54 protein-coding genes and 1 pseudogene (2 of these 55 cut by a window edge) are annotated in these 55,931 nt (G+C 72.8%); 37 read left to right on the top strand and 18 right to left on the bottom strand.

Annotation, left to right across the window (positions count from 1 at the left end; all coding sequences use genetic code 11):
• From AC0B9F_RS27245 to AC0B9F_RS27225, 5 genes are all read left to right on the top strand, one after another.
• A protein-coding gene (locus AC0B9F_RS27245; RefSeq protein ID WP_472007014.1) for a sensor histidine kinase crosses the window boundary here: on the top strand, positions 1-1,631 show its 3' portion. The gene continues 16 nt to the left of window position 1, outside the view; only the last 1,631 of its 1,647 coding nucleotides appear in the window; the start codon falls outside the window, past its left edge; its stop codon occupies positions 1,629-1,631.
• On the top strand, positions 1,628-2,035 hold the full coding sequence (locus AC0B9F_RS27240; RefSeq protein WP_472007012.1) for a roadblock/LC7 domain-containing protein: 408 nt from the start codon (positions 1,628-1,630) through the stop codon (positions 2,033-2,035). The genes AC0B9F_RS27245 and AC0B9F_RS27240 overlap by 4 nt, the downstream gene beginning before the upstream one ends.
• Complete coding sequence (locus tag AC0B9F_RS27235) at positions 2,032-2,442, top strand: DUF742 domain-containing protein (RefSeq protein ID WP_472007010.1); 411 nt, start codon at positions 2,032-2,034, stop codon at positions 2,440-2,442. Before AC0B9F_RS27240 ends, AC0B9F_RS27235 begins: the two co-directional genes overlap by 4 nt.
• On the top strand, positions 2,423-3,043 hold the full coding sequence (locus AC0B9F_RS27230; protein WP_472007009.1) for a GTP-binding protein: 621 nt from the start codon (positions 2,423-2,425) through the stop codon (positions 3,041-3,043). Before AC0B9F_RS27235 ends, AC0B9F_RS27230 begins: the two co-directional genes overlap by 20 nt.
• A gap of 77 nt (positions 3,044-3,120) precedes the next feature.
• Positions 3,121-4,665, top strand: coding sequence for a cytochrome P450 (locus AC0B9F_RS27225; RefSeq protein ID WP_472007006.1), 1,545 nt, complete (start codon positions 3,121-3,123; stop codon positions 4,663-4,665).
• Positions 4,666-4,757: 92 nt separating this feature from the next.
• Here AC0B9F_RS27225 and AC0B9F_RS27220 read toward each other — a convergent pair whose 3' ends face one another.
• Entirely contained in the window at positions 4,758-5,705 is a 948-nt protein-coding gene (locus AC0B9F_RS27220; RefSeq protein ID WP_472007004.1) for an RluA family pseudouridine synthase, read from the bottom strand.
• A gap of 79 nt (positions 5,706-5,784) precedes the next feature.
• Between AC0B9F_RS27220 and AC0B9F_RS27215 the strand changes: the two genes are divergently transcribed.
• Positions 5,785-6,369 (top strand): GNAT family N-acetyltransferase, encoded by a 585-nt coding sequence (locus AC0B9F_RS27215; protein WP_472007002.1) that lies wholly within the window; start codon positions 5,785-5,787, stop codon positions 6,367-6,369.
• A 140-nt stretch (positions 6,370-6,509) separates the two neighbouring features.
• Here the strand turns inward: AC0B9F_RS27215 and AC0B9F_RS27210 are convergent, their stop codons facing one another.
• Together AC0B9F_RS27210 and AC0B9F_RS27205 are read right to left on the bottom strand one after the other, a co-directional pair.
• Positions 6,510-7,352, bottom strand: a complete 843-nt coding sequence (locus AC0B9F_RS27210; protein WP_472006999.1) for a siderophore-interacting protein — start codon at positions 7,350-7,352, stop codon at positions 6,510-6,512.
• Between the two features lie 65 nt (positions 7,353-7,417).
• A complete protein-coding gene (locus AC0B9F_RS27205) occupies positions 7,418-8,338 on the bottom strand; it encodes a 5'-3' exonuclease (RefSeq protein ID WP_472006996.1) in 921 nt (306 codons plus the stop codon).
• A gap of 212 nt (positions 8,339-8,550) precedes the next feature.
• Between AC0B9F_RS27205 and AC0B9F_RS27200 the strand changes: the two genes are divergently transcribed.
• The 4 genes from AC0B9F_RS27200 (at position 8,551) to AC0B9F_RS27185 (ending at position 13,957) form a co-directional block, all read left to right on the top strand.
• A complete protein-coding gene (locus AC0B9F_RS27200) occupies positions 8,551-9,642 on the top strand; it encodes a quaternary amine ABC transporter ATP-binding protein (RefSeq protein WP_472006995.1) in 1,092 nt (363 codons plus the stop codon).
• Complete coding sequence (locus tag AC0B9F_RS27195; RefSeq protein WP_472006993.1) at positions 9,635-12,244, top strand: ABC transporter permease/substrate binding protein; 2,610 nt, start codon at positions 9,635-9,637, stop codon at positions 12,242-12,244. The genes AC0B9F_RS27200 and AC0B9F_RS27195 overlap by 8 nt, the downstream gene beginning before the upstream one ends.
• 427 nt (positions 12,245-12,671) lie before the next feature.
• Entirely contained in the window at positions 12,672-13,241 is a 570-nt protein-coding gene (locus AC0B9F_RS27190; RefSeq protein ID WP_472006991.1) for a helix-turn-helix domain-containing protein, read from the top strand.
• On the top strand, positions 13,238-13,957 hold the full coding sequence (locus tag AC0B9F_RS27185; protein WP_472006989.1) for a helical backbone metal receptor: 720 nt from the start codon (positions 13,238-13,240) through the stop codon (positions 13,955-13,957). The genes AC0B9F_RS27190 and AC0B9F_RS27185 overlap by 4 nt, the downstream gene beginning before the upstream one ends.
• Here the strand turns inward: AC0B9F_RS27185 and AC0B9F_RS27180 are convergent.
• Positions 13,869-14,990 carry a TDT family transporter gene (locus tag AC0B9F_RS27180; RefSeq protein ID WP_472006987.1) on the bottom strand — a complete coding sequence of 374 codons (1,122 nt, stop codon included), beginning with the start codon at positions 14,988-14,990 and terminating at the stop codon, positions 13,869-13,871. The two genes, AC0B9F_RS27185 and AC0B9F_RS27180, sit on opposite strands and share 89 nt — an antisense overlap.
• Before the next feature lie 70 nt (positions 14,991-15,060).
• Between AC0B9F_RS27180 and AC0B9F_RS27175 the strand changes: the two genes are divergently transcribed.
• Positions 15,061-16,017, top strand: coding sequence for a LysR family transcriptional regulator (locus AC0B9F_RS27175; protein ID WP_472006985.1), 957 nt, complete (start codon positions 15,061-15,063; stop codon positions 16,015-16,017).
• Positions 16,018-16,244: 227 nt separating this feature from the next.
• On the opposite strand, the gene AC0B9F_RS27170 is transcribed toward AC0B9F_RS27175, so the two are convergent.
• Positions 16,245-17,000, bottom strand: coding sequence for a FadR/GntR family transcriptional regulator (locus AC0B9F_RS27170; protein WP_472006983.1), 756 nt, complete (start codon positions 16,998-17,000; stop codon positions 16,245-16,247).
• A gap of 97 nt (positions 17,001-17,097) precedes the next feature.
• On the opposite strand from AC0B9F_RS27170, the gene AC0B9F_RS27165 reads away from it, so the two are divergent.
• The 3 genes from AC0B9F_RS27165 to AC0B9F_RS27155 all read left to right on the top strand — a co-directional run bounded on the left by AC0B9F_RS27165 (position 17,098) and on the right by AC0B9F_RS27155 (position 20,867).
• Positions 17,098-18,459, top strand: coding sequence for a glutamine synthetase family protein (locus tag AC0B9F_RS27165; protein WP_472006981.1), 1,362 nt, complete (start codon positions 17,098-17,100; stop codon positions 18,457-18,459).
• 121 nt (positions 18,460-18,580) lie between these two features.
• Positions 18,581-19,840, top strand: a complete 1,260-nt coding sequence (locus AC0B9F_RS27160) for an HAD family hydrolase (protein WP_472006979.1) — start codon at positions 18,581-18,583, stop codon at positions 19,838-19,840.
• 28 nt (positions 19,841-19,868) lie between these two features.
• Complete coding sequence (locus AC0B9F_RS27155; RefSeq protein ID WP_472006977.1) at positions 19,869-20,867, top strand: DUF2510 domain-containing protein; 999 nt, start codon at positions 19,869-19,871, stop codon at positions 20,865-20,867.
• Between the two features lie 12 nt (positions 20,868-20,879).
• Here AC0B9F_RS27155 and AC0B9F_RS27150 read toward each other — a convergent pair whose 3' ends face one another.
• Complete coding sequence (locus AC0B9F_RS27150; protein WP_472006975.1) at positions 20,880-22,082, bottom strand: amino acid deaminase/aldolase; 1,203 nt, start codon at positions 22,080-22,082, stop codon at positions 20,880-20,882.
• Positions 22,083-23,024: 942 nt separating this feature from the next.
• Between AC0B9F_RS27150 and AC0B9F_RS27145 the strand changes: the two genes are divergently transcribed.
• From AC0B9F_RS27145 to AC0B9F_RS27135, 3 genes are read left to right on the top strand one after another with little or no spacing between them, the layout of a single operon-like run.
• Positions 23,025-24,308 carry a hypothetical protein gene (locus AC0B9F_RS27145; RefSeq protein WP_472006973.1) on the top strand — a complete coding sequence of 428 codons (1,284 nt, stop codon included), beginning with the start codon at positions 23,025-23,027 and terminating at the stop codon, positions 24,306-24,308.
• Positions 24,305-25,549, top strand: a complete 1,245-nt coding sequence (gene mycP, locus AC0B9F_RS27140) for a type VII secretion-associated serine protease mycosin (protein ID WP_472006971.1) — start codon at positions 24,305-24,307, stop codon at positions 25,547-25,549. The genes AC0B9F_RS27145 and mycP overlap by 4 nt, the downstream gene beginning before the upstream one ends.
• 35 nt (positions 25,550-25,584) lie before the next feature.
• Positions 25,585-26,316 carry an SseB family protein gene (locus AC0B9F_RS27135; RefSeq protein WP_472006970.1) on the top strand — a complete coding sequence of 244 codons (732 nt, stop codon included), beginning with the start codon at positions 25,585-25,587 and terminating at the stop codon, positions 26,314-26,316.
• A 4-nt stretch (positions 26,317-26,320) separates the two neighbouring features.
• Here AC0B9F_RS27135 and AC0B9F_RS27130 read toward each other — a convergent pair whose 3' ends face one another.
• Positions 26,321-26,677 (bottom strand): DUF1844 domain-containing protein, encoded by a 357-nt coding sequence (locus AC0B9F_RS27130; RefSeq protein WP_472006968.1) that lies wholly within the window; start codon positions 26,675-26,677, stop codon positions 26,321-26,323.
• Positions 26,678-27,054: 377 nt separating this feature from the next.
• On the opposite strand from AC0B9F_RS27130, the gene infC reads away from it, so the two are divergent.
• The 10 genes and pseudogenes from infC (at position 27,055) to AC0B9F_RS27080 (ending at position 38,035) form a co-directional block, all read left to right on the top strand.
• Complete coding sequence (gene infC, locus AC0B9F_RS27125) at positions 27,055-27,756, top strand: translation initiation factor IF-3 (protein ID WP_472007287.1); 702 nt, start codon at positions 27,055-27,057, stop codon at positions 27,754-27,756.
• Positions 27,757-27,868: 112 nt separating this feature from the next.
• A complete protein-coding gene (rpmI, locus tag AC0B9F_RS27120) occupies positions 27,869-28,063 on the top strand; it encodes a 50S ribosomal protein L35 (RefSeq protein ID WP_004933563.1) in 195 nt (64 codons plus the stop codon).
• 97 nt (positions 28,064-28,160) lie between these two features.
• A complete protein-coding gene (gene rplT, locus AC0B9F_RS27115; RefSeq protein ID WP_472006967.1) occupies positions 28,161-28,544 on the top strand; it encodes a 50S ribosomal protein L20 in 384 nt (127 codons plus the stop codon).
• Between the two features lie 197 nt (positions 28,545-28,741).
• Complete coding sequence (locus tag AC0B9F_RS27110; protein ID WP_472006965.1) at positions 28,742-29,590, top strand: TrmH family RNA methyltransferase; 849 nt, start codon at positions 28,742-28,744, stop codon at positions 29,588-29,590.
• A 56-nt stretch (positions 29,591-29,646) separates the two neighbouring features.
• Positions 29,647-30,786, top strand: coding sequence for a sensor histidine kinase (locus AC0B9F_RS27105; protein ID WP_472006964.1), 1,140 nt, complete (start codon positions 29,647-29,649; stop codon positions 30,784-30,786).
• Between the two features lie 126 nt (positions 30,787-30,912).
• Positions 30,913-32,034 carry a phenylalanine--tRNA ligase subunit alpha gene (pheS, locus tag AC0B9F_RS27100; RefSeq protein ID WP_472006963.1) on the top strand — a complete coding sequence of 374 codons (1,122 nt, stop codon included), beginning with the start codon at positions 30,913-30,915 and terminating at the stop codon, positions 32,032-32,034.
• Positions 32,034-34,547 carry a phenylalanine--tRNA ligase subunit beta gene (gene pheT / locus AC0B9F_RS27095; RefSeq protein ID WP_472006962.1) on the top strand — a complete coding sequence of 838 codons (2,514 nt, stop codon included), beginning with the start codon at positions 32,034-32,036 and terminating at the stop codon, positions 34,545-34,547. The genes pheS and pheT overlap by 1 nt, the downstream gene beginning before the upstream one ends.
• A 214-nt stretch (positions 34,548-34,761) precedes the next feature.
• Positions 34,762-35,881, top strand: a pseudogene (locus AC0B9F_RS27090) (PP2C family protein-serine/threonine phosphatase).
• Positions 35,882-36,051: 170 nt separating this feature from the next.
• Positions 36,052-37,392: a transcriptional regulator gene (locus AC0B9F_RS27085; protein ID WP_472006960.1), complete on the top strand. Its 1,341-nt coding sequence runs from the start codon at positions 36,052-36,054 to the stop codon at positions 37,390-37,392.
• Between the two features lie 106 nt (positions 37,393-37,498).
• Positions 37,499-38,035 (top strand): NUDIX domain-containing protein, encoded by a 537-nt coding sequence (locus tag AC0B9F_RS27080; RefSeq protein ID WP_472006958.1) that lies wholly within the window; start codon positions 37,499-37,501, stop codon positions 38,033-38,035.
• A gap of 28 nt (positions 38,036-38,063) precedes the next feature.
• Here AC0B9F_RS27080 and AC0B9F_RS27075 read toward each other — a convergent pair whose 3' ends face one another.
• Both AC0B9F_RS27075 and AC0B9F_RS27070 read right to left on the bottom strand, forming a co-directional pair.
• Complete coding sequence (locus AC0B9F_RS27075) at positions 38,064-38,321, bottom strand: hypothetical protein (protein WP_472006957.1); 258 nt, start codon at positions 38,319-38,321, stop codon at positions 38,064-38,066.
• A gap of 278 nt (positions 38,322-38,599) precedes the next feature.
• The gene (locus tag AC0B9F_RS27070; RefSeq protein ID WP_472006955.1) at positions 38,600-39,475 is read right to left on the bottom strand and encodes a 3-hydroxybutyryl-CoA dehydrogenase; all 876 of its coding nucleotides are present in this window, start codon (positions 39,473-39,475) and stop codon (positions 38,600-38,602) included.
• Between the two features lie 198 nt (positions 39,476-39,673).
• On the opposite strand from AC0B9F_RS27070, the gene AC0B9F_RS27065 reads away from it, so the two are divergent.
• Positions 39,674-40,891 (top strand): glycoside hydrolase family 10-like protein, encoded by a 1,218-nt coding sequence (locus tag AC0B9F_RS27065; protein WP_472006952.1) that lies wholly within the window; start codon positions 39,674-39,676, stop codon positions 40,889-40,891.
• Between the two features lie 18 nt (positions 40,892-40,909).
• Here the strand turns inward: AC0B9F_RS27065 and AC0B9F_RS27060 are convergent, their stop codons facing one another.
• Complete coding sequence (locus tag AC0B9F_RS27060; protein ID WP_472006950.1) at positions 40,910-41,134, bottom strand: DUF1918 domain-containing protein; 225 nt, start codon at positions 41,132-41,134, stop codon at positions 40,910-40,912.
• 141 nt (positions 41,135-41,275) lie between these two features.
• On the opposite strand from AC0B9F_RS27060, the gene AC0B9F_RS27055 reads away from it, so the two are divergent.
• The gene (locus AC0B9F_RS27055; protein ID WP_472006949.1) at positions 41,276-41,713 is read left to right on the top strand and encodes a GNAT family N-acetyltransferase; all 438 of its coding nucleotides are present in this window, start codon (positions 41,276-41,278) and stop codon (positions 41,711-41,713) included.
• Positions 41,714-41,752: 39 nt separating this feature from the next.
• Here AC0B9F_RS27055 and AC0B9F_RS27050 read toward each other — a convergent pair whose 3' ends face one another.
• A complete protein-coding gene (locus AC0B9F_RS27050; RefSeq protein ID WP_472006947.1) occupies positions 41,753-42,196 on the bottom strand; it encodes a DUF6314 family protein in 444 nt (147 codons plus the stop codon).
• Positions 42,197-42,327: 131 nt separating this feature from the next.
• Here AC0B9F_RS27050 and AC0B9F_RS27045 point away from each other — a divergent pair, with 131 nt between their 5' ends.
• Positions 42,328-44,802, top strand: a complete 2,475-nt coding sequence (locus AC0B9F_RS27045; RefSeq protein WP_472006945.1) for an alpha-L-arabinofuranosidase C-terminal domain-containing protein — start codon at positions 42,328-42,330, stop codon at positions 44,800-44,802.
• Positions 44,803-44,817: 15 nt separating this feature from the next.
• Here the strand turns inward: AC0B9F_RS27045 and AC0B9F_RS27040 are convergent, their stop codons facing one another.
• Positions 44,818-45,264 (bottom strand): carboxymuconolactone decarboxylase family protein, encoded by a 447-nt coding sequence (locus AC0B9F_RS27040; RefSeq protein ID WP_472006943.1) that lies wholly within the window; start codon positions 45,262-45,264, stop codon positions 44,818-44,820.
• A 56-nt stretch (positions 45,265-45,320) separates the two neighbouring features.
• Complete coding sequence (locus AC0B9F_RS27035; RefSeq protein ID WP_472006942.1) at positions 45,321-45,533, bottom strand: hypothetical protein; 213 nt, start codon at positions 45,531-45,533, stop codon at positions 45,321-45,323.
• A 68-nt stretch (positions 45,534-45,601) separates the two neighbouring features.
• Between AC0B9F_RS27035 and argC the strand changes: the two genes are divergently transcribed.
• From argC to AC0B9F_RS27000, 7 genes are all read left to right on the top strand, one after another.
• Positions 45,602-46,630 (top strand): N-acetyl-gamma-glutamyl-phosphate reductase, encoded by a 1,029-nt coding sequence (gene argC / locus AC0B9F_RS27030; protein WP_472006940.1) that lies wholly within the window; start codon positions 45,602-45,604, stop codon positions 46,628-46,630.
• The gene (gene argJ / locus AC0B9F_RS27025) at positions 46,627-47,778 is read left to right on the top strand and encodes a bifunctional glutamate N-acetyltransferase/amino-acid acetyltransferase ArgJ (protein ID WP_472006938.1); all 1,152 of its coding nucleotides are present in this window, start codon (positions 46,627-46,629) and stop codon (positions 47,776-47,778) included. Before argC ends, argJ begins: the two co-directional genes overlap by 4 nt.
• Complete coding sequence (gene argB, locus AC0B9F_RS27020) at positions 47,775-48,683, top strand: acetylglutamate kinase (protein ID WP_472006936.1); 909 nt, start codon at positions 47,775-47,777, stop codon at positions 48,681-48,683. The genes argJ and argB overlap by 4 nt, the downstream gene beginning before the upstream one ends.
• Entirely contained in the window at positions 48,680-49,876 is a 1,197-nt protein-coding gene (locus AC0B9F_RS27015) for an acetylornithine transaminase (RefSeq protein WP_472006934.1), read from the top strand. Before argB ends, AC0B9F_RS27015 begins: the two co-directional genes overlap by 4 nt.
• Before the next feature lie 7 nt (positions 49,877-49,883).
• Complete coding sequence (locus tag AC0B9F_RS27010; protein ID WP_472006933.1) at positions 49,884-50,426, top strand: arginine repressor; 543 nt, start codon at positions 49,884-49,886, stop codon at positions 50,424-50,426.
• A gap of 96 nt (positions 50,427-50,522) precedes the next feature.
• Positions 50,523-51,110 carry an RNA polymerase sigma factor gene (locus AC0B9F_RS27005; RefSeq protein ID WP_472006932.1) on the top strand — a complete coding sequence of 196 codons (588 nt, stop codon included), beginning with the start codon at positions 50,523-50,525 and terminating at the stop codon, positions 51,108-51,110.
• Entirely contained in the window at positions 51,100-51,876 is a 777-nt protein-coding gene (locus tag AC0B9F_RS27000; RefSeq protein WP_472006930.1) for a hypothetical protein, read from the top strand. The genes AC0B9F_RS27005 and AC0B9F_RS27000 overlap by 11 nt, the downstream gene beginning before the upstream one ends.
• A gap of 50 nt (positions 51,877-51,926) precedes the next feature.
• On the opposite strand, the gene AC0B9F_RS26995 is transcribed toward AC0B9F_RS27000, so the two are convergent.
• From AC0B9F_RS26995 to AC0B9F_RS26975, 5 genes are all read right to left on the bottom strand, one after another.
• On the bottom strand, positions 51,927-52,841 hold the full coding sequence (locus tag AC0B9F_RS26995) for a serine/threonine-protein kinase (protein ID WP_472006929.1): 915 nt from the start codon (positions 52,839-52,841) through the stop codon (positions 51,927-51,929).
• Positions 52,838-54,673: an ABC transporter ATP-binding protein gene (locus tag AC0B9F_RS26990; RefSeq protein ID WP_472006928.1), complete on the bottom strand. Its 1,836-nt coding sequence runs from the start codon at positions 54,671-54,673 to the stop codon at positions 52,838-52,840. Before AC0B9F_RS26990 ends, AC0B9F_RS26995 begins: the two co-directional genes overlap by 4 nt.
• Before the next feature lie 81 nt (positions 54,674-54,754).
• The gene (locus tag AC0B9F_RS26985) at positions 54,755-54,904 is read right to left on the bottom strand and encodes a hypothetical protein (protein ID WP_472006927.1); all 150 of its coding nucleotides are present in this window, start codon (positions 54,902-54,904) and stop codon (positions 54,755-54,757) included.
• A gap of 132 nt (positions 54,905-55,036) precedes the next feature.
• Positions 55,037-55,819, bottom strand: a complete 783-nt coding sequence (locus AC0B9F_RS26980; protein ID WP_472006926.1) for an FAD:protein FMN transferase — start codon at positions 55,817-55,819, stop codon at positions 55,037-55,039.
• Positions 55,820-55,823: 4 nt separating this feature from the next.
• Positions 55,824-55,931 carry the end of an FMN-binding protein gene (locus AC0B9F_RS26975; protein ID WP_472006924.1) on the bottom strand. It continues 627 nt past the right edge of the window, so the window shows 108 of its 735 coding nt (coding positions 628-735); the start codon falls outside the window, past its right edge — the gene reads right to left on this strand; the stop codon is at positions 55,824-55,826.

Raw genomic sequence — 55,931 nt, 5'->3', positions numbered from 1 at the left:
CCCCTCCTCGTCGCCGTGAACTCCCCTCCGCCGGCGTGCTGTTGCTGCCCGTCATAGCGATGGCCGCGGCGACCGGGGCCGCCGTCGCCCTGGTCGCCGAACCGGCCCGGCCGGCCGTGGCCCTGTGCGGCGGCATCGCCACCGTCCTGGTCGCCCTGACGGCCGCCGAAGCGCTGCGCCGCGGCCGCCGGTTGCGCGCCCAGCATGCCGAACACGCCCGTCACACCGCGTATCTGGAACAGCGCCTCGCCACCGCCGATGCCGACGAGCACCGCCTCGCCTACGAACTCCTGCCGGTCGCCGTCGAGTATCTGCGCCGCGGAAATTCACTTTTCGACACCACCCGCGACATCCTCGACGGCGATTCACGCTTTCGGGGGCTGCGCGAGGCCGGCCGCGAGGTCATCCTCACCGTGCTGCGCATCCTCGACCACGAGGAGAACCTGCGCGACTCCCAGCAGCGCGCCTTCGTCAGCGTCGCCCGCCGCGTCCAGGCCATCGTCCACCAGCAGTTCAAGGAACTGCGGGAGATGGAGGAGGACCACGGCCGCAGCCCCGAGGTCTTCGACGACCTGCTGCGCATCGACCACGGCACCTCGCTGATCGGCCGCCTCGCCGACTCCGTCTCCGTCCTCGGCGGCGGCCGCCCCGGCCGGCAGTGGCCCGAACCCGTGCCGCTGTACAGCGTGTTGCGCGGCGCCATGTCGCGCATCCTGGAATACCGCCGCATCTCGCTCGACAACATTGCCAAGGTCAACGTGCGCGGCATCTCCGTCGAGCCGGTCATCCACGCCTGCGCCGAGCTGCTCGACAACGCCACCCGCTACTCGCCGCCGCAGACCAAGGTGCACGTCACCGCCACCGAGGTGCAGACCGGCGTCGCCATCGAGATCGAGGACGCCGGCGTCAGCCTCACCGAGGAGTCCCGCGGCCGCCTCGAGGGCATCCTGCAGCGCGCCATGGCCGGCGTCGACCTGAACATCCTCGGTGAGGCGCCGCGCCTGGGCCTCGCCGTCGTCGGCCGCCTGTGCACGGCGCACGACATGCAGATCTCCCTGCGCTCGTCCGCCTACGGCGGTGTCCGCGCCGTACTGATCGTGCCGAGCGCCATGCTCACCAGCCACCCCGCGCCCGGCTTCGCGCACGGCGTCGGCGCCACCTCCCTGCCCGCGATCGGTCCCGACGTGGCCGAGGGCCCCAAGCGCCCGCCGAAGAAGCGCCGCCCGACCAACCCGCGCATTCCGGAGAACCTGTCCCTGGAAGACGACGTCCCCGTGGTCACCGAGTGGACCGAGAAGGGCCTGCCGCAGCGACGCAGCAAGGCCGTCATCCCGATCACCGAGCTGCGCGCCCAGCAGTACGCCGAACAGGACCGCCTCGAACGTGAGGAACGCGAGGCGCGCGAGCGTGAGGCCACCGTCTGGGCGCAGTCCCGCACCGAGCCCGAGCCCGAGCCGAAGCGGGACGAGCCTGCCCCGGGCCTGTGGGTCGAGGCGTTCTGGGACGGGCTGAAGAAGGACCTGCCGCCCGGCACCCACCCCACCGAGTTCACGCGCAACCCCAGCGCGTTCAGCTACCTGCTCAACGACAAGGCCCGCCCCGAGGGCAACGACGAAGGGGATCTGACGTGATCCAGCAGCGACAGAACTTCGACTGGATGCTCAAGGAGCTCTACGACAGCGTTCCGGGCATCGAGATGATCGTGGTGCTGTCCGCCGACGGCCTGCGCATCGCCCGTTACAGCGGCGACCCCGACGCCGCCGACCGCGTCGCCGCCGCCTGCGCCGGCCTGCAGAGCCTGGCCGGCGCCGTCGCCCAGGAACTGCCCGCCAGCAGCGGCGAGATGAAGCTGGTCGTCGTCGAACTCGACCGTGGCTACTTCTATCTGATGGCCGCCGGCGCCAACGCCTACCTCGCCGTGCTCTCCGACATCCGCTGCGAGCCCGGCGCGATGAGCCACTACATGCGCGACCTCGTGCTGCGCATCGGGGACCACCTGACCAGCCCGCCCCGGCGGGGTGGGCAGCCCGTATGACGCCTCCGCGACGCCAGAGGCGACAGCGCAAGGAGCCGACCGCGCCCGTGCCGCCGCCCCAGCCGGCCCCGCAGGAGGGCGACGGGAAGGCACCCGAACGGCTGTACATCATCACGGGCGCCGAGGGCGACCGGGCCAAACTCGACCTGGTCACCTTGATCGTGGCGCACGCCGACGCGCCGTCGTCGGCCACGCCCGAGCAGAGCGCGGTGCTCCGGCTGTGCGCCGCCCCCCTGTCCGTGGCCGAACTCTCGGCCTATCTGCAGCTGCCGTTCAGCGCGATGACCGCGCTGCTCACGGAGATGCTGGCCGGGGAGCTGGTGCACGCGCGCGCCCCGATCGTCCGCCAGCAGCTGCCCGACCGATCCCTTCTCGAAGCGGTGATGCATGGACTTGAAAGGCTCTGACATCCTCCCCGGCCCACGCGCGGAGGACCATCTGCCGCAGTCCACCCAGGCAGCGGCGAAGATCGTGATCGTGGGCGGTTTCGGTGTCGGCAAGACCACCATGGTCGGCTCGGTCAGTGAGATCAAACCGCTGACCACCGAGGAGACCATGACCCAGGCCGGCGTCGGGGTCGACGACAACTTCGGCTCGGAGACGAAGACCGCCACCACCGTGGCCATGGACTTCGGCCGTATCCGCGTCTCCGACCAGGTCGTGCTGTACCTGTTCGGCACCCCCGGCCAGGAGCGTTTCTGGTTCCTGTGGGACCGGCTGTTCCAGGGCGCCCTGGGCGCCGTCGTCCTGCTCGACACCCGCCGCCTGGAGGTCAGTTACGAGGTCATGGGACGGCTGGAGGAGCGCGGCGTGCCGTTCGTGGTCGCCGTCAACACCTTCCCCGACGCGCCCCGCTACCAGGTCGAGGACCTGCGGCAGGCGCTCGACCTGGTCCCGGGCATCCCGATCCTCGAATGCGACGCCCGCCGGCGCGCCTCCAGCCGTGACGTCCTGCTGACGCTGATGCGGTTCCTGACCGGCCTGTCGGCGGCCGGCCGGCTCACCTGACGCCCGTACCCCTTCGCATACCCCTTCGCAGTGTTTCTCCCCTTCCCCGGAGCGACCCCCCTTCCCGGAGCGACCCCGTGACGCCTGAATCCCTGTCCACGACCGGAACGGACGACCCCGCCCTGAGTCCGCCGCCCGGCTGCCCCGCCCATGCCAAGGGCCCCGGCGGGCTGCACCGGCTCCACGGCCCCGGAGCCGAGGACCTGGGCGAGCTGTATGAGCATCTGCGCGAGGAGTACGGGCCGGTGGCGCCCGTCCTGCTGCCCGAGGACGTCCCCATGTGGGTGGTCCTCGGGCACGCCGAGAACCTCCAACTCGTGCGCTCGCCGGGCCAGTTCTGCCGCGACAGCCGTATCTGGACGCCGCTGAACGAAGGCATGGTCAAGCCCGACCACCCGCTCATGCCGCACATCGCCTGGGAGCCCATCTGCTCCTACGCCGAGGGCGACGAGCACCTGCGGCTGCGCGGCGCGGTCACCGGCGCCATGACGACCATCGACCACCGCAGCCTGCGCCGCCACATCACCCGGTACACGCAGATCCTCGTCAACAGCTTCTGCGAGATCGGGGAAGCGGACCTCGTCGGCCAGTTCGCCGAGCACCTGCCGATGGCGGTGATGTGCGAGATCTTCGGCATGGCCGAGGAGTACAACGACCGGATCGTGCAGGCCGCCCGCGACATGCTCCGCGGCACCGAGACCGCCATCGCCAGCCACGCCTACGTCATGGACGTGCTGCAGCGCCTCACCGCGCGCCGCCGCGCCGAGCCGCAGCACGACTTCGCCAGCCAGTTGATCCGCCACCCCGCCGGACTCACGGACGACGAGGTCACCAAGCACCTGTGGCTGGTCCTCATGGCGGCCTACGAGGCGACCGCCAACCTCCTCGCCAACGTGCTGCTCATGGTCATCACCGACGACCGCTTCTACGCCAAGCTCAACGGCGGCCAGATGACCGTGCCGGAGGCGGTGGAGCAGTCCCTGTGGGACGAGCCCCCGTTCAGCACCGTCTTCGCCTACTACGCCAAGCAGGACACCGAACTGGGCGGCCAGCGCATCCGCAAGGGCGACGGGCTGCTGTTCGCGCCCGCCGCCGGCAACATCGACCCGCGGGTGCGGCCCGACCTGAGCGCCAACATGCAGGGCAACCGCTCCCACCTCGCCTTCGGCGGCGGGCCGCACGAGTGCCCGGGCCAGGACATCGGCCGCGCCATCGCCGACGCCGGTGTGGACGCGCTGCTGATGCGGCTGCCCGACGTGCAGCTGGACTGCGACGAGGACGAACTGCGCTGGACGGAGTCGATCGCCTCCCGGCACCTGGTCGAGCTGCCGGTGCGGTTCGACCCCAAGGCGCCGCAGGACGTGAAGGCCGCGCCGAGCCTGCACGGGCAGCGGCAGCCGCAGCGTCCCCCGGTGTGGCAGGTGACCGTGCCCCAGCCGGGGCCCGCGGCCGCGCCGACCGCCCCTTCGGCGGCCACCGCCGTGTCGGCTCCGCCGCTCGCGCCGCCCCAGTACGCTCCCACCGCCCCGCCGCCGCCCGTGCAGCCCTTGCTGCCGCAGCCGGAACCGGCCCGGCCGCGCGGTGTGTGGCAGCGTCTCCTGCGCTGGTGGCGGGGGAACTGACCGCCGGACCCGCAGGGGGTCCACGGCTGCGCTCTCGCGGCCCGGCCGGCGGGCGTCCAGGTGGCTTGACCTGCGAGCGCGGACGACAGGGTCTAGCCGGCCGCCCAGGCGTCGTACGACGTCCAGGCCGCGAGGGTGCGGCCACTGCGGAAGCGGTGCTCCGCCCCCGTGACCGGATCGGTGAACTCCAGCTCGCGTGCCAGCAGTTGCAGCGGGCGCCGGAAGTCACCGGGCGGGACGGGGGCGGTCACCCGCGGGTAGAGCGGATCGCCGAGGATCGGCACGCCGAGCGCGTTCATGTGCACCCGCAGCTGGTGCGTCTGGCCGGTGGCGGGCACCAGCCGGTACCGGCCCAGCCCGCCCCGTTGTCCGGCCAGCTCGATCCGGCTGACCGCGTTCGGCTCGCCGGGCACCTCCCGCGCCGTGAGCACCCCGCGCTCCTTCACGATCCGGCTGCGCACCGTCACCGGCAGCAGCGGCGCAGCGTCGCAGGGGGCGACCGCCTCGTACACCTTGCGCACCCGCCGGTCGTGGAACAGCGTCTGGTAGGCGCCGCGTTCCTCGGGGCGCACCGTGAACAGCACCAGCCCGGCCGTGAGCCGGTCCAGCCGGTGCGCGGCGGTCAGCGCCTCGATGCCGAGGTCCCGGCGCAGCCGGGCCAGGGCGGTCTCGGAGACATGGCTGCCGCGCGGGGTGGTGGCCAGGAAGTGCGGCTTGTCGGCGACGACGATGTGCTCGTCGCGGTACACGACGTCGACCGCGAACGGCACCGGCACCTCCGGGGCGAGCTCCCGGTGGAACCACACGAACATCCCCGGTACGTACGGGGCGTCCGGCGCCACCGGCCGCCCGTCGGCCCCGACGATCAGACCGGCATCGGACATCGCCTCGATCACCCCGGCGTCGGCCCCGCTGAGCCGCTCCACGAGGTACTCCCGGACGGTGGCCCACGCCCCGGTTCCCGGCAGCCGTACCCGCACCGGGTCCACCCCGTCGAGCTGGGGCAGCGGCGAGGGCGGGGGCGGGGTGCGACGTCTCATCGCAGGCCAGGGTACGAGGGCGGCGGCGTGCCGCGAAAACCGCTGGGCGCCGGGCGCGGCCCTGGGCAGGATGGCGGGCATGCCTGACCTGACGCGGCCGGTCCTGCCCGCCGGCACCTTCTCCCGCATGCCTCAGCCCACCATCCCGACCGGCGACGGCCTGGTGCTGCGTCCGTGGCGCGCCGAGGACGCCCCGGCCGTGTACCAGGTCTTCCAGGACCCTGCGATCCACCAGTGGCACATCCGCTCCGCCGACTCCGAGGAGGAGGTGCACGGCTGGATCGCCGAGTGGCAGCGGGCCTGGGCGGGGGAGCGCACGGCGCAGTGGGCCGTCGCCGCCCCGGCCGCCGGCGACCGGCTGCTCGGCCGGGTCGGGCTGCGCCAGATCGAGCTGCTCGACGGCGCCGCCGAGGTCGCCTACTGGACGCACCCGGCACACCGCGGCCGGAGTGTCGCTGCCCGCGCCGCGAGGGCGCTGGCCCGCTGGGCCCTGGACGAGATCGGGTTCGAACGCCTGGAGCTGCTGCACGCGGTCGGCAACGAGGCGTCCTGCCGGGTGGCGGACAAGGCCGGCTTCGCGCTGGAGGGAACGAAGCGGCGGGCCCTGCTCCACCCCGACGGCTGGCACGACATGCACCTGCACGCGCGCGTACGGGGGGACTGACCGGCGTCGCGGAGCCTGCTGTCCGGATCACCCGGCGTCGCGCGGGCCCTGCCTCCGGATCACCCGGCGTCGCCAGAGGCACCTCCGTCTGAGCCGGACAGCCGGCCCGCTCCGGAAGGCGGGTCCCCCGCGGCCGTCGTTCAGGCGGCGGGTGCGCCCTCCTGCTCGGCCTCCACCCGGGCGTTCCACTCCCGCTTCGAGGCCTGCCAGCCGTCCTCGTTGTGGCCGAGGCGCCAGTAGCCGGAGATCGACAGGTCCTCGCGCGGGATGCCGAGGTCCACGCGCAGCAGCCGGCGCAGCTCCTTCACGCCGGCCGCCTCACCGTGCACGAAGGCGTGCACCCGGCCCTCGGGGAACTTCAGCGCGCGCACGGTTTCGACGAGCAGCTCGCCGACCGGTCGCTCGCCGCGGTGCAGCCAGACGACGTCCACGTCGGAGTCGATCTTCTGCTCCTCCTCGGCCCCCGCGACCTCGATGAACGCGTGCGCCACGGCGCCGTCGGGCAGCGCCTCCAGCGCGGCCGCGATGGCGGGCAGGGCGCTCTCGTCACCGGCGAGCAGATGCCAGTCGGCGGCCGGGTCGGGGGCGTAGGCGCCGCCGGGGCCCATGAAGCGGACGGTCTCGCCGGGCTGCACCCGGGTCGCCCACGGGCCGGCCAGGCCCTCGTCGCCGTGGATCACGAAGTCCAGGGTGAGCTCGCGGTGTTCGGGGTCCCAGGAGCGCACGGTGTACGTCCGGGTCACCGGCCACTGCTCGCGCGGGAACTCCTCGCGCACGCGCTCCATGTCGAAGGGCTCGGGATAGGTCACGCCGTCCGCCGGGAAGAGCAGCTTGACGTAGTGGTCGGTGCAGGTGTCCGCCTCGAAGGCGGCCAGGCCGTCGCCGCCGAGCACCACGCGCTGCATGTGCGGGGTGAGCCGCTCGGTGCGGACGACGCGCGCGGAGTGCACCCTGCGCGGCTTGCGTCCCGGACGTTCTGCCATGACGGCCTCCCTCTTCCCCATGCTTAGGCTTACCTAAGCTAGCACCTCGCCGGGGTGGACACCCGTCACACCGCCAACGTGGTCAGCAGCCGCTGCAGGGACCCGCCCAGCCCCCAGCGCCCTGCCAGCTCCTCCAGTGCCGCCGCGTCGCGCGGGGTGTGCGGCAGTGCCGTGTCGACGTCGGGCAGCGGGACGTCGCCGGCGACCCGGACCACCTTCGGCGCCACCGCGAGATACGGCTTCGCCTCCGTGAACCGCTTGCGCTGGGTCGGGGTGAGCTTGGCGCGCGGGTCGTCCACGGCCGCCAGGATGCCGGCGAGGTCGCCGAACTCGGCCAGCAGCTTGGCCGCCGTCTTCTCGCCGACGCCGGCCACGCCCGGCAGTCCGTCGCTCGGGTCGCCGCGCAGCAGCGCCAGATCCGCGTACCCCTTGCCGTCGACGCCATACTTCTCGCGCAGCCACGCCTCGTCGGTGAGCTGCAGCGTGCCGACCCCCTTGAGCGGGTACAGCACGCGCACGTCCCTGGCGTCGTCGACGAGCTGGTAGAGGTCGCGGTCGCCGGTGACGATGTCGACCGGTCCCTTCGCGCGGGCGGTGAAGGTGCCGATGACGTCGTCCGCCTCGTACCCCTCGACGCCGACGCGGGCGATGCCGAGTGCGTCGAGGACCGCTTCGATGACCGGGACCTGCGGCGACAGGGTGTCCGGCACCTCCTCCTCGTCGGGCCCGCTCTCGTGCTCCTCGGCGACCCGGTGCGCCTTGTAGGAGGGGATCAGCTCGACCCGCCACCGCGGCCGCCAGTCGGCGTCCATGCAGGCCACCAGGTGCGCCGGCCGGTGGTCCTTGACCAGGCGGTCGATGAATTCGAGCAGCCCGCGCACGGCGTTCACCGGCGTGCCGTCCGGGGCCTTCACGGAGTCCGGGACGCCGAAGTAGGCGCGGAAGTACAGCGAGGCGGTGTCGAGGAGCATGAGTCGTCCGGTCACGCTCGCATCATGCCGTACGGCACTGACAGCGGCCGCCCGGCGCGCAGGGTGCAACGCGTTGCGCCCCTTAGTGACCTGGCCCACTTGTGCGTTTGCGGTCGGGGAATGGGGGGAGGGGCGCCTTCGGAGCGATCCCGGTTGCGCGTTCAACCTTTGTGTGATGCATGCGAGACCCTCGCTCCGTCCCCTGCCGTCGAGAAGAGAAGGTCCGCGTGTCAGCCAGGCTTGAGGCCGAGCACCTCTACAAGGTGTTCGGCAGACGACAAGATCAGGCGGTGGAACGGCTCCGTGCGGGAGCAGACCGCGAGGAGCTGCGCGCGGACGGCACCACGGCCGCCGTCATCGACGCGTCCTTCACCGTGGACCCCGGCCAGATCTTCGTCGTCATGGGCCTGTCCGGCTCCGGCAAGTCGACGCTGCTGCGCATGCTCAACGGCCTGCTGGAGCCCACCGCCGGCCGCGTCCTCTTCGACGGCCAGGACCTGACCTCGCTCGGTGGCAAGGAACTGCGCGAGGTGCGCGCCAGGAAGATCAGCATGGTCTTCCAGCACTTCGCGCTCTTCCCGCACCGCAGCGTCCGCGAGAACGCCGCCTACGGCCTCGCCGTCCAGGGAGTGCCCCGCGCGGAGCGGAACGAACGCGCCGCCGAGGCACTCGCCCTGTGCGGTCTGGCCGGCTGGGAGGACTCCTGGCCCGACGAGCTCTCCGGCGGCATGCAGCAGCGCGTCGGCCTCGCCCGCGCCCTCGCCACCGACGCCGACCTGCTGCTGATGGACGAGTCCTTCAGCGCCCTGGACCCGCTGATCCGCCGCGACATGCAGGACCAGCTCCTCGAACTGCAGCGCACCCTGAAGAAGACCATCGTCTTCATCACCCACGACCTCAACGAGGCCATGCGCCTGGGCGACCGCATCGCCGTCATGCGCGACGGCCGCATCGTGCAGAACGGCACCGCCGAGGACATCCTGCTGCGCCCCGCGAACGACTACGTCGCCTCCTTCATCCAGGACGTCGACCGCTCCCGCGTCGTCACCGCCGGCGCCGTCATGGACACCGACGCGCTGCGCGGCGACGAGGCCGACTGCGGCTGCCCGACCGCGACGCCCGACACGCCGTTCACCGAGCTGTGCGCCCTGTCCGCGCGCCTGCCGCACCCGGTCGCCGTCCTCGACGCCGAGGGCGCCCTCGTCGGCGTCGTACCGCGCCGGCGCCTGGTCGCCTTCCTCGGCGACGCGGAGGGCGACCCGGCCACCTGCGACAACCGCCGGGACAAGGGCGGGGAGAAGGTGATGGCCCGTGCCTAGGATCCCGCTCGGCAACTGGGTCAACGACGCGGTCGACTGGCTGCTGAACCACGTCTCGTGGCTCTTCGACTTCTTCAAGACCGTCTTCACCGGCGCCTACGACGGCATCGACGCCGTCCTCCAGGCGCCCCAGCCGCTGCTCCTCGCCGGCATCTTCGCCGTGCTCGCCTTCTGGCTGCGCGGCACCCTCGCCGGTGTGCTCACCTTCGTGGGCTTCGCCTTCATCGACTCGCTCCAGCTGTGGGACGACGCGATGGTGACCCTGTCGCTGGTGCTCGTCGCCACGCTGATCGCGCTGGTGATCTCGGTGCCGGTGGGCATCTGGGCCGCCCGTTCGGACCGGGTGAGCAGCCTGGTGCGGCCGGTGCTGGACTTCATGCAGACGCTGCCCGCGATGATCTACCTCATCCCGGCGATCCTCTTCTTCGGCACCGGCGCCTCCGCCGGCATCGTCGCCACGCTGATCTTCGCGCTCGCCCCCGGGGTGCGCATGACCGAGCTGGGCATCCGCCAGGTCGACAAGGAACTGGTGGAGGCCGCCGAGGCGTTCGGCACCACGCCCCGCTCCACGCTGCTGCGGGTCCAGCTGCCGCTGGCGCTGCCTACCGTCATGGCCGGAGTCAACCAGGTCATCATGCTCGGCCTGTCGATGGCCGCGATCGCCGGCATGGTCGGCACCGGCGGCCTCGGCGGCGACGTCAACGAGGCCATCGGCCAGCTCAACGTGGGCCTCGGCTCCGAGGCGGGCGTGGCCATCGTCATCCTCGCGATCTACCTCGACCGCATGACGGGCGCGCTCGGCACCCAGGTCTCCCCGCTCGGCCGCCGCGCCGCCGCACGCGCGCGTGCCGCCACCGGCCTGAAGATCTGGTCCTACCGGCCCCGCCCGCAGATCGCCGTCATCGGCGTCGTGATCCTCGGCCTGGTCGCCGGCGGCATGGGCCTCTTCGGCGGCAAGGGCGCCGCGACGGCCGTCGCCGACGGCAAAGACGTCGGCCAGGGCAAGAAGGTCACCATCGGCTACATCCCCTGGGACGAGGGCGTCGCCTCCACCTACCTGTGGAAGGAGATCCTCGAACAGCGCGGCTACCAGGTGGAGGCCAAACAGCTCGACGCCGGCCCGCTCTACACGTCCCTCGCCTCGGGCACCGTCGACTTCCAGACCGACGCCTGGCTGCCGACCACCCACGCGCAGTACTGGAAGAAGTACGGCTCGCGGATCGACGACCTGGGCAGCTGGTACGGCCCGACGTCGCTGGAGCTGACCGTCCCGGCGTACATGAAGGACGTCGACACGCTCGCGGACCTCAAGGGCAGGGCGGGCGAGTTCGGCGGGAAGATCACCGGCATCGAGTCCAGCGCCGGCGAGATGGCCCTGCTCAAGAGCAAGGTCCTCAAGGAGTACGGCCTGGACAAGGAGTACAAGGTCGTCGACAGCTCCACCCCGGCCATGCTGGCCCAGCTGAAGCGGGCCTACAGCAAGAAGGAACCGATCGTCGTCCCGCTCTGGTCGCCGCACTGGGCGTACAACGACTACGACCTGAAGAAGCTGAAGGACCCCAAGGGCGCCTGGGGCCAGGGCGACGGCCTGCACACGCTGGCCCGCAAGGGCTTCGCGGGCGACAACCCCGTCGTCGCGCGGTGGCTGAAGACCTTCAAGCTCGACGAGAAGCAGCTCACCGGCCTGGAGGCCCAGATCACCAAGGCGGGCAAGGGCAAGCAGCAGGACGCCGTGCGCGCCTGGCTGAAGAAGAACCCGGGCCTCGTGGACAAGCTCGCCCCGGTCCAGAGCGCCCAGGCCGCCGCCGAGACCAAGCGGCCGGTCGACGTGGCCTGGTTCCCCTGGGACGAGGACATCGCCGTCACCCACCTGTGGAAGCACGTCCTCGAACGGCGCGGATACCGGCTGAACCTCAAGCAGATGGACGTCGGCCCGGTCTACACCGGCCTCGCCGCCGGTGACCTCGACCTCAACTTCGACGCCTGGCTGCCGTACGCGCAGGGGAACTACTGGGACAAGAGCAAGGACCGGCTCAAGGACCTCGGCACCTGGTACCGGCCGACCTCGCTGGAGATCGCCGTGCCGTCCTACGTCAAGGGCGTGACCTCGCTTCAGGACCTCAAGGGCAAGGCCGGGACGTTCGGCGGGAAGATCATCGGCATCGAGCCGGGCACCGGCGAGATGAACCTGCTCAAGACCAAGGTGCTGCCGGGCTACGGCCTGGACAAGGAGTACAAGGTCGTCGACGGCTCCACCCCGGCGATGCTCGCCGAGCTCAAGCGCGCCTACGCCAAGAAGCAGCCGGTCGCCGTCGTCCTGTGGTCGCCGCACTGGGCGTACAGCCAGTACGGCCTGACCAAGCTGAAGGACGACAAGAAGCTCTTCGGTGAGGGCAACACCATCCGGACGATCGCCAACGAGAAGTTCCCCGAGCAGTACCCGCAGCTCACCCGGTGGATCAAGAACTTCCGGATGAGCGAGGCGGAGCTGGGCAGCCTCGAGGCCGAGATCAACCGGCTCGGCCAGGGCCACGAGGACGACGCCGTCACCGCCTGGCTGAAGCAGCACCCGGACGTGGCCGACCGCATGACCCAGCAGTAACCGAATCACTGCGACCGCACCCCCGAGGGGTGGGCCACCCACGCCACCTGACCGCGTGGGAGGGCCCACCCCTCGGGTCATGTCCGGCCGGCCCCGCAAAGATCCGGCCAACCACACAGCGCCATGCCACCGCCTGAACCCGGGCGCCGGATGCGGGAACACCCGGGGCGGCCGCCGCATTGAACATGACACGGGGGGCGGCGGTACGCCGAACGCCCCATCCGCCGACCGTCCGGGCAGGTGATCCACTGGCGCGAACCATCAGGTCGGAGCCCACCCCGGGGGTCCTCGTTGGGGCGGCCGCATGAAACGGTTTGCCGAACATGCGTAGGGTGCAGAGAACTCAAGCGAAGACGTGCACCCGCCGGCCCGGACCCACCGAGTGGCGCGACGATCGGGACGACGAGCGGAGGAGGGAGCCGGAGCGATGGGCGACCACAAAGAGCAGCCCCTGCGGGTCGGCGCTGCCGTGCGGCGGCGTCGCCGGGCCCTGGACCTCACCCTCGCCGTCGTGGCCGAGCGCAGCGGCCTGTCGGTGCCCTTCCTCAGCCAGGTCGAGAACGACCGGGCGCGGCCCAGCCGCAGCTCCCTGGAGAAGGTGGCCGACGCCCTGCGCACCACCGCGGTCGAGCTGCTCGCCGCCGCGGACCCGGCGTGCAGCGTCGACGTCGTACGCGCCGAGGACCTCGAAGCCGGGCCGGAGCCGCACGTGCGGTCCCTGGTGCGCGGGCACCACCAGATGCACGCCTCGGAGTTCCTCGGCGACCACGACGCCGGCCGCGAGTTCCAGTACCGCAACGACCAGTTGATGTACGTCGCCGACGGCGCCGTCGAGATCGAGGCCGAGGGCCGCGCCTACCGGCTCGGCCGTGGCGACACCCTCTATCTGACCGGCGGGGTGCGGCACCGCTGGCGGGCGACCGTGCCCGACACCCGGCTGATCGTCGTCGCCGTCGCCGAGCACATCGAGGCCGTACGGGACCGGCCGGGCCGGTGAGGGTCGTCTCGCTGGTGCCGTCGCTGACGGAGGCCGTCGCCGCGTCCGCGCCCGGCGTCCTGGCCGGCGCCACCGACTGGTGCACCCACCCCGCGGGCCTCGATGTCGTGCGCGTGGGCGGCACCAAGAACCCGAAGGTCGAGCGGATCGTCGACCTCGCCCCCGATCTGGTCGTCGCGAACGAGGAGGAGAACCGCGCCGCCGACCTCGGCGCGCTGCGCGCCGCCGGCGTCGAGGTGCTGGTCACCGAGGTGCGCGACGTGCCGCAGGCCTTCCGGGAACTGGACCGGGTCGTCGCGGCCTGCGGGGTGCGGCACCGGCCGCGCTGGCTGGACGAGGCCGAGGCGGCGTGGCGGACGCTCCCGGAGCCGGCCGCCCGCCGCAGCGCCGTCGTGCCGATCTGGCGCCGGCCCTGGATGGTGCTGGGCCGCGACACCTTCGCCGGGGACGTCCTGGCCCGGCTCGGCGTCGACCAGCTGTACGCCGGGCACGCCGAGCGCTACCCGCGCGTGCCGCTTCAGCAGCTGCGGGCGGCCGGCCCGGATGTCGTCGTACTGCCGGACGAGCCCTACCGCTTCACCGCCGAGGACGGCCCCGAGGCCTTCGGCGGGCTCCCCTGTGCGCTGGTCAGCGGACGGCACCTGACGTGGTACGGGCCGTCACTGGCCGAGGTGCCACGGGTACTGGGCGCGGCCCTCGCAGCAGCTCACCCCTGAGCAGCCCCCGGACGGTGCCCGCGGCGGCGGCGAGCCAGGCGGCGACCAGCAGGGCGTACAGACCGAGCGTGAGCACGTCGAAGGCCGCGAGCCCGGTGTGCCGGGCCAGTGCCTCCGCGCCGGTGACACAGGTGCCGACCGGGAAGGTGAACGCCCACCAGGTCATCGAGAACCCCATGCCGCGGCGCCGGGCACGCACCACATGGGCGCCGGCCAGGCACAGCCACAGCAGCGCGAACCCCATCACCGGCACGCCGTACAGGACGGCGAACGTCCCGAAGCCCGTGCCGGCCGGCCCCGGTATCGCCTCCGGTGCGATGTCGGCGAACTTGCCCACCGCGGTCGTGGACTGGCCGAGCGGCCCCAGCACCAGGAACAGCGTCGGGGTGAGCGCGAGCGGCAGCGGCCCGCCGAGCGTGCGGGCGAACACCAGCGGCAGCACCAGCAGGACCGCGAGCAGGCTGAGGCCGAACAGGGCGACACAGGCCAGAAGCAGGGTCTCGCGCGGCTGTCCGGGCGGCAGATGCGGTACCAGCAACGGCCCGGCCGCGGCCGCCACCATGGGCCCCACGAGCGGCAGCAGCCATACCGGTGTGGCCTCCTGCGTCTGCACGCGATGGTGCACGGCCATGAGGTACGGCACGGCGACCGCGGCCGCCAGGGCGACGGCCGTACCGGTGGTGAACAGCACGGTGTCCAGGGCGATCGCGGCCGTCGTGCCGATCCAGGAGCGCCCCACGGTCAGCGCGCCGGCGCCGACGGAGAGCAGGGCCATCGCCAGGCAGCCGTAGAAGGGGGCCATGGCCGCGTCCAGGAGGTGGGTGCGGGCCTGGCCGGGATGGTGGCGCCAGTGCAGGGCGCGGGCGCAGAGCAGGAACAGCAGCAGTGCGAGGGCGAGCGCCCACAGGGCCGTGCAGGCCGTGTGCAGGCCGGGGAGGTGGACGGGGAGGGCGACGCCGGCCGTGGCGAGGACGGCGGTGCCCATCACGGTGGCGTACCAGTTGGGCCCCAGGTGCCGGACTGCGGTGATCATGACACCACCGTGCCCGGAGCGGACGCTCCCCACCAGGGAGGCTGTCTCTATGAGGGCATAAGCTGGGTTTATGGCAGAGGTGAGCGGGAGCGAGAGCGGGGCCCAGTCGCCGGGCGGGCCGCTGGCACACCGGGTACCGGATCTCGGCGCGCTGGAGCTGCTGCTGGCCGTGGCGCGGCTGGGCAGTCTCGGCGCCGCGGCACGGGAGCTGGGCATCACCCAGCCCGCCGCGAGCAGCCGTATCCGCTCGATGGAACGCCAGCTGGGCGTGGGCCTGGTGGACCGCTCGCCGCGCGGGTCGCGGCTGACGGACGCGGGGGCGCTGGTGACGGACTGGGCGCGGCGGGTCGTCGAGGCCGCCGAGGCCTTCGACGTGGGCGCGCAGGCGCTGCGGGACCGGCGGGACTCGCGGCTGCGGGTCGCGGCGAGCATGACCATCGCCGAGTACCTGCTGCCCGGGTGGCTGATCGCGCTGCGCACGCGGCGGCCCGGCACGGCGGTGTCGCTGCTCGCCGGGAACTCCGCGGTGGTCGCCGAACGGCTGCTGGCCGGGGAGGCCGACCTGGGGTTCGTGGAGGGGCTGACGCTGCCCGGCGGCCTGGACTGCGCGGTCATCGCCCACGACCGGCTGATCGTGGTCACGGCGCCCGGGCATCCGTGGGCGCGGCGCAGGCGGGGGGCCGTCTCCGCCCAGGAGCTGGCGGACACGCCGCTGATCCTGCGGGAGACGGGGTCGGGGACACGGCAGGTGCTGGACGCCGCGCTGGGCTCGCCCGCGGTGCCGTTGATCGAGCTGTCGTCGACGACGGCGGTGAAGGCGGCGGTGGTGAGCGGGGCGGGGCCCGCGGTGCTGAGCGAACTGGTGGTGGGGGAGGAGCTGGCCTCGCGGCGGCTGGTGCGGGTGCCGGTGGAGGGTGTGGCGCTGGCCCGGGCCCTGCGGGCGGTCTGGCCGGCGGGACACCGGCCGGCGGGACCGGCGCGCGAGCTGCTGTCGCTGACCCGGTCGCCGTCCCGGCCGGGGGGCTGACCGAGCACCCGGGCGAAGTGGGGGCCGGGGGCGCTGCCGCCCGCGCGTCAGCGGCCTGAGGCGAGGGCCGGGGGTGCTGCCGCCCGCGCGTCAGTGGGCCTGAGGATACGGCCCCCACGTTGCCGTAATGGCGTGCTGCCGCACCTTTGGGGCGTCACCGTCGCCGCGGGCGCCACCTCGGTCGGAGTCACCGCCCTCGCCCGACGCGCCGACGCGCCGACGCGCCGTCAGGCCAGGAAGCCCCGTAGCAGTGCCGCCGTGCCCGCGCAGTGCTCGCGCATCATCTCGCGGGCGCCGTCCGCGTCGCCGTCCAGGACCGCTTCGACCAGTGCGGCGTGCTGGCGCTGGGAGTGCTCCAGGTTGCGCACCAGCAGCGGGATGCAGTCCAGCAGGTCGTTCACCGTGGCCCGTACCGCCGCGTACTGGGCGGTGAGCGTGGCCGAGCCGCTCAGTTCGGCCAGCGTGAGGTGGAGCAGGGTGTCGCGGCGGCGGTAGTCCGCCAGCGGTGCGTCCTGCGTGGCCGCCAGCGCCGCGCGCAGCCGCTCGGCCCCGTCCGGCGTCAGACCGTGCTGTGCGCACAGGCCTGCCGCGCCCACCTCCAGCACCTCCCGGAAGCGCAGCACGTCCTCGATGTCGGCCTCGGCGATCCGGCGGCGCAGCTCGTCCTCGCCGCCGGCGTCGGCCGCCTGGGGGCGCGGCAGCACGAACGTTCCGCCATAGCGGCCGCGCCGGGCCTCCACCAGCCCCTGGTCCTGGAGGACCTTCAGCACCTCGCGCAGCGTCACCCGGCTGATCCCGAGCCGCTCCGCCAGCTCCCGCTCGGCGGGCAGCCGCCCGCCCGCCGGAACCAGCCCGAGCCGGACCACCTGGAGGATCTGCTCCAGCGCCTCCTCGAAGCCGTTGCCCGCCCGCACCGGCCGCAGCAGCGGCGTGAGCCGGTCCGGCGCCTGAAGCGGCCCGCTCTCCCCCTCCGTCCGCGCCATCTCGCCGCGTCCCCTTCCCAAGCAAAGGTCAACAGCAATACCTTATGGCTTTCGGTGCCGGACGAGAACGCCTGCAGCAGCCCGAGGAGGCTCTCCCGTGGCAGACCGCACACCCCCGCTGAGCATCGAGGAGCTGCACGCCCTCGTCGCGAGCGGCGACCTCGACACCGTCGTCCTGGCCTTCCCCGACATGCAGGGCCGGCTCCAGGGCAAGCGGTTCGCCGCCCGCTTCTTCCTCGACGAGGTCCTCCACCACGGCACCGAGGGCTGCAACTACCTCCTCGCCGTCGACGCCGACATGAACACGGTCGACGGCTATGCCATGTCCTCCTGGGACCGGGGGTACGGCGACTTCGCCCTGCGCCCCGACGTGCGGACCCTGCGGCGCATCCCCTGGCACCCCGGCACCGCCCTGCTGATCGCCGACCTCGCCTGGGAGGACGGCGCACCCGTCGCCGCCGCGCCCCGGCAGATCCTGCGCCGCCAGCTGGAGCGGCTCGCCGGTCTGGGATACACCGCGCAGGTGGGCACCGAGCTGGAGTTCATCGTCTTCCGCGACACATACGAGCAGGCCTGGGACTCCGGTTACCGCGGCCTCACCCCCGCCAACCAGTACAACGTCGACTACTCCATCCTCGGCACCGGACGCATCGAGCCGCTGCTGCGCCGTATCCGCAACGAGATGGCCGGCGCCGGGCTGACCGTCGAGTCCGCCAAGGGCGAGTGCAACCCCGGCCAGCACGAGATCGCCTTCCGCTACGCCGAGGCCCTGACCACCTGCGACCAGCACGCCCTGTACAAGACCGGCGCCAAGGAGATCGCCGCCCAGGAGGGCGTCTCGCTCACCTTCATGGCCAAGTACAACGAGCGCGAGGGCAACTCCTGCCACATCCACCTCTCCCTCGCCGACACCGACGGCCGCAGCGTCATGGCCGCCGACGGGGGCGGCATGTCCGACGTCATGCGGCACTTCCTCGCCGGACAGCTCGCCGCGCTGCGCGAGTTCTCGCTGCTGTACGCGCCGAACATCAACTCCTACAAGCGGTTCCAGCCGGGCTCCTTCGCGCCGACCGCCGTCGCCTGGGGCCACGACAACCGCACCTGCGCCCTGCGCGTGGTCGGCCACGGCCGCTCCCTGCGCTTCGAGAACCGCCTGCCCGGCGGGGACGTCAATCCGCACCTCGCGGTGGCGGGCATGGTCGCGGCCGGGCTGTACGGCATCGAGCACAAACTCGACCTGCCCGAGCCCTGCCCCGGCAACGCCTACGCCGCCGACTTCGCTCATGTCCCGGCCACCCTGCGCGAGGCCGCCGAGCTGTGGGAGAACAGCGCCCTGGCCAAGGCCGCCTTCGGCGACGAGGTCGTCGCGCACTACCGCACCATGGCCCGCGTCGAACTGGACGCCTTCGACGCCGCCGTCACCGACTGGGAGCTGCGCCGCTCCTTCGAACGCATGTGAGGCCCTTCTGAGCCATCGGTCCCACGGATCGTCTCAAGACCGAGAACGTCTTTGTGGACGTCGGAACCTCCGGCGCGTACGTCACGTCCCGGTCAGGGAGGAAACGGTACGGTCCGGGCGTATGCGACAGCTCCTCGCGTGGACCCTGGCCGCGGCCGCCGTCCTGACGGCCGCGCCCACCGCCGCACATTCCGCCGCCCGTCCCGCCGGCCGCGCCGCCTGCCCCCGCCTCACCGGCTCCTGGTACGGCGACAACCGCGCCCACCTCCAGCAGGCCATCGACGAGCGCGGCACCTGCGCCGGCCGGCCCGGCCGCTCCCGGCCGGTCGCCGTGTTCGACTGGGACAACACCGTCGTCAAGAACGACGTCACCGACGCCACCCTCGGCTGGGCCCTGCGCCACGACGCCCTGCTGCGCCCGGCCCGCTGGAAGGACACCAGCGCCTGGCTCACCGACACCGCCGACCGCGCCCTGACCCGCGCCTGCGGCAGCGGCCCGGCGGGCGTCCCGCTGCCCACCTCCCGCAACGCCCGCTGCGCCGACGAGATCCTCGCCCTGCGCGAGACGGGCACCACGATGAGCGGCGCCCCCGCCTTCGCCGGGAACTGGGACCACCGGCGCACCGTCCCGCAGTACGCCTGGGTGCCGCAGCTCTTCACCGGCCGCACCCCCGCCGACCTCGCCGCCTACGCCGAGGCGGCCCGCCGCGAGGCACTCGCCGCCCCCGTCGGCGCCACCCGCAGGATCGGCACGCACACCCTGCCCGCGTACGTCCGCTACTACGACCAGCAGCGCGACCTGATCCGCACCCTGCGGCGGGCCGGTTTCGAGGTCTACATCGTCTCCGCGGGCTCCGAACCCGTCACCGAGGTGTGGTCCCGCGGCGTGGGCGTCGACGCCGCGCACACGATCGCCATCCGCTCCGTCCTCGACCGCCACGGCCGCATCACCCCCTGGACCGAGGGCTGCGGCGGCGTCCCGGCGACCCGCGGCGCCGTCATTCCGTACATCGACGGCAAACGCTGCTGGGTCAACCAGGAGATCTACGGCGTCCACGGCCCCGCCGCCTGGCAGCGCCGGCCCTGGCCGCAGCGCCCCGCGATCGCCGGCGGGGACGCCGACACCGACGTCACCTTCGTGGCCGACGCGACGGCCGTGCACCTCGTGATCAACCGCAACAAGGCGGAACTGATGTGCAGGGCCTACGACGACGCCGACGGACACTGGCTGGTCAACCCGATGTTCCTCCAGCCGCTGCCCCGCCGCGCCACCCCCTACCCGTGCGCCACGAGCGCGTACACCGCGCCCGACGGCACGCCGGGCCCGGTGCGCCGCAGCGACGGGTCGGTGGTGCCCGACCAGCGGGACACCGTGTACTGACCGTCAGGGCACGCCCTACAGTGCCGGGATGAGCATGACACCACCGCCCGGCTGGTACCCGGACCCGACGGCCGCGCACCTGGAGCGGTGGTGGGACGGCACGGCCTGGAGCGAGCACCGGCGCACCCGCCCGGCCCCGGAGCCGCCGACCGTGCCGGTGCACCCACAGGGCGCGCCGCAGCCGCCGGTGTTCCCGGCGCCGCCGGTGGCCCACCCGCAGCAGCCCGTGACGTTTGTGCAGCCCGCGGCCTCCCCGGGGCGCGCCAAGTCCGTCGCCCTCACCGTCGCCGGGGCCGTGCTGGTCGCGGCGATCGCCACCGGCGCGCTCCTGCTGGGGAAGGGCGGCAACGGCGGCGACCCGACCGCCGGGACGACCCCGCGGCCCGCCCCGACCGCCGCCACGGCGACGGACGAGCCGCCCACCCCCGAGCCGTCGTCCGCGTCGCCCACCGGTGACCCGTCCGTCGTCGTCGACCAGCTCAACGGCATCGCGCTGACCATGCCCCACGGCTGGGTGCGACCCGAGTTCGTCGCCGACGACTCCGTCGTCATGACCACGGACGGCACCTACGACTGCCCGGGCGACCCCGGGATGTGCCGGCACGGCCTGGTCACCACCCACACCGCGACCTCGACCGGCCTGGCCACCCCCAAGACGCTGGCGACGGCGGACATCGGCGAGGCGGCCGGGCTGGCCTTCGACGAGGACACCTTGAACCGGCGCCCCTTCGGCGGGATGACCGGGCACCAGGTCGTCGCCCAGGGCACGGTGGCCGTGGCGGGCCGCGCCGGGTACTACGTGCGCTGGCACGTCACCACCGCCAAGGGCCCCGGCGGCTACGTCCAGTCCCTCGTCTTCCCGTCCAGCACCGGCACCGAGGCACCCGTCGTCGTGCGCTACGTCTTCGACGCCGGCCAGGACGGCCCGCCGCTCGCCGACATGGACCGCATCACCCGCGGCATCCGGCCCCTCGGCGACGCGGCCACCGACGGCGGCGTGGGCAGCAGCATCGGCCCCACCCCGTGAGCCGGTGAGCCGTCACAGGAACGTGTGACCCTCGCCCCGGTACGTCGGCACGGTCGAGGTCACCCGGTCGCCCTCGATCAGGTGCAGCACGTCGAACCGCTCGCACATCTCACCGGCCTTGGCGTGCCGGAACCACACCTTGTCGCCGATCAGCAGATCGTCGGCCGGCGAGCCGAGCAGCGGCGTCTGCACCTCGCCGGGCCCCTCCTGCGGGTCGTAGCACAGCCCCTCCGGCAGATGCGGCACCGGCAGCCGGTCCGGACCTGCCGCGCCCGAGGCCGGGTAGCCGCCGCCCAGCACGGTCACCACGCCCACACCCGGCCGTCGCACCACCGGCTGCGCGAACAGGGCCGCCGGACGGCCGCTGAACGACGTGTAGTTGTCGAACAGTCGCGGCACGTACAGCCCCGACCCGGCCGCGATCTCCGTGACGGCGTCCTCGGCGGCCGTGTGCTGCACACTGCCGGTTCCGCCGCCGTTGACGTACTCCAGGTCCGGCACCAGGGCCCGCACCGCGCGCACCACCGCGGCGCGCCGCTCGGCCAGTTCACGGCGGGCGGCGGCCTGCATCAGCCGGATCGCCCGCGAGCGCACCGGCCGCCCCGCGACCGCGTCCCCGACCCCCGCGACATGCCCCTCGTACGCCATGAGCCCGACCACCCGGAAACCCGGCCGGCGCGTCACCGCGCGTGCCAGCTCGGCCAGCTGGGCGGGGGAGCGCAGCGGGGAGCGCAGGGCGCCGACCCGGACCCGGCCGCCGAGCAGCCGCAGCGAGGTGTCCAACTCCAGGCAGACGCGCACGACTTCCCGTCCGTCGCCGCGTGCCGCGTCGATCAGGTCGAGCTGCGCCACGTCGTCGACCACCACCGTCACCGCGGCCGCCAGCTTGGGATCGGCGGCCAGTTCGGCGAAACGGGCGCGGTCGGCGGAGGGGTAGGCGAGCAGGACGTCGTCGAAGCCGGAGCGCGCGAGCCACAGGGACTCCGCGAGCGTGAACGACATGACGCCGCTGAAGCCGTCCTTGGCCAGGACCCGCTCCAGCAGCGCCCGGCAGCGCACGGACTTGCTGGCGACCCGGATCGGCTTGCCTCCCGCACGGCGGAGCAAGTCGTCCGCGTTGGCGTCGAAGGCGTCGAGGTCCACGATCGCCACGGGGGCGTCGAGATGGGCGGTGGCCCGGTCGTAACGGGCCCGGTCGGCGGCGCGCGCAGTCATGACGGCAGCCTGCCAGACGGGATTACCGCAGGGTAGGGGGACGTTCCGGGCAGATGCCCCGGGGTCCCCGGACTGGTTCCCGTCCGGTCAGGTCCAACCCGTAGAGTGACGCGCAGCGCAGGCGAAGCGATGGTCCGGGGCCGAGGAAACGGGGGGTGCATGAGCACGGAGGCACGCCACGGCGCCCGGCCCCAGCCGGACCGCCCGGCAGCCGGCGGGACGGCCCCCGCGACGGGTTCCGCGTCCGGCCTCGGCTCGCATTCCGCTTCCGGTACCGGCTCGGGTTCCGCTTCCGACCTCGCCCCCGGTTCCGCTTCCCCTCTCTCCTCCGGTCCCGCAGTGACCGCGCCGCGCTTGCCGCTGCCGCTGCTGCGGCCCGGGGCGTCGGCCGACGGTGCCGCGGACGCTCCACCCCCGCCCGCGTCGGCCCGCTTCCCGGACGGCCCCCCTCCGCCCCCCGCGACCGCCCGTTTCCCCGACGGCCCGCCCACCATCGGGCGGGGCACGACCGGTGCGCGTGCGCGCGGACCGGTGCCGCAGGAGACCCCCGCGGAGACGACGGCCCGCCTGCGTCCCGTCCCCGCCGCCGACGCTCCGGAGGCCCCCGACGCGTCGGCCGGTCCCGGCCGGGCCCCCGGCGGCGCGGCTGCTGCCTCCGGTCCGGCGTCCGGCCTGACGCCGAGTGCTTCCCTTTCTCTGCCGGGACCCGCCTCGTCTGCTTCCGGTTCGGTGCCGGGTCCCGCCTCGTCCGCTTCCGCTTCGGTGCCGGGCCCTGCCTCGTCCGCTTCCGGTCCGTTCTCCGGCCCCCCGTCTTCGTCCGCTTCCGGTACGGCCGCCGGGACCGACCGGACCCGCCTCGGTTCGCCGGCCGGCGCCGACGATTCCGCCCGCTTCGGCTCGTCCGCCCGCCCCGGCTCCCCCCCGGAGGGTTCCGGATCCGCCGTGCTCCCGCCCGGCCCGGGCGTGCGGGCGCAGGACTCCCGCGCGCCCGGGGCCGGCCTCGGCGACACCGCCGCGTCGGCCGCGTACCGCGGGCGCGGGGACGGCCCCGGCCGGGACCCCTTCCCCGGATCCGGCACGGACCGCGCCGGACGCCTCCCCGGCGACGGCTCGCCGGGCCCCGCCACGCCGGGCCCCGCCACGCCGGGCGGCCCGCACTCCGGCGTTCCCGGCAGCCGCCGGAACCCCGACGCGCCCAGAAGCCCCGCCGCGCCCGGAGCTTCGGTCGGCCACGCCGCTCCCGCCACCCCGCCCGGAGCTTCGGTCGGCCACGCCGCTCCCCCCGCCGCGCCCGGAGCTTCCGCCGGCCAGACCGCTCCCCCCACCCCGTCCGGAGCGTCCGCCGACCACGCCCCTCCCGCCCCCGCCCCCTCGCCCGACCCTGCGCTGTCCTGGACCGCGGGGGGACCGGCGCGGCCGCGGGTGTCGTTCGGGCAGCCGGAGTTCTTCGACGACCGGCCCTTCGCCGGTTCCGCGCGGCTGCGGCGGCACTCCGTCGCGGCCGCCGTGTGTCTCGTGCTCGGCCTCGGACTCATCGGCGGGGCCGTCACCGGAGCCTGGCTGACCGGCGGCTCCGACGACTCCGGGAAGGCCGGCACGTTCACCGCGGCCGCGGGCCTGTGGCACAACGTGCCCGTCGACCAGCTCTTCCCGCCCACCGTGTCCGGCCCCGGCGCCGGCCCCGGCGGCGCCGACCGCACCTGGACCCGGATCGCCGTCGCCCCCGACGGCGGCTGCGCCGACGCCTTCGACCCGCTGCTGCGCACGGCACTCGCCCCGGTCGGCTGCGCCCGTCTGCTGCGCGCCACCTACACCGACGCCACCCAGAGCTACGTCACCACTGTCGGCCTGCTGTTCACCAAGGCCGACCCGGCCGGCATGCGGGCACTGAACACCCGCCTGCGCACCGAGGGCCTACGCACCCGCCCCGACCTGATGCCCCGTCCCTACGCCGCCGCCGGCACCCCGGCCGCCCGCTTCGGCGACCAGCAGCGCGCCGCGTGGACGATCACCGCGCTCACCGACGCCCCCGTCGTCGTGTACGCCGTCTCCGGCTGGGCCGACGGCCGCACCGTCGACGCCCCGCAGCCCGCCCCGGCCACCACGTCCGGCGCCACCACCGCCCCCGTCCAGGCCGGCCTCGCCAACGAGGCGGAGGGCCTCGCCGACCGCATCGAGAAGAACCTGCGCCACAGCGTGAAGTCGCCCACGGAGACGCCGTCATGAGCCGCCCCGCCACCGTCGCGCACGCGGGCCGCACGGGGCTGCTGGCCTGCCTGCTGGCCGGCTCCCTCGCGCTGCTGCCCGCCGCCCCCGCGCACGCCGACGGCATACGGGGCCAGCAGTGGGCGCTGGACGCCCTGCACGCCCAGCAGATCTGGCGCACCACGCGCGGCGCGGGCGTCACCGTCGCCGTCCTCGACACCGGCGTCGAGGCCGACCACCCCGACCTCGCCGGCAACGTCCTGACCGGCACCGACCTCGTCGGTTTCGGCGCGAAGGAGGGGCAGCGGCCCTGGGCGCGGCACGGCACCGCGATGGCCTCCATCATCGCCGGGCACGGCCACGGCCCCGGCGGCGCCGACGGCGTCATGGGCATCGCCCCGAAGGCGAGAATCCTGCCCGTCCGCGTGATCCTGGAGGACAGCGACCCCGACCGCGACCGGGCCCGCCGCACCCGCGGCAACGCGCTCGCCGAGGGCATCCGCTGGGCCGCCGACCACGGCGCCGACGTCATCAACCTCTCCCTCGGCGACGACTCCGCCTCCGCGCACCCCGAGGCCGGAGAGGACGACGCCGTCCAGTACGCCCTGAAGAAGGGCGCCGTCGTCGTCGCCTCGGCCGGCAACGGCGGCGAGAAGGGCGACCACGTCTCCTACCCGGCGGCCTATCCCGGCGTCATCGCCGCCACCGCCGTCGACCGCTTCGGCACCCGCGCCTCCTTCTCCACCCGCCGCTGGTACGCCACCGTCAGCGCCCCGGGCGTCGACATCGTCATCGCCGACCCCGACCACCGCTACTACCAGGGCTGGGGCACCTCGGCGGCCTCCGCGTTCGTCTCCGGCTGCGTCGCCCTGATCAAGGCCGCCCACCCCGGGCTGACCCCGGCGCAGATCAAGCAGCTGCTGGAGCAGACCGCCCGCAGCGCGCCCGTCGGCGGCCGCGACGACTCCCGCGGCTTCGGGTTCGTCGACCCCGCCGCCGCCATCAAGGCCGCCGCCGCCCTCGAGCCGGAGGGGCTGCGTTCGGCGGCCTACGGCGCACGGTACTTCGGCGACGGCCCCGAGGCCGCCCGCGCACAGGACGACACCAGCGACTGGGCGGCCCCGCTCGCGGGCAGCGTCGGGGGAGTGCTGCTGGTCGTCGCCGTCGTCCTGTGGCGGGGGCGGCGCCAGGAGTACGGCCGGCCGGGCCGGCGTGAGGAATACGGCTTGCGGGGCCGGCGTGAGGAGCACGACGCCCTGTGAACCCCGTCCCGGCCCCACCGCGTAGGGTCGGGACCGTGGCGAACAAGAACATTCCCGACTCCGGCTTCTCCGACGACGACGGCTCCGCCGACCCCCGGCTGAGCGCCGCGCTCGCCGCCTGGGCCGAGGACCGCACGGCCGTCGGACCCGTCCTGGCCGCGCTCAGGGGCGCCCGGCTGCTCGTGCCGGTGGTGGCCGTGCTGGGCGAGGTGGAGGAGGACGAGAACGGTCTGCGCCGCGAGAAGACCTCCGACATGGCCGTGCCGACCCTGAAGGCCGGTCACCGGACCGCGCTGCCCGCGTTCACCTCCACCGAGTCCCTGGCCCGCTGGGACCCGGCGGCCCGCCCCGTCGCCGTAACCCTGCACCAGGCGCTGCAGGCCGCCGCGCACGAGAAGGCCGACACGGTCGTGCTCGACCTGGCCGGGCCGGTGCCCTTCGAGCTGACCGGCTCCGCGCTGCTCGCGCTCGCCGAGGGCCGCACCAGCACCGACCCGCTCGCGGACCCGGCGGTCCTCGACGCCGTCCGTACGGCCGTGGCGGCGGAGCCGGCCGTGCTGCGCGCCCACCTCGGCCCAGGTCAGGCCGACGGGACCCTCGCCCTGGTCCTCGACCCGGCCGCCGCGCCCGCCGAGGCCGCCCGCGCGGTGGCCGGCCGACTGGCCGCCGATGAAACGCTGAGGGCCCGCCTGGTGCGCGGCCTCGACCTGGCACTCCTGCCGGCCGGAACCACGCCTCCGGGCGAGCCCCTGTACGTACGCGGATGAGCTGCTAGCCGTAGACCGGGCCGGTGTACTTCTCGCCCGGTCCCTGGCCCGGCTCGTCCGGCACGATCGACGCCTCGCGGAAGGCCAGCTGCAGCGACTTCAGGCCGTCGCGCAGCGGCGCCGCGTGGAAGGAGCTGATCTCGGTCGCGGACGCGTCGAGCAGACCGGCGAGGGCGTGCACCAGCTTGCGGGCCTCGTCCAGGTCCTTGTGCTCGTCCCCCTCCTCCGTCAGGCCGAGCTTCACGGCGGCGGCGCTCATCAGGTTGACGGCGACCGTCACGATCACCTCGACGGCGGGGACCTCCGCGATGTCGCGGGTCATCGCGTCGAAGTCGGGGGACTCAGGAGGGGTGTCACTCATGACCCACACGATAGGCCCCCGACCACGGCGGTTCGCACCACCCCCGGGCAGCTGCTAACCTTGTGTGACGACCGGCCGGACACGCACATGAGCAGGACCGTGTGTACGGCCCACAAGTGGAGGCTCCGAACTCCCACCTGACCGTCCTCCGGGACGGCGGGTCATCCGGTCAGACGGCCACCATCGTTCCGTACGGACGATGGAGTCGTCCGAAAGCGCGCCCCGCGATGTGTCGCGGCGGTGCTCCGGTAGTGCGAGGAGCCCCGCCTGTGATCGTCCGGGGCATTTTTTCTGCTTCGGCGCGGTTAGGTCTCAGGAAAACAGACATACGCGGCTGTCCGCCAGACCGCCGCGTTGGTGCTAACCGAGGAGGATCCATCAGCGCCGAGCCCCGCATCAACGACCGGATTCGCGTTCCCGAGGTGCGACTTGTCGGTCCCAGTGGCGAGCAGGTCGGCATCGTGCCGCTCGCGAAGGCACTGGAGCTTGCTCAGGAGTACGACCTCGACCTGGTTGAGGTAGCGGCGAACGCCCGTCCGCCCGTGTGCAAGCTCATGGACTACGGGAAGTTCAAGTACGAGTCGGCCATGAAGGCCCGTGAGGCGCGCAAGAACCAGGCGCACACGGTCATCAAGGAGATGAAGCTCCGGCCGAAGATCGACCCGCACGACTATGACACCAAGAAGGGTCACGTCGTCCGGTTCCTCAAGCAGGGCGACAAGGTCAAGATCACGATCATGTTCCGTGGTCGCGAGCAGTCCCGGCCCGAGCTGGGCTACCGACTGCTGCAGCGCCTCGCGGAGGACGTCCAGGACCTCGGTTTCGTCGAGTCGAACCCGAAGCAGGACGGCCGCAACATGATCATGGTTCTCGGTCCGCACAAGAAGAAGACCGAGGCGATGGCCGAGGCCCGCCAGGCGCAGGAGGCCCGCAAGGCCGAGGCGAAGGCGAACCCGGGCAAGTCTCAGAACGCCGCGGACCCGGACGCTGTGAACGCCGAGGCCCACGACGAGGACCTTGACGAGGCCCCTGTCGAGGACCTTGACGAGGCCCCTGCCGAGGCTTCCGCCGAGGCGTGATCCCGGGGGACACACGTCCCCAAGGATGTAACCGATACAAGAGCGACGCTCCACCGTGCCCGGTTTTCACGACCGGGCACCGGAGCGCCACCGACGAGGAGAGAACGGCGCTATGCCGAAGAACAAGTCGCACAGCGGTGCCAGCAAGCGCTTCAAGGTCACCGGCTCCGGCAAGGTGCTCCGTGAGCGCGCCGGCAAGCGCCACCTGCTCGAGCACAAGTCGTCCCGCGTGACGCGTCGCCTCACCGGCAACGCCGAGATGGCCCCGGGCGACGCCGCGAAGATCAAGAAGCTTCTCGGCAAGTGACGTACGGGCGCCACTGAGCGCCGTACGGCTGGACCGGGACCCAATCGATTCCGGGCCGTGTGAGGACACCCACGGCCCCGCTACAAGGAGTTAACAAGTGGCACGCGTCAAGCGGGCAGTCAACGCCCACAAGAAGCGCCGGGCGATCCTCGAGCAGGCCTCCGGCTACCGCGGTCAGCGTTCGCGCCTGTACCGCAAGGCCAAGGAGCAGGTCACCCACTCGCTGGTCTACAACTACAACGACCGCAAGAAGCGCAAGGGTGACTTCCGCCAGCTGTGGATCCAGCGCATCAACGCCGCTGCCCGCGCCAACGGCATCACCTACAACCGCTTCATCCAGGGTCTGAAGGCCGCGAACATCGAGGTCGACCGCAAGATCCTGGCCGAGCTGGCCGTCAACGACGCCAACGCGTTCGCGACGCTGGTCGAGGTGGCCCAGAAGGCGCTGCCGTCGGACGTCAACGCGCCCAAGGCCGCGTGACGCTGCGCTGGCTTTAGCCGACGTTCACCGCAGGACCCGCAGGCTTCGAGCTTGCGGGTCCTGTTGTTGACGGCGGCGCGTGTCGTCCTTCGGCCGCGGGCGCGTCGTGGCTGGTCGCGCAGTTCCCCGCGCCCCTTACGGGGCGCGACGCCCGCCGGCGTCTCCAAGACAAGACTCTCCTGAAAGCGAAGAAGAGCATGCCTCCCGTCAGCCCCGAGCTGATCTCTCCGCGGTCCCCTCGTGTTCTCGCCGCTCGGCGGCTGGCCAAGCGGAACTTCCGGGGGAAGGAGCGGCTGTTCCTCGCGGAGGGGCCGCAGGCCGTGCGGGAGGCGGCCGGGCACGCGGACACGCTGGTCGAGCTGTTCGCCACCGTCGAGGCCGCGGAGCGCTACGCCGACATCATCGGCGAGGCCCGCACCGCCGGCGCCCGCATCCACCTCGCCTCCGAGCAGGTCATCGAGGACATCTCCACCACCGTGACCCCGCAGGGGCTCGTCGGCGTGTGCCGGTTCCTGGACACCCCCTTCGAGGAGATCCTCGAGCGCCGGCCGCAGCTGGTCGCCGTCCTCGCCCACGTCCGCGACCCCGGCAACGCCGGCACCGTGCTGCGCTGCGCCGACGCCGCCGGCGCCGAGGCCGTCGTGCTCACCGACGCCTCCGTCGACCTGTACAACCCGAAGGCCGTCCGCGCCTCCGTCGGCTCCCTCTTCCACCTTCCCGTCGCCGTCGGCGTCCCCGTGGAGCAGGCCATCGACGGCCTGAAGGCGGCCGGGGTGCGCATCCTCGCCGCCGACGGGGCCGGGGACCGCGACCTGGACGAGGAGCTGGACAAGGGCAGCATGGGCGGGCCGACCGCCTGGGTCTTCGGCAACGAGGCCTGGGGCCTGCCGGAGGAGACCCGTGCCCTCGCCGACGCCGTCGTCCGCGTCCCCATCCACGGCAAGGCCGAGAGCCTGAACCTCGCGACCGCCGCGGCCGTATGTCTGTATGCGTCGGCCCGTGCACAGCGCGCCTCCGGAGGGTGCCGCTGCGTCACCGGGAGCTAGTAGGGTGACCAGCTCGAGGGCCTGCTGCCCAGCTGCCTGAGAGGTGGGATACGGGGATGAGCGTCGGCACCAGCAGCGCACCGGGAGCACGGGACGTGCGGCGAGCGCCCGCGCCCCGGCCGTCCGGTGATCCCGCCGCGCCCGGCATCGACCCCGACGACCTGCCCGACGGCCTCGTCGTCGCCGACGAGCACGGCCGTGTCGTCTGTTTCAACGCGGCCGCCGAGCGGATCACCGCCACTCCCGCCGCCGAGGCCCTCGGGCAGCCCCTGGAGAAGGCCCTGCCATTAGAGGACCTGGAGGGGCGGCGCTGGTGGCAGCTGACCGACCCCTACGACGGCCTCGCCATCCGCACCCGGCAGCCCGAGCGCAACCTCCTCCTGCCCGGCGGCCACGAGATCCTCGTCACCGTGCGCTATGTGCGCACCGAGCCCACCGGGCCCGTGGAGCGCGTCGTCGTCCAGCTGCGCGACACCGAGGCCCGCCGCCGCACCGAGCGCAGCCACGCCGAGCTGATCGCCACCGTCGCGCACGAGCTGCGCTCCCCGCTCACCTCCGTCAAGGGCTTCACCGCGACCCTGCTGGCCAAGTGGGAACGCTTCACCGACGACCAGAAGCGGCTGATGCTGGAGACCGTCGACGCCGACGCCGACCGCGTCACCCGCCTCATCGCCGAGCTGCTGGACATCTCGCGGATCGACTCCGGCCGGCTGGAGGTGCGCCGCCAGCCCGTCGACATCGGCGCCGCCGTCGGCCGTCACATCCAGGCCTACGTCGCCGCCGGCCAGCGCGCCGACCGCTTCCTGCTGCGCCTCGAGCAGCCGCTGCCCGCCCTGTGGGCCGACCCCGACAAGATCGACCAGGTGCTCAGCAACCTCATCGAAAATGCCGTGCGGCACGGCGAGGGAACCGTCACGATTGACATCACGGCCACGGCGTCCCCCCGCGAAGGGGAGGAGACCGGCACGTCGGTCACGGTGAGCGACGAGGGGCCCGGCATCCCGGAGGAGTCCATGAACCGCGTCTTCACCCGCTTCTGGCGGGGCAGCAAGCGCGGCGGCACGGGCCTCGGGCTGTACATCGTCAAGGGCATCGTCGAGGCCCACGGCGGCACGATCACGGTGGGCCGCGCCCAGCAGGGCGGCGCCGAGTTCCGATTTACGCTGCCCGTGGCGGCGCCGGCGTATCTCGCCTAGCGACCCACGGGCGCATTCGTCCACCTCCACCCCGTTAGACTCGGCCTTTGGCACCTTTGTGTCCTTCACACGGCCCATCCATGGTCACGGGGACCTCCAGCCAGCCAATCGGAAGCACGGGAAGAGATGTCGGCACCGAACAAGTCGTACGACCCTGTCGAGGTCGAGGCGTTGAAACCGGAAGAGATCGAGCGCATGCGGGACGAGGCGCTCGCCGCCTTCGCCGCCGCGGACTCCCTCGACGCGCTCCAGGAGGCGAAGGTCGCCCACACCGGCGGCACCTCCCCGCTGGCGCTCGCCAACCGCGAGATCGGCGCGCTGCCCCCGCACGCCAAGGCCGCCGCCGGCAAGCTGGTCGGCCAGGCCCGGGGCGCGGTGAACAAGGCCCTCGCCGCCCGCCAGGGCGAGCTGGAGGCCGAGCGGGACGCGCGCGTGCTGGTCGAGGAGGACGCGGACGTCACGCTGCCGTTCGACCGCGTGCCGGCCGGCGCCCGCCACCCGCTCACCACGCTGTCCGAGCGCATCGAGGACATCTTCGTGGCCATGGGCTACGAGGTCGCCGAGGGCCCGCAGGCCGAGGCCGAGTGGTTCAACTTCGACGCGCTCAACATCGGCCCGGACCACCCGGCCCGCGGCGAGGCCGACACGTTCTTCGTGCAGGGCCCCGACGGCGGCACCGAGTCCGGCGTGGTGCTGCGCACGCACACCTCGCCCGTGCAGATCCGCTCCCTGCTGGAGCGCGAGCTGCCGGTCTACGTGATCTGCCCCGGTGTCGTCTACCGCACCGACGAGCTGGACGCCACGCACACCCCGGTGTTCCGCCAGGTCGAGCTGCTCGCCGTGGACGAGGGCCTGACCATGGCCGACCTCAAGGGCACCCTGGACCACATGGTCCAGTCGCTGTTCGGCGCGGGCATGAAGACGCGGCTGCGGCCGAACTTCTTCCCGTTCACCGAGCCGTCCGCCGAGATGGACATGGTCTGCTACGTCTGCCGCGGCGAGTCCGTCGGCAACCCGGACCGCCCCTGCCGCACCTGCTCCTCCGAGGGCTGGATCGAGCTGGGCGGCTGCGGCATGGTCAACCCGCGGGTGCTGACCGCCTGCGGTGTCGACCCGGAGAAGTACAGCGGCTTCGCCTTCGGGTTCGGCATCGAGCGGATGCTGATGTTCCGCCACAACGTCGAAGACATGCGAGACATGGTCGAGGGTGACGTCCGGTTCACCCGGCCCTTCGGGATGGAGATCTGATGCGGGTCCCGCTTTCTTGGCTGCGGGAGTACGTCGACCTGCCGGCGACGGAAACCGGCCGTGACGTCCAGGAGAAGCTCGTCTCGGCCGGTCTCGAGGTGGAGACCGTCGAGCAGCTCGGCGCCGACCTCAAGGGCCCCCTGGTCGTCGGCCAGGTGTCGACCATCGAGGAGCTGGAGGGCTTCAAGAAGCCCATCCGCTTCTGCACGGTCGACGTCGGCCAGGCCAACGGCACCGGCGAGCCCCAGGAGATCATCTGCGGCGCCCGCAACTTCCAGGTCGGCGACAAGGTCGTCGTGGCCCTCCCCGGCGCGGTGCTGCCCGGCGACTTCCAGATCGCCGAGCGCAAGACCTACGGCCGGGTCTCGCGCGGCATGATCTGCTCCGGCGACGAGCTGAACATGGGCGACGACGGCAGCCACGGCATCATCGTGCTGCCGCCGGAGACCGAGATCGGCAAGGACGCCGTCGAGCTGCTGGAGCTGGTCGACGAGGTCCTCGACATCGCCGTCACCGCCAACCGCGGCGACTGCCTGTCCATCCGCGGCGTCGCCCGCGAGACCGCCATCGCCTACGGCCTGCCGCTGCGCGACCCGGCGCTGCTCGACGTGCCCGCCCCGAACGCCTTCGGCTACCCGGTGCAGGTCACCGACCCGATCGGCTGCGACCGCTTCACCGCGCGCACCGTGACCGGCCTGACCCCCGAGGCCCGCTCGCCGATCTGGCTCCAGCGCCGCCTGCAGAAGGCCGGCATGCGCCCGATCTCGCTCGCCGTCGACGTCACCAACTACGTGATGATGGAGCTCGGCCAGCCGCTGCACGCCTACGACCGCAAGCTCGTCCAGGGCACCATCGGCGTGCGGCGCGCGGAGGCGGGCGAGAAGCTCGTCACCCTCGACGGCGTGACCCGGACGCTGGACGCCGAGGACCTCGTCATCACCGACGAGCGCGGCCCCATCGGCCTCGCCGGCGTCATGGGCGGCGCCAACACCGAGATCGCCGACCACGAGGACGTGGAGAACGCCACCACGGACGTCGTGATCGAAGCCGCCCACTTCAACGCGGTCTCCATCGCGCGCACGGCCCGGCGCCACAAGCTCTCCTCCGAGGCCTCCCGCCGCTTCGAGCGCGGCGTCGACCCCGCGGCCGCCGCAGCTGCCGCGCAGCGCACGGTCGACCTGCTGGTGATCCTCGCGGGCGGCACCGCCGAGGCGGGCGTCACCGAGGTCCTCGCGCCCTCCGCGCCGCGCACCATCGCCATCCCGGCCGACCACCCGGACAAGGTCGCGGGCGTCACCTACGGCCGCGAGACCGTCGTGCGCCGCCTCCAGGAGATCGGCTGCGACGTCTACGGGCAGGACGAGCTGATCGTCACCGTCCCGTCCTGGCGGCCCGACCTCACCGACCCGAACGACCTCGCCGAAGAGGTCATCCGGCTGGAGGGCTACGAGAACCTGCCCTCCACGCTGCCCAAGCCGCCGTCCGGCCGCGGCCTCACCCACCGCCAGCGCCTGCACCGCCGCGTCGGCCGCGCCCTGGCCGGGGCGGGCTACGTCGAGGCGCCGAACTACCCGTTCGTCTCGGAGCAGGTCTTCGACCAGCTCGGCCTCGAGGCCGACGACCCGGCCCGCCGCGTCGTCAAGCTCACCAACCCGCTCAACGACGAGGAGCCCGCCCTCCGCACGTCGCTGTTGCCGGGCCTGCTGGGCGCCCTGCGCCGCAACGACGGCCGGGGCTCGCACGACCTCGCCCTCTTCGAGACCGGCCTGGTCTTCCACCCGCGCGCCGAGCGGAAGACCGCCGCCGCGCTGCCGGTGGACCGGCGCCCCACCGACGAGGAGATCGCCGAGCTCGACGCCGCGCTGCCCGAGCAGCCGCGCCACGTCGCCACCGTCCTCGCGGGCGCCCGCGAGCAGGCCGGCTGGTGGGGTGCGGGCCGCCCGGCCGGCTGGGCCGACGCGGTCGAGGCCGCGCGGGCCGTCGCCCGTGAGGCCGGCGCCGAGCTGATCGTCCGCAAGGGCGCGTACGGCCCGTGGCACCCCGGCCGCTGCGCCGAGCTGGCCGTCGTGGCCGACGGCGAGGAACAGGTCATCGGTCACGCCGGTGAGCTGCACCCGCGCGTGGTGAAGGCCCTCGGCCTGCCGGAACGCACCTGCGCGATGGAGCTGAACCTCGACGCGCTGGAGCAGGCCGGCGACGACACCCCGCAGGCGCCCCGGATCTCCACGTTCCCGGTCGCCACGCAGGACGTCGCCCTCGTCGTCGACAAGCCGGTCCCGGCCGCCGAGGTCGAGGCCGCGCTGCGCGAGGGCGCGGGTGAACTCCTCGAGTACATCCGGCTGTTCGACGTGTACGAGAACGCCGAGCAGCTCGGCGACGGCAAGAAGTCGCTGGCGTACGCGCTGCGCTTCCGCGCGGCTGACCGGACGCTGACGGTGGATGAGGCGTCGGCCGCTCGGGACGCGGCCGTCGCGCTGGCCGCTGAGCGTACGGGGGCTGTGCTGCGCGGCTAGCCGCCGTGGGGGGCTGTGTGATCTGCCGGGTGCGGCTCTCGTCGTGGCTGGCCGCGCAGCTCCCCGCGCCCCTGACCCGGCCGCGGTCACCTCACTCGTACGGGTGAGGTATCCGGCGGATCCAGCCCTTCCGGGTCGTGCGGCGACAGAATCGGACCGGCCTTTCGGGGCCGGTCCGATCGCGCTGTCAGGGCCTGATTGGGGGGCCAACGACATGTTCCGCATCAGGGCGCCGCTGCGCCGGACCGCCGCACTCGGGCTGCCCACCGCCTGGGGCGCCGTGGCGGTCACCTACAAGCTGGCCTGCCCGCTGGCCCAGCAGGACGGGTTCGGCGCGCGGATCGCCACCAGCGCCGTCTTCTTCGCCGTCGGCACGGGGATCGTCGCCCACGTCCGCGGCACGCTGCTCAAGGAGCTGCGGCAGATACGCCGTATCGCCCGCGCCGCCCAGCGCGTACTGGTCCGGCCGCTTCCGCCCCGCCTCGACGGTCTGCATCTCGCCGCCGCCCAGCTCTCCGCCGAGCGCGGCGCCTGTGTCGGCGGTGATCTGTACGAGGTCGTCGCCACCGAGCACGGCGTCCGTGCCGTCATCGGCGACGTGCGCGGGCACGGACTCGCGGCGCTCGCCACGGTCGCCGCGGTCCTCGGCAGCTTCCGCGAGGCCGCGCACGACGAGCCCGACCTGGGCGGCGTCCTGCGTCGCCTGGACCGGGCGCTGGCCCGGCACCTGCGCGAGCGCGCCCGCGCCGAGCATCCCTCGGCGGGTCAGGCGGCTCCCGACGCCCCGGTGGCCGAGGAGTTCGTCACCGTCCTGCTCCTGGAGATCGGCCGTGACGGCCAGGTCCACGCCCTCAACTGCGGCCACCCCTGGCCCTACCGCCTCAGCGGCCCGTGCGTCGAACCGCTGGCCCGGTCCGGTCCGCTGCCCCCACTGGGCCCGTTCCCGCTCCCGGCCACTCTTCCGGTCCTGGACTGCGGCCCCCTGCTGCGGGGCGAGATGCTCGTCCTCTTCACCGACGGCGCGGAAGACGCACGCGACCGCAAGGGCCGTTTCTTCCCGTTACGGGCGGCGCTGGCCGGAGCGGTCCGGGCATCGCCGATCACCCCGGAGAGGGTTCTGCGGACGCTTCTCGCGGCACTGCTACGACACACGGCGGGCACCCCGACGGACGACATCGCCCTGCTCGTCCTCAGAAACGAACGGCTGCAGCAGCCGGCCTCCACAGGCGCGGGGAACTGCGCGACCAGCCACCGCGCACCCGCACCCGACGAACCACCGGTTGCCCAGCGGCGCTGAATCGCACCGCCACGCCGCCGGCCGGGCCACCGCTTGAAGAGGGGGAGCCGGAGGCCCGGCCGGGCCTCTTGCGAGGCGACTCATGAAACCCCGCCGAACACGCGGAGCGACACCGCGCGCACACCCTGGATACGCGTACTTGGAACACACCCCGTGTGAAGCGGAACGCACTACTCTGTCGGGCACCGAGCCACCGGGGGGCCACCCATGCAGCCCAACACACTGCTCGACGCGATCCTGGACGAGGCGGGCATCTCGCACGCCGGCCTGGCCGCGCACGTCAACCAGGCCGGCCGGGCCCGCGGACTGGCCCTGCGCTACGAACACACCGCCGTGGCCCGCTGGTTGAAGGGCCAGCGGCCGCGCGGCCAGGTACCCGACCTCATCTGCGAGGTGCTCGCGGCCCGGCTGCGGCGCCCCGTCACGCTCGACGACATCGGGCTCGGCGTCCCGGGCGAGCCGCACACCCCGCACGGCGCCTCCCTGTCCGGCTTCGTGGAGCGGGCCACCGCCCTGTGGCGGTCCGACGAGCAGCAGCGCCCCCACCTGATGGGCGCCCCCGCGGTCACCGGCACGCCGGCCGTGATGCCGGTGTGGGAGTGGGAGAACCCGCCGGAGGACGTGGACGTCTCGCGCGGTGGCCGGCACCGGGTCACCCCGGCCGACATCGAGATGCTGCGCGCCGCCCGCGCGCACTACGAGCAGATGTACCGCAAGACCGGCGGTGTCGCGACCCGCTCGCGGATCGTCGGGTTCCTCAACGCCGAGGCCGCGCCGCTGCTGCGCGGCGGCTACACCGACGCGACCGGCCGCCAGCTGCACCGCGCCACCGGCGGTCTGGTGGCCGTCGCCGGCATCTGCGCCTACGACTCCGACGCGCACGGCCTCGCCCAGCGCTACTTCCACCAGGCGCTGCGGCTCGCCAAGGCCAGCAACGACCGGGGGCTCGGGGCGTATGTGATAGCGCTGCTGGTCAACCAGTCGCTGTTCATGCGGGAGTACCGGCAGGCCGTGGCCTTCGCCGAGGCCGCGCTCAGGGCCGCCGACCGGGACATCACCCCGGCGCTCGCCTCCGATCTGTACGCGATGCAGGCGAAGGCGTACGCGCACCTCGGTGACGGCGGCAGCGCGCTGTCCTGCATCCGGCGGGCCGAGCAGGCCGCCGAACGCATCCGGCGCGGTCACGAGCCCGACGAGACCGGCTATGTCCAGCCGGGCCTGGTCAACGTCCAGGTGGCGGAGGCGCTGCTGAGCCTCGGTGAGGTGCGGGCGGCGGCGGAACACGCGGCGGCGGCCGTGGACAACCCCGCCCACGACCGCGGCCGGGTGCACCGGCTGGCCATGCTCAGCACGATCGAGCTGCGCCAGGGCAACGCCGACAAGGCGGTGGCGACGGCCGTGCAGATGGCCGAGCAGGCCCGCGGGATGGAGTCCCAGCGGCTGCGCGACCGGCTCAGAGCGGTGCGCGAGCACCTGGCGCGCAGCGGCTGTGCGGGTACCGCCGAGGCGGCCGAACTCATCGACGGGGCCCTGCGCGTGCCGCTGTGATGCCCGCCCGGCCGCCGGCGCTGCCGCCCGCTCCGGTTCCGGCACTGTGGGCGTGAGAAGTCCCTGCTGCGATATTGCCCCTTACCCGACGGAAGGCGGCAGAACCGTGCAGTGGACGAAACAAAACGAACAACCCGTGTATGCAAACCGGTGGTTCAGTGTCAATCTCGCTGATGTCGAGCTGCCGGACGGCCGGCATCTCGACCACTTCCTGATCCGGATGTGTCCGGTGGCGGTGGCCACCATCGTCAACGACGCGGATGAGGTACTGCTGTTGTGGCGCCACCGCTTCATCACCGACAGCTGGGGATGGGAACTGGCGGCCGGCGTCGTGGAGAACGGCGAGGACATCGCCGCCGCGGCCGCCCGCGAACTGGAGGAGGAGACCGGCTGGCGGCCGGGGCCCCTGCACCACCTGATGAGCGTGGAGCCGTCCAACGGCCTCACCGACGCCCGGCACCACGTCTACTGGTCCGAGCGGGGCGAGTACGTCGGGCATCCCGTGGACGACTTCGAGTCGGACCGCCGGGAATGGGTCCCCCTCAAACTCGTCCCCGACCTGATCGCCCGTGGGGAGGTCCCGGCCGCCAACATGGCGGCCGCGTTACTCCTGCTGCACCACCTCAGGCTCACCGAGGGCTAGCGAGCCGGCGGGTCGGCGGGCCGGCGGGCTAGCGGGCCAGCACCTGCCAGACGGCCACGACCAACGCGCCCAGGGCCGTGACGGCGGCCACCGAGGGCAGCGGCCAGCGGGCGTGTTCCAGGCTGGCGAGCCGGCTGTTCAGCTCGTCCAGCTCCTTCGCGGTCTCCTCGGTGCGATGGCTGAGCAGGGCCAGCCCGCCCTCGACGCGCGCGTACGCCACGTCGAGCCGGCGTCGTAACTCTGCGAGGTCTCCTGGGGCGACGGGATGGCCGGAGTCGGCGCTCACGTGTCCACTCCTTTCCGTGGTCGAAGGGAGGCGGGGTGCGTCCCTTGCATGCGCATGAAGAGTGAACTCGCCTGGTGGGCGCAGGGGGAGAGTGTGCGAGGGGCATATGCGTGCCCGGCGCGCACACGGTGTGTGAAACGGACGGGCCCGGCACCCCCGAAGGTGCCGGGCCCGCTCGGCGTCGCGCAGAGTAATCAGCCGCAGGATCGGAAGCCGGAGTGACCGGCCGCAGGATCGGCAGCCGGAGTGACCAGCCGCGGGTGCGGAAGCCGGAGTGATCAGCCGTAGGTGTAGAAGCCGGAGCCGGTCTTGCGGCCGAGCCGGCCCGCCTCGACCATGCGCTGGAGCAGCGGGGGAGCGGCGTACAGCGGCTCCTTGTACTCGGCGTACATCGAGTTCGCGATCGACACGACGGTGTCCAGACCGATGAGGTCCGCGAGCTTCAGCGGGCCCATCGGGTGGGCGCAGCCCATCTCCATGCCGTTGTCGATGTCCTCGCGCCCGGCGATGCCCGACTCGAACATGCGGATCGCGGAGAGCAGATAGGGCACCAGCAGCGCGTTCACGATGAACCCGGAGCGGTCCTGGGCCCGGATGGTGTGCTTGCCCAGCACCTTCTCCGCGAAGATCTGCGCGCGGCTCAGCGTGCCCTCGGACGTCGTCAGCGCCGGGACCAGCTCGACCAGGTTCTGCACCGGGGCCGGGTTGAAGAAGTGGATGCCGACGACGTGGTCGGGGCGCGCGGTGGCGACCGCCAGCTTCACCAGCGGGATCGAGGACGTGTTGGACGCCAGGATCGCGTCCGGGCGGGTCACCACCTGGTCGAGCACCTGGAAGATCTCGGTCTTCACCTGCTCGTTCTCCACGACCGCCTCGATCGTGAGGTCACGGTCGGCGAACTCGCCGAGGTCGGTGGTGAAGCTCAGCCGCGCCTGGGTCGCGTCCCGCTCCTCCTCGGTGATCTTTCCGCGCTCGGCGGCCTTGGCCAGGGAGTTGAACAGCCGGGTACGGCCGAACTCCAGGGCCTCGCCGTTGGTCTCGGCGACCTTCACGTCCAGACCGGCGCGCGCACACACCTCGGCGATACCCGCGCCCATCTGGCCGCAGCCGACGATTCCGACGCGCGAGATGTCTGCCGATGGGAAGTCCGTCACATCGTCCCTTTCGCTGATCCACGGCACTGGGCAGGACCTCCGGGTCGGACGCCTGCTCGGCAGGACGCCGGGTCCGGACGCCTGCTCCGATCGTGCACGTTACCGCGAAGTATCGATGATCGATCGACGGGGTGCGGCATCCTGAACTCCCGGTGACGATCCGTGACCGGACGGACGCAGGAGGTAGAGGTTCACGCGATGGGACGACTGACGAGGCGGGCGTTCGCGGCGGCCGCGCTGTCGACGCTGGCGCTCGGCGCGGCACCGGCGCGGGGCCACGCGCGGGCCACCGCCGAGATGCGGGGCGTATGGCTGGCCACTGTGGAAAACCGTGACTGGCCCTCGCAGCCGGGGCTGAGCGCGGCGCGGCAGCGCTCCGAGCTGCTCGCCCACCTGGACGCGGCGGTCCGGCGGCGGCTGAACACGGTGATCTTCCAGGTGCGGCCGACGGCCGACGCGCTGTGGCCCTCGCCGTACGAACCGTGGTCGCAGTACCTGACCGGGACGCAGGGGAAGGACCCCGGCTGGGACCCGCTCGGCACGGCGGTCACCGAGGCCCACGCCCGTGGGCTTCAGCTGCACGCCTGGTTCAACCCGTACCGCATCGCCAACCACACCGATCCGGGCGCGCTCGTGGCCGGGCACCCCGCCCGCAGGCATCCCGACTGGGTGGTGACCTACGGCGGCAGGCTCTACTACAACCCCGGACTGCCCGAGGTGCGGACCTTCGTCGAGGACGCGATGCTCGACGCGGTGCGCCGCTACCCGCTCGACGCGGTCCACTTCGACGACTACTTCTACCCCTACCCGGTGGCCGGGGAGACCTTCGACGACGACGACGCCTACGACGCGTACGGCGGCGGCTTCCCGAGCCGCGCCGCCTGGCGCCGCCACAACATCGACACCCTGATCCGGGAGATGGGCTCGCGCACCAGGCAGGTCCGCCCCGCCGCGCAGTTCGGGGTCAGCCCGTTCGGGGTGTGGCGCAACGCGTCCACCGACCCGGCGGGTTCGGACACGCAGGGCGGTGTGCAGTCCTACGACGACCTGTACGCGGACACCCGCAACTGGGTGCGCGAGAACTGGATCGACTACATCGTGCCGCAGCTGTACTGGAACATCGGCCAGGCCGCCGCCGACTACGCCACGCTGGTGCCGTGGTGGGCCGGCGTCGCCGACGGCAGCGCGACGAAGCTGTACGCGGGGGAGGCGCTGTACAAGGTGGGGGACCCCGCCCAGCCCGCCGCCTGGCAGGACCCGGCGGAGCTGTCCCGCCATCTGACGCTGGCGAAGAAGTACCCGCAGGTGCGCGGGCACGTCTTCTTCGCCGCGAAAGAGGTCGCCGCGGATCCGCTCGGCGCGATGACGCGGGTCGTCGCCGACCACTACGGGCAGCCGGCGAGTCCCCCGCGCTGACCTGCGGCTTGGCTTCTGCTACGGCATCTTCGGCATCTCGGGCATGGCGGGCATGCCGGTCGCCCTGTGGCGGATCTCGGTGTCCGGGCCGGGCGAGCACACGCCCTCGTGGCCGTCGTCGAAGCGGACGCGGTAGGGCGGGCTGCCCTCCTGGCCCAGGACCTCGACGATCTCGCCGACCTTGTCGTGTTGACCGACCACCCTGCCGTGCTGGACAAGCTGGTCGCCCTCGGTTGCGTGCATCGTGGGGGGCCTCCTCACCACGTGGGGGAGCGGCAGCACCGACCACACCAGTGTGGGCAGCGTCCGGGCCGACTGCAACCGGCCCGCGCGGCCCGCCGAAACTCCGTGGTGAGGGCCCGTCCGCTCTGCCAGGATCCCGTCATGACCGACACCCCGCCGCTCGCCGAGGGCTACGAGATCTCCACCGACCCCGCCCGTCTCGACGTCGCCCGCGTGCACCACTGGCTGTCCACGGACGCCTACTGGGCGCTCGGCCGGGCGCGCGAGAAGCAGGAGAGCGCCATCGCGGGTTCGCTCAACTTCGGCGTGTACGACATCGCGTCGGGGGAGCAGGTCGCCTACGCCCGCGTCATCACCGACGGGGCCACCTTCGCCTGGCTGTGCGACGTGTACGTCGACCGCTCGGTGCGCGGCAAGGGCATCGGTACGGCGCTGGTCTCCGCCGTACGCGAGCACCTGCGGCCGTACGGTATGAAGCGGATCCTGCTCGCCACGCACGATGCGCACGGGGTCTACGAGAAGATCGGTTTCCGGCCACTGGACCGGCCGGACCAGTGGATGGCGCTCAGCTTCGGTTGACGTGCCGCCGTCGCGCCGGCTGCTCGCCGCGTGGCCGGCTCAGCCGGTGCGGCTGTAGTCCGTGGTCAGCACCAGGTCCTTGGCGGGGCCGCGCACCCGCCACACCGTCCGCCACTCCCCGGCGTCGCGCACGGTGAACTCGCCCCGGTAGAGGTCGGCCGCGCACGGATGGCCGGCGACATGCCGGCCGTCGGTGAGGTCCAGGTCGTGGAAGAACCGGCCGTCGGCGAAGCGCACCTCGGCCGTGCCGGGGGCGCCGCCGGGCAGGAACCGCAGTGTGCGCTCGGCGGGGCGGGCGACGCCCTGCCAGAGGAACGTGCCGGACTCGACGTGCAGCAGCCCCCGGCCGTCGAGCCGTTCGAAGGCCGTCGTGCCCGTGAACCGGCCCTCGGCGCCGCTCGCCAGGTCGCGCACCGACCGTTCGACCTGCCAGTTCCCGGCCAGGTAGGCCAGTACGTCAGGAACCGGCCAGAACTCACCCATCACGCCGTTCTCCGTGGTTGCCGCACGACCCATTGACGCGTACGCGCCCCCTCCCTATCTTGCCGTTCGAAGTGATGATCATCGTCTGATATTTCGAACATCTCCCCCGGAGCAAGAGCCGCGGAGTATCCATGCCACGCACCCGCTTCAGACTCGGTCTCGGCGTCACCGCCCTGCTGGCGGCGTCGGCGCTGCTGCCGGTCGACGCGCAGGCCGCCCCGGTCACCGACTACACGATCACCGTCGACCCCGCCGCGCGGGGCGCCGCGATCGACGACACGATGTACGGCGTCTTCTTCGAGGACATCAACCGCGCCGCCGACGGCGGTCTGTACGCCGAACTCGTGCAGAACCGGTCCTTCGAGTACTCCACCGCCGACAACCGCTCCTACACCCCGCTCACCGCCTGGACGGTCGACGGCAGCGCGCAGACGCTCGACGACGACGGCCGCCTGAACGACCGCAACCGCACCTACCTCTCCCTGGCGGCCGGCTCCTCGGTCACCAACGCCGGCTACAACACGGGCATCCGCGTCGAGGCCGGCCAGAAGTACGACTTCTCGGTCTGGGCCCGCGCCGCGAGCGGCACCACCCTCACCGTCGGCCTCCAGGACACCGCCGGCCCGCTGGCGAGCGCCCGCAAGGCCGCCGTCCGGGGCGGCTGGGCCAAGTACACCGCCACCTTCACCGCCGGCCGCACCAGCAGTTACGGCCGGCTCACCGTCGCCACCTCGGACGCCGCCGCGCTCGACATGGTCTCGCTCTTCCCCCGCGACACCTACCGGCACGAGCCCAACGGGCTGCGCAAGGACCTGGCCGAGAAGGTCGCGGCGCTGCACCCGGGCTTCGTCCGCTTCCCCGGCGGCTGCCTGGTCAACACCGGCTCCATGCAGGACTACAGCGAGGCCTCCGACTGGCAGCGCAACCGCGCCTACCAGTGGAAGGACACCGTCGGGCCGGTCGAGCAGCGGGCCACCAACGCCAACTTCTGGGGCTACAACCAGAGTTACGGACTCGGCTACTACGAATACTTCCGCTTCGCCGAGGACATCGGCGCCATGCCGCTGCCCGTGGTGCCCGCCCTGGTGACCGGCTGCGGCCAGAACAAGGCCGTCGTGGACGACGCGCTGCTCAAGCGGCACATCCAGGACACCCTCGACCTGATCGAGTTCGCCAACGGCCCGGCCACCTCCCCCTGGGGCAAGGTCCGGGCCCGGATGGGCCACCCGAAGCCCTTCCACCTCACCCACCTCGAGGTCGGCAACGAGGAGAACCTGCCGAACGAGTTCTTCGCCCGCTTCCAGCAGTTCCGCACCGCGATCCAGGCGGCGTACCCGGACGTGAAGGTGATCTCCAACTCGGGCCCGGACGACAGCGGCACCACCTTCGACACCGCCTGGAAGCTGAACCGCGAGGGCCACGTCGACCTGGTCGACGAGCACTACTACAACAGCCCGCAGTGGTTCCTGCAGAACAACGACCGCTACGACTCCTACGACCGCCAGGGGCCGAAGGTCTTCCTCGGCGAGTACGCCTCCCAGGGCAACGCCTGGCAGAACGCCCTGTCCGAGGCCGCGTACATGACCGGCCTGGAACGCAACGCCGACGTCGTCAAGCTCGCGTCCTACGCGCCGCTGTTCGCCAACGAGGACGCCGTGCAGTGGCGGCCCGACCTGGTGTGGTTCAACAACCACGCCTCCTGGGGCTCGGCCAACTACGAGGTCCAGAAGCTGTTCATGAACAACACCGGCGACCGGGTCGTCCCGTCGGCGGCCTCGGGCACGCCGAACGTGAGCGGCCCGATCACCGGCGCGATCGGCCTGTCGACCTGGGCGACCAGCGCGGCGTACGACGATGTGAGGGTCAGCGCGGCCGACGGCAGCGCCCTGTTCGGTGACGACTTCTCCGGTGACGCGTCGCAGTGGACCCACACCGGGGGCGGCAGCTGGACCGTCCAGGACGGCCAGTACCTGCAGACGGACGCGACGGCCGAGAACACCATGGTCCAGGCCGGCGACCCCGCCTGGCACGACTACGACCTGCACGTGAAGGCCACCAAGAAGTCCGGCAAGGAGGGCTTCCTCGTCGCCTTCGGCGTCAAGGACACGGGCAACTACTACTGGTGGAACCTCGGCGGCTGGAACAACACCCAGTCCGCCGTCGAGCAGGCCACCGACGGCCGCAAGAGCACACTGCTCACCAAGCCCGGGTCCATCGACACGGGCCGCGCCTACGACCTCGACATCAAGGTGCGCGGCCGCCAGGTCACCCTCTTCCTGGACGGGCAGCAGTGGGGCAGCTTCACCGACGACAAGCCGGCCGAGCCGTTCCGTCAGGTCGTGACGCGGGACGCGGCCACCGGTGACCTGATCGTCAAGGTGGTCAACGCCCAGGACACGGCCGCCCGCACCGCGCTCGACCTGGGCGGGGCGAAGGTCGCCTCCCGGGCGACGGCCACGACCCTCGCGGCGGCGCCGGACGCGGTGAACAGCGAGACGAACACGCCGGTCACCCCGGTGACGTCGACGGTGACGGGGGTCGCCGCGAGATTCACGTACACCTTCCCGGCGAACTCGGTCACCTTCCTGCGGATCAGGCAGAGGTAGCCGGGACCCCGCCCGTCACGCCGAGGCGGCGGGGGATTCCTGCGGGGGCTGCTGGCCGACGGGCAGCAGCCCCCGCTCCGCGAACACCTTCTTCGCGACGAACGTGGCGTTCAGGGCCCGGGGGAAACCGCAGTACCCGGCGGAGTGCAGCATCGCCTCGACGATCTGCTCGGGCGTGAGGCCCACGTTCAGGGCCGCGTTGACGTGCACCTCCAGCTGGGGTTCGCAGCCGCCGAGCGCGGTGAGCATGCCGAGGGTGACCAGCTGGCGGTCGCGCGGCGCGAGCTGCGGCCGGTCGTAGATCTCCCCGAAGCCCCAGGCGACGATCTGGTGGCCGAGCTCGGGGCTGATCTCGGCGAGCGAGTCGATGACCCGCTGGCCGCCCTCGCCGTCGACACGCCTGAGAACCTCCAGGCCATGGGTGAAGCGCTCGTCACGGGTGGTGCTGTGCTGGTTGGTCATGACCAGAACAGTAGGAGTTGGAGCACGCTCCAACGCAAGGCCCGGCACGCGAGCCGTCATCCGAAGGGGCCGGCCGCCCGAGGGCGGGCGGGCGCGCCGTCCACCGCGCCGGGCGCGACCTCGACGAGCGCCGCACCGGCCTGCGCCACGCCCCGGGCTCGCGCTCGGTGAGCCCAGTACGGCGGCACGCTGAGCCCCCGCCGCGCCGCGCGCGCGATCACCCGCAGCGCGAAGTCCTTCGCCGCCTCCCGCTCCGCCGCCGTCCGCATAGTGATTCATGGCGTTGCATAAACGTGCAATGCTGCGTATAGTCATGCCATCCACGAGGGAGGATTCCATGGCAGTACGCGCGGCAGTCGCCGGAGCGAGCGGATACGCAGGCGGGGAGCTGCTGCGCCTGCTCCTGGCCCATCCCGAGATCGAGATCGGCGCCCTCACCGGCAACTCCAACGCGGGCCAGAAGCTGGGCGCGCTCCAGCCGCACCTGCTGCCGCTCGCCGACCGCACCCTCGCCGAGACCAGCGCCGGCACCCTCGCCGGGCACGACGTCGTCTTCCTCGCCCTGCCGCACGGCCAGTCCGCCGCCGTCGCCGAGCAGCTCGGCCCGGACGTCCTCGTCGTCGACATGGGCGCCGACTTCCGGCTGAAGGACGCCGCCGACTGGGAGACGTTCTACGGCTCCCCGCACGCCGGCACCTGGCCGTACGGCCTCCCCGAGCTTCCGGGCGGCCGCGCCGCGCTGGCCGGGGCCCAGCGCATCGCGGTCCCGGGCTGCTACCCCACCGCGGTCTCCCTCGCCCTCTTCCCGGCGTACGCCGCCCAGCTCGCCGAGCCCGAGGCCGTGATCGTCGCCGCCTCCGGCACCTCCGGCGCGGGCAAGGCGCCCAAGCCGCACCTGCTGGGCAGCGAGGTCATGGGCTCCATGACGCCGTACGGCGTCGGCGGCGGCCACCGGCACACCCCGGAGATGATCCAGAACCTCAGCGGCGCGGCGGGCGAGCGGGTCTCGGTCTCCTTCACGCCGACCCTCGCGCCGATGCCCCGCGGCATCCTCGCCACGTGCAGCGCGAAGGCCCTCCCCGGCGTCACCGCGCAATCCGTCCGCGCCGCCTACGCCAAGGCCTACGCCGACGAGCCCTTCGTCCACCTGCTGCCCGAGGGCCAGTGGCCGGCGACCGCGTCCGTCCACGGTTCCAACGCCGTGTCGGTGCAGGTCGCGTACGACGAGGCCGCCGGGCGGATCATCGCGATCAGTGCCATCGACAACCTGACCAAGGGCACCGCGGGCGGTGCCGTACAGAGCATGAACATCGCCCTCGGGCTCGACGAGACCACGGGGCTGACGACGATCGGAGTTGCGCCGTGAGTGTGACGGCAGCGAAGGGATTCACGGCCGCGGGCATCGCCGCCGGGATCAAGGAGAACGGCAACCCCGACCTGGCCCTCGTGGTCAACACCGGCCCCCGCCGCGCCGCCGCCGGCGTCTTCACCTCCAACCGCGTCAAGGCCGCCCCCGTGCTGTGGTCCGAGCAGGTCCTGAAGTCCGGGCAGCTCACCGCCGTCGTCCTCAACTCCGGCGGTGCCAACGCCTGCACCGGCCCCAAGGGCTTCCAGGACACCCACGCCACCGCCGAGAAGGCCGCCGAGGTGATCGGCTGCGGCGCCGGCGAGGTGGCCGTGTGCTCCACCGGCCTCATCGGCCTGCTGCTCCCCATGGACAAGGTCCTCAGCGGGGTCGAAACGGCGGCCGCGTCCCTGAGCGAGCACGGCGGCGAGAAGGCCGCCATCGCCATCAAGACCACCGACACGGTCCACAAGACCTCCGTGGTGACGAAGGACGGATGGACCGTCGGCGGCATGGCCAAGGGCGCCGGCATGCTCGCCCCCGGCCTCGCCACCATGCTGGTCGTCGTCACCACCGACGCCGACCTCGACAGCGACACCCTGGACCGGGCCCTGCGCGACGCGACCCGGGTCACCTTCGACCGGGTCGACTCCGACGGCTGCATGTCCACCAACGACACGGTCCTGCTGCTGGCCTCCGGCGCCTGTGGCGTCACCCCGGAGTACGCCGAGTTCGCCGAGGCCGTCCGCACCGTCTGCGCCGACCTGGGGCGGCAGCTCATCGGCGACGCCGAGGGCGCCAGCAAGGACATCAAGGTCGAGGTGATCAACGCCGCGACCGAGGACGACGCCGTCGAGGTGGGCCGCACCATCGCCCGCAACAACCTCCTCAAGTGCGCCATCCACGGCGAGGACCCCAACTGGGGCCGCGTCCTGTCCGCGATCGGCACCACCGCCGCCGCCTTCGAGCCGGACCGGCTCAACGTCGCCATCAACGGCGTGTGGGTCTGCAAGAACGGCTCCGTCGGCGAGGACCGCGAGAAGGTCGACATGCGCTACCGCGAGGTGCACATCGTCGCCGACCTCGCCGCGGGCGAACAGACCGCCACGATCTGGACCAACGACCTCACCGCCGACTACGTCCACGAGAACAGCGCCTACTCGTCATGACATCCACCCGGAAGCACACCGCGCTGCCCAAGGCGCAGATCCTCATCGAGGCGCTGCCCTGGCTGACCCGGCACAACGGCAAGACCGTCGTCATCAAGTTCGGCGGCAACGCCATGGTCGACGAGGAGCTGAAGGCCGCCTTCGCCAAGGATGTCGTCTTCCTCCACCACGCCGGCCTCAAGCCGGTCGTCGTGCACGGCGGCGGCCCGCAGATCAGCGCCGCCCTCGACCGGCACGGCATCGTCAGCGAGTTCAAGGCCGGCCTGCGCGTCACCACCGAGGACGCCATGGACGTCGTACGGATGGTGCTGGCCGGGCAGGTGCAGCGCGAGCTGGTCGGGCTGCTCAACCAGCACGGCCCGCTCGCCGTCGGCCTGACCGGTGAGGACGCGCACACCATCACCGCCACCAAGCACACCCCTCAGATCGACGGCGAGCGCGTCGACATCGGCCGCGTCGGCGAGATCACCGACATCGACACCGGCGCGATCGAGGCGCTGCTCGCCGACGGCCGCATCCCGGTCGTGTCGTCGATCGCCCGTTCCCAGGACGACGGACATGTCTACAACGTCAATGCTGATACGGCGGCTGCGGCACTCGCTGCGGCACTGGGCGCCGAAACCCTCATGGTCCTCACCGACGTCGAGGGTCTCTACGAGGACTGGCCGAACTCCGACGAGGTGATCAGCCGCCTCACCGCTTCCCAACTGGAGAAGCTGCTGCCGGAGTTGAGCTCCGGCATGGTCCCGAAGATGGAGGGCTGCCTGCACGCCGTGCGCAACGGCGTGACGACGGCCCGCGTCATCGACGGCCGCGTCCAGCACTCGATCCTGCTGGAGATCTTCACGGACGAGGGCATCGGCACCATGGTCGTGCCCGACTCGGACACCGAGGGGGAGTCATGAGCAACCAGGAGATGACCGCGCGATGGCAGGGCGCGCTCATGAACAACTACGGCACCCCGCGGCTGCCCCTCGTCCGCGGTGAGGGCATGGCGGTCTGGGACGCCGACGGCACCCGCTACCTGGACTTCGTCGGCGGCATCGCCACCAACGCCCTCGGCCACGCGCACCCCGCGATCGTCGAGGCCGTCAGGCGGCAGATCGGCTCCCTCGGCCACATCTCCAACTTCTTCATGGCCGAGCCCACGCTCGCGCTCGCCGAGCGGCTGCTGACGCTCTTCGGCCGCGAGGGCCGGGTCTTCTTCTGCAACTCCGGCGCCGAGGCCAACGAGGCCGCCTTCAAGATCGGCCGGCTGACCGGGCGGACCCATGTCGTCGCCACGGACGGCGGCTTCCACGGCCGCACCATGGGCGCGCTGGCCCTCACCGGCCAGCCCGCCAAGCAGGACCCCTTCCGGCCGCTGCCCGGCGACGTCACCCACGTCCCCTACGGCGACGCCCAGGCGCTCGCGGCCGCGGTGACCGAGGAGACGGCCCTGGTCATCATCGAGCCCGTCCAGGGCGAGAACGGTGTCGTCGTGCCGCCCGCCGGCTATCTGAAGGCGGCCCGCGCGATCACGGCGGCCACCGGCGCCCTGCTCGTCCTCGACGAGGTGCAGACCGGCACCGGCCGTACCGGGCACTGGTTCGCCTACCAGGCCCACGAGGGCGTCCTGCCCGATGTCGTCACCCTCGCCAAGCAGCTCGGCGGCGGCCTGCCGCTGGGCGCCACCGTCGCGTTCGGGCGGGCCGCGGAGCTGCTCCAGCCCGGTCAGCACGGCACGACCTTCGGCGGCAACCCCGTCGCCTGCGCCGCGGGCCTGGCCGTCCTCGACACCATCGAGAACGAGGGTCTGCTGGAGAACGTCAAGCGGCAGGGCGAGAAGCTGCGCACCGGAATCGAGGCCCTCGGCCACCCCTTGATCGGTCATGTCCGGGGAGCGGGACTTCTCCTGGGTATCGTGCTCACCGGGCCGCACGCACAGCAGGTGCAGCGGGTGGCCCAGGAGGCCGGGTTCCTGTTGAACGCGCCCGCCGCCGACGTCGTACGGCTGATGCCCGCGCTGAACCTGGGCGACGACGAGGTGGAGGCGTTCCTCGGGGCGCTGCCCGGCATCCTGGAGCAGGCCTACGGGGACGGACGATCCGGAGAATGAGACGACGATGAGTCAGGCGCAGGAGCACGAGAACGGCACCGCCGGGCCTGCTGTGCCGCAGACCCGCACCGCACGCCACCGCCGGATCGTGGACATCCTCAACCGGCAACCGGTGCGGTCGCAGAGCCAGTTGGCCAAGCTCCTCGCCGACGACGGGCTGAGCGTCACGCAGGCGACGCTCTCCCGGGACCTCGACGAGCTGAACGCGGTGAAGATCCGCAACACCGACGGCGACCTCATCTACGCGGTGCCCAGTGAGGGGGGTTTCCGGACCCCCCGGGCGCCGCTGGGGGGGTCCGCCAAGGAGGAGCGGATGCGCAGGCTGTCGCAGGAGCTTCTGATCTCCGCGGAGGCGTCCGCGAACCTCGTGGTCCTGCGCACCCCTCCGGGGGCCGCGCAGTTCCTGGCCTCGGCCATCGACCAGGCCGAGCTGCACGACATCCTCGGGACGATCGCCGGGGACGACACGCTGCTGCTGATCAGCCGGGAGCCCGCGGGCGGCCAGGCGCTGGCGGACCACCTGCTGCGGCTGGCGCAGAACGGGCACTGACCCCCTGCACCGTCCGGCCCGGCGGCGGAGAATGGGCGTGTGATCCTCCGCTGCGGGCGGGCAATCCCCTGGCGGCCGGCGACCGTATACAGAGATGTGTCGGGTTTCCGGTTCCCCCTGGGCCGTCTCCCGGACGAGGCTGTGCTGTCCGGGCTGGCCACCGGTGACCCGGAACTCGCCGTCACCTTCGTGCGGAGGTTCCAGCACCGGGTGTTCGGGGTGGCCATGGCCGTCACCGGGGATCCCCAGCTCGCGGAGGACGTCGCCCAGCAGACGTTCGAGCGCGCCTGGCGTCATGCGCAGATCTACGACTCGCGGCGCGGCTCGGTCACGACCTGGCTGACGGCCATCGCGCACAACCTCGCCGTCGACGCCGTCCGCGCGCGGCGGACCGAGCCGGTGGCGCCCGAGGACCTCGACGCCCTCCTCGGCGTCGTCACCGAGACCCCCGAGCGCTGGGCCCTGGCCGACGAGGCCTCGTCCCAGCTCCGGGCCGCCGTGGCGCGGCTGCCGCGGGGACAGGCCCGGGCCCTGGTGATGGCGGGGATCTACGGGATGACGGCCCAGCAGATCGCCGACGCGGAGGCGATCCCGCTCGGTACGGCCAAGACGAGGATCAGGGCAGCGATGGCGAAGCTGCGCACCACACTTGCGTCTCCGGAGCGAGGCGGCCATGGCCAGTGATGTGACCTGCGAATCGATGCGGGAGTACGGCGCCGAACTGGCGCTCGGGGTGCTGTCCGGCCGGGAGCGGGCCGAGGCGGTCGGCCATCTGGAGCGGTGTGCGGGCTGCCGGGAGTACGTCCGGCAGCTGACCCTCGTCGGCGACAGGCTGGTCGGCCTGCTCCCGGACCGCGAGCCGCCGCTCGGCTTCGAGACCGGGGTGGCGCGCAGGCTGCCCCAGGGCACGACGGCGTACGAGGGGCGCCCGAACGTCCGCGGGGCCGTGCTCGCGCACCACGGGCTGCGCGGGCGCGTCCGCCGGGCCCGGCTGCGGCTCGTGGCGGTCGCGGCGGGGCTCGCGCTCGCCTTCGGGTTCGCCGGCTGGGCGATCGGCACGACCGTGGACGGCCGCACCGCCTCGGCCCTGCCCGCCGCGGAGTCGGAACCCATGCTGGTCGGGGACATGACCTCGGCCGCCGCGGACGGCGGGCAGCCCGCCGGCGAGATCTACGCCCATCCCGGCGCCCCCGGCTGGGTCTTCGTCTCCGTCGATCTCGCGGGCCGAGGCGGCGCGTACGACGGCAGGGTGGACTGCCTCCTGGAGCGTGCGGACGGCACGACGGTCAAGGTGGGTGACTTCACCCTGCGGGACGGACGCGGACACTGGGGTGTGGCCGCCCGCGTCGACCCCGCGGTGATCTCCGGCGCCCGCCTGACGTCCCCGGACGGCACCGTCCTCGCCACGGCCCGCCTGCAGACGGGCCGCGTCGTGACCAGCGCGGACTGATGGCGGACTGACGGCGCGGGCTGATGGCCCGGGTGTGCCGGTTCCGGGCGTCAGGCGGGGCGCCGCCGGCCGCGCGGCGACGCCTCCAGCGCGGCGGCCAGTTCGGTGACCGTCGGCCGGTCGGCCGCGTCCGGCCGCAGGCAGGCGTCGACGGCGGCGGCGAGCGCGGGAGGCAGACGCCGCCGGGACCCGACCGTCGGGGCACTCCGTTCCGCTTGCCGGAACCGCTCGTCGTGGCCGTGGCCGTAGCCGTCGTCGCTGTCGCTGTCGCCGTCGTCACCGTCGTGGCCGTCCGCCGGGGCCGAGGCCCTGCCGCAGTCGAACGGCAGGTCACCGCAGGCGAACTCGAACAGGGTGATGCCGATGCCCCACACGTCGGCGGCGGCCGTGAGCGGTCCGCCGCGGCCCTGCTCCGGGGACAGGTAGCAGCACGTGCCGAGCCCGGCGGGGGCCGTCCCCGGTGGCCGGGCGACGCTCAGGTCCAGCACTTTGGCGTGACCGCGGTCCACCACCACGTTGGACGGCTTGAGATCCAGGTGCAGCAGGCCCCGGCCATGCAGATAGTGGACCGCGGAGCACAACTGCACCCCGAGAAGCGCCACGTCGGCGGCGGCCGGCCGGCGCCGCAACCGGTCCAGCAGGTGGGACAGCGTCTCACCGGTCAGGGTCTCCAGGACGACCAGCGGCTCGGGCGCGTCGAACGTCTCGTAGGCGCGGGCCAGATGCGGATGGGTGAACTCCCGAAGCCACCGGCCCTCCCGCAGCAGCCGTATGCGCAGCCGCTCCTCGTCCCGGCGGTCGGGGCGCACCACCTTGATCACGCACCGGCAGGCCCGTTCCTCGCTCCAGGCGTCGTACACGTCGAGCCAGCCCGTGCGGGTCAGGTGCGCCAGGATCTCGTAGCCCGGGACCGGGCGGGCGCCCTGCGCCAGGGGCGGGGCGACTCGGGCCGGGGCGGCGCTCATGACAGCACCGTCCCCGCCGCCGGGACGCCGGTGACGGTACTGAGCCGGTGCAGCCGGGCGTAGGTCCCGTCGCGCCGGAGGAGGTCGTCATGGGTGCCGTCTTCGACCACCCGGCCGTGGTCGAGCACCACGATGCGGGTGGCGTCGCGGACGGTCAGCAGGTTGTGGGAGATGACCACGGTGGTGCGCCCGGCCATGAGCCGGCGCAGCGGGTCCATGATCCGCCGGCCCGAGCCGGCGTCGAGCCCGGTGGTCGGTTCGTCCAGCAGGAGCACGGGCGCGTCCCTGATCATCGCGCGGGCGATCGCCAGACGCTGGCACTGCCCACCGGACAGGGTGCGGCCGCGCTGGCCGACCATCGTGTCGTAGCCCTCCGGGAGCCGCTCGACGAACTCGTGCGCGTCCGCCGCCCGCGCCGCCGCGACGACGTCCGCGTCCGTGGCCCCGGGCCGGCCGTAGGCGATGTTCTCCCGTACGGTGCCGTGGAGGACGAGCGTCTCCTGCAGCACCACCGCGACGTTCTCCCGCACGTCGGACAGGCGCAGCTCCCGCAGGTCGGCGCCGTCGAGGCGGACCGCGCCCCGGTCGGGGTCGTAGAACCGCAACTGGAGCTTGGCGACGGTCGACTTGCCGGCGCCGCTGGCCCCGACCAGCGCCAGTGTCTCCCCGGGCGCCACATGGAAGGACACCTCCGACAGGGCCGGGTCACAGGCGCCGGGATAACGGAAGCAGACGCCGTCGAACTCCACCTCGCCCCGCGCCCGGCGGATGCGGCGGGCGCCGGCGGCGTCGCTGACCTGGGGTTTCTGGTCCAGCAGTTCGATGATCCGCTCGGCCGAGGCGGAGGCCGTGTAGAAGGTCGTGCCCAGGCGGGACAGGCCGCGCACCGGGCTGTACATCTTGCCGATCAGTGCCAGGAAGACCAGCAGTTCGCCCAGCGTCAGCTGCCCCTGGGCGAGCTTCCACGTGCCCAGGCCCATGACCGCGAGGCCGCCGGACACCTCGATGATCTCGACGACGGGACCGTACACGGCGCGGATGCGGGCCGATGCCATCGCCGCCCGGAACCTGCCGAGACTCTCCCGCTCGAACCGCTGCTGCTCCCAGCCCTGCCGGTTGTACGCCTGCACCAGGGCCACGTTGCTCAGCGACTCCTCGGCGATCGCGCTGATCGCGCCGCTGCGGCGCCTGCGCTCGCGTGACGCCTTCTTGACGAGCCGGGAGAAGTGCCGGGCGGCGCCCCAGAACAGCGGCACGATGACGAGGGCGAGCAGCGTCAGGTCCCAGCGCAGATAGAACAGCAGACCGAGGAAGACGCCCAGGCGGATCACGTAGTACAGGGCATCCGCGACGCCCGAGAGCAGGAAGGTCTCGACCGCGTCGACATCGCCGGTGACCCGGGACAGTACGTCTCCGAGCCGCCGCCGCTCGAAGAAGCCGAGTGACAGGCCCTGGACGTGCCGGAAGACGTCGGAGCGCAGTGAGAGCAGGAACCGTTCGCTGACCCAGGTGGACGTCACGTCGTCGGCGAATCCCAGCAGGCCGGAGCAGAGGATCAGCCCCAGATAGACGGGGGCGATCCACAGGAACGGCCTGAGGTCCCGGGGAACGAGCACGTCGTCCACGACGATCTTGAACAGCCAGATCTCGGCCGCGTCGACGACCGGACCGACCAGGCTGAACAGGACCACGGGCACCAGCCAGCGCCGGCCACCGCGGGTGTAGGGCCAGAACCGCCGGAACACCTCGAGCGGGGGCAGGGCGGGCGCGGCCGCGACCACGGCGTCGGAGGACTCGCTCACCGACAGCAGGCGCCGCAGGACAGGCACCATGGCAGGCGTACTCGTGGGCCCGAAGGCGGAGCGGTCCGGACCCTTCGGGCCTCCGGTCCGCTCAGCCTTCGTGCCTCATCACTACTTGTTGCGGCCGTGGCCGTGGCGGCTGGTGTCTCCGTGGCCGCTGGTGCGGTCGTGACGGTGCCCGTGCCGCGTGGAGTCGTCCCTGGATGTGTCCTTCCCGTTCTTCCGGTGCTTGGCGGGCATGAGAGCGGTGAAGATAGCCATACCGTGCCTCCTGAAAGGTGCTCAGAGGGGATACGTGGCAGGGCCCGGGACGGATGGCGTTCCACGGTAAAAGTTCCACGGCAAAGAAGGAAAAAGAGGTCCAGGGGAAGGCAGGGGACGGCGGCGTCCGGCTCAGCCCAGCCGTGCCGCCAGCCCCCCGGTGCACCGGACTTCGTCGCCCGACGTGATCAGCAGCGCCTCCACTCCCGGCAGGGACTCCAGCCAGGGCAGGGCCGTCCGCGAGCCCATCGCGAAGGCCGCCGTCGCCCAGCAGTCCGCCCAGGTCAGGGAGGGCGCCGTCACCGTCACCGCCACCAGGTCCGTGACCGCCGGGCGGCCCGTGCGGGGGTCGACGATGTGGGCGCCGCGCTCCGCGGTGCCGGACGTGGCGACGGCCAGTGCGTCGGCGCCGGCCGCGGAGACCACCGCCGCCAGGCCGCCGGGGCGCAGCGGGTCCGCGACGCCGACCCGCCAGGGCCGGTCCGGGCCGGGCGAGCCGTACATCTGCACGTCCCCGCCGCCGTTGACGCTCACCCCGCTCGCCCCGGCCTGCGCCAGCACCCGTGCCGCGCGTTCGGCCGCCCAGCCCTTGACGATGCCGGTCGGGTCCAGGCGTCCCCGGTATCGCGGGCTGAACCAGCCGTCGCTGACCAGCTCCGCCTGCGCCGCCAGCTCCAGCACCTCGGCGACCTCGGGGTCGCAGGCGCCGACGGTCAGCTCGCCGCGCGCCAGCCGGGAGAGCTGGCTGTCCTCGCGGTAGGTGCTGAACACCTCGTCGGCCCGGTGCAGCCCGGCGACGGCCTCGTCGAGCGCGGCCCGGACGGCCTCGCCGTCCCCGCCGCGGACGTCGAAGGAGAAGACCGTCCCCATGACCTCCTCCGCCCGGCGCACCGCTGCGGGAGTCCCTGCGTCCATGCGTTCAGCCACCTGCCTTGTCCAGGGCCGACTGCAGCGACTGCCTGTACCCGGCGCTGGTGTACGTCGCGCCGGACACCGCGTCGATCCGCGCGCTGCCGGCCGCGACCGC

It is taken from the genome of Streptomyces sp. NPDC097129 (assembly GCF_055668065.1).
The sequence above is the reverse complement of the archived record's forward strand: the minus strand, read 5'-3'. Positions and strand labels throughout refer to the sequence as shown.

Excerpts from the sequence above, each read along its gene's own strand:
- AC0B9F_RS27170 (WP_472006983.1), bottom strand. The coding sequence starts at position 17,000 with ATGGCGCGGACGGAGGGGGAGAGCGGGCCGCTTCAGGCGCCGGACCGG.
- AC0B9F_RS27060 (WP_472006950.1), bottom strand. The coding sequence starts at position 41,134 with ATGCACGCAACCGAGGGCGACCAGCTTGTCCAGCACGGCAGGGTGGTC.
- pheT (WP_472006962.1), top strand. The coding sequence starts at position 32,034 with ATGCGGGTCCCGCTTTCTTGGCTGCGGGAGTACGTCGACCTGCCGGCG.
- AC0B9F_RS27010 (WP_472006933.1), top strand. The coding sequence starts at position 49,884 with ATGAGTCAGGCGCAGGAGCACGAGAACGGCACCGCCGGGCCTGCTGTG.
- AC0B9F_RS27220 (WP_472007004.1), bottom strand. The coding sequence starts at position 5,705 with ATGAGACGTCGCACCCCGCCCCCGCCCTCGCCGCTGCCCCAGCTCGAC.
- AC0B9F_RS27065 (WP_472006952.1), top strand. The coding sequence starts at position 39,674 with ATGGGACGACTGACGAGGCGGGCGTTCGCGGCGGCCGCGCTGTCGACG.
- AC0B9F_RS27055 (WP_472006949.1), top strand. The coding sequence starts at position 41,276 with ATGACCGACACCCCGCCGCTCGCCGAGGGCTACGAGATCTCCACCGAC.
- AC0B9F_RS27235 (WP_472007010.1), top strand. The coding sequence starts at position 2,032 with ATGACGCCTCCGCGACGCCAGAGGCGACAGCGCAAGGAGCCGACCGCG.
- AC0B9F_RS27085 (WP_472006960.1), top strand. The coding sequence starts at position 36,052 with ATGCAGCCCAACACACTGCTCGACGCGATCCTGGACGAGGCGGGCATC.
- AC0B9F_RS27035 (WP_472006942.1), bottom strand. The coding sequence starts at position 45,533 with ATGCGGACGGCGGCGGAGCGGGAGGCGGCGAAGGACTTCGCGCTGCGG.
- AC0B9F_RS26980 (WP_472006926.1), bottom strand. The coding sequence starts at position 55,819 with ATGGACGCAGGGACTCCCGCAGCGGTGCGCCGGGCGGAGGAGGTCATG.
- AC0B9F_RS27215 (WP_472007002.1), top strand. The coding sequence starts at position 5,785 with ATGCCTGACCTGACGCGGCCGGTCCTGCCCGCCGGCACCTTCTCCCGC.
- pheS (WP_472006963.1), top strand. The coding sequence starts at position 30,913 with ATGTCGGCACCGAACAAGTCGTACGACCCTGTCGAGGTCGAGGCGTTG.
- argB (WP_472006936.1), top strand. The coding sequence starts at position 47,775 with ATGACATCCACCCGGAAGCACACCGCGCTGCCCAAGGCGCAGATCCTC.
- AC0B9F_RS26995 (WP_472006929.1), bottom strand. The coding sequence starts at position 52,841 with ATGAGCGCCGCCCCGGCCCGAGTCGCCCCGCCCCTGGCGCAGGGCGCC.
- AC0B9F_RS27105 (WP_472006964.1), top strand. The coding sequence starts at position 29,647 with ATGAGCGTCGGCACCAGCAGCGCACCGGGAGCACGGGACGTGCGGCGA.
- AC0B9F_RS27155 (WP_472006977.1), top strand. The coding sequence starts at position 19,869 with ATGAGCATGACACCACCGCCCGGCTGGTACCCGGACCCGACGGCCGCG.
- AC0B9F_RS27230 (WP_472007009.1), top strand. The coding sequence starts at position 2,423 with ATGGACTTGAAAGGCTCTGACATCCTCCCCGGCCCACGCGCGGAGGAC.
- AC0B9F_RS27130 (WP_472006968.1), bottom strand. The coding sequence starts at position 26,677 with ATGAGTGACACCCCTCCTGAGTCCCCCGACTTCGACGCGATGACCCGC.
- AC0B9F_RS27150 (WP_472006975.1), bottom strand. The coding sequence starts at position 22,082 with ATGACTGCGCGCGCCGCCGACCGGGCCCGTTACGACCGGGCCACCGCC.
- AC0B9F_RS27015 (WP_472006934.1), top strand. The coding sequence starts at position 48,680 with ATGAGCAACCAGGAGATGACCGCGCGATGGCAGGGCGCGCTCATGAAC.
- AC0B9F_RS26990 (WP_472006928.1), bottom strand. The coding sequence starts at position 54,673 with ATGGTGCCTGTCCTGCGGCGCCTGCTGTCGGTGAGCGAGTCCTCCGAC.
- rpmI (WP_004933563.1), top strand. The coding sequence starts at position 27,869 with ATGCCGAAGAACAAGTCGCACAGCGGTGCCAGCAAGCGCTTCAAGGTC.
- AC0B9F_RS27110 (WP_472006965.1), top strand. The coding sequence starts at position 28,742 with ATGCCTCCCGTCAGCCCCGAGCTGATCTCTCCGCGGTCCCCTCGTGTT.
- AC0B9F_RS27190 (WP_472006991.1), top strand. The coding sequence starts at position 12,672 with ATGGGCGACCACAAAGAGCAGCCCCTGCGGGTCGGCGCTGCCGTGCGG.
- AC0B9F_RS27175 (WP_472006985.1), top strand. The coding sequence starts at position 15,061 with ATGGCAGAGGTGAGCGGGAGCGAGAGCGGGGCCCAGTCGCCGGGCGGG.
- AC0B9F_RS27045 (WP_472006945.1), top strand. The coding sequence starts at position 42,328 with ATGCCACGCACCCGCTTCAGACTCGGTCTCGGCGTCACCGCCCTGCTG.
- AC0B9F_RS27180 (WP_472006987.1), bottom strand. The coding sequence starts at position 14,990 with ATGATCACCGCAGTCCGGCACCTGGGGCCCAACTGGTACGCCACCGTG.
- mycP (WP_472006971.1), top strand. The coding sequence starts at position 24,305 with ATGAGCCGCCCCGCCACCGTCGCGCACGCGGGCCGCACGGGGCTGCTG.
- AC0B9F_RS27160 (WP_472006979.1), top strand. The coding sequence starts at position 18,581 with ATGCGACAGCTCCTCGCGTGGACCCTGGCCGCGGCCGCCGTCCTGACG.
- AC0B9F_RS26985 (WP_472006927.1), bottom strand. The coding sequence starts at position 54,904 with ATGGCTATCTTCACCGCTCTCATGCCCGCCAAGCACCGGAAGAACGGG.
- AC0B9F_RS27210 (WP_472006999.1), bottom strand. The coding sequence starts at position 7,352 with ATGGCAGAACGTCCGGGACGCAAGCCGCGCAGGGTGCACTCCGCGCGC.
- AC0B9F_RS27000 (WP_472006930.1), top strand. The coding sequence starts at position 51,100 with ATGGCCAGTGATGTGACCTGCGAATCGATGCGGGAGTACGGCGCCGAA.
- AC0B9F_RS27050 (WP_472006947.1), bottom strand. The coding sequence starts at position 42,196 with ATGGGTGAGTTCTGGCCGGTTCCTGACGTACTGGCCTACCTGGCCGGG.
- argC (WP_472006940.1), top strand. The coding sequence starts at position 45,602 with ATGGCAGTACGCGCGGCAGTCGCCGGAGCGAGCGGATACGCAGGCGGG.
- AC0B9F_RS27040 (WP_472006943.1), bottom strand. The coding sequence starts at position 45,264 with ATGACCAACCAGCACAGCACCACCCGTGACGAGCGCTTCACCCATGGC.